We start from the raw sequence: 55919 nt of genomic DNA, 5'->3' as shown, positions 1-55919 counted from the left end.
GCCTGCGCACCGCCAGAGATCGCCGCACATCTGCAAGGCTTGCGCGAGGCCGTCCCGGCCGGTTTCTCCCTCGGCTACAGCGGCGACTGGAACACCGTCGAGGCTCTGCTGGCTGGGGCCGACACCTGGTACAGCGTCATGGGCGGATTGTTTCCGCAGACCGCCATGGCGATCGTGAGGGCCATCCGGACGGGAGACCATACAGCGGCGCGGGATTTGGACGTACGATTGCAGCCGCTCTGGAGCCTGTTCAAGGAGTTCTCGAGCCTGCGCGTGATCTATGCCTATGCCGATGCCCTCGGGGTCTGCCACACCGACCCGCCACGCCCGATCCTACCCCTTCCGGATCGCGTACGGGACCGCGTCGTGCAGACCTTACGTGGTTTGGATCTTCGCTAAGGTCCTCGCCCCAGATCCGATCGCGCCGACAAGCGGATGAGACGCGGGCGCCAGATACCAAGAACCACGTTGGCCGTCGCGACCGCGAGGAGAACCCAGAGGGTGTTCGCCTCGGCGGCGAGGGATTGGCCCAGCATGGCGAGATCGACCTTGCCGATCAGGGCGCCAGCGCTGAGGTCCGCCTCCTGCTGCATCGGTCCCTGAACGTAGACGAGGCCACCTTCGAACATCAGCACGCCGGTGGCGAACTTCACCCAGGCCCAACCCGCATTGTGGAAAGCGCGTTGTGCGAGGGCGAGCAGGCCGGCCAGCAGCGTCAGAGCGAGAGAAGGGAGGAAGATCCAGGACGCCACCGCGCCCATGGCTCCGCGCATCAGCGCATAGCCGGCGAGGGACGAGGACGGGGGCGTGAAGCTCAGCATCACGACGAGGCAGGCCATCGCCCCCATGACGCCGATGGCCCCCATGGTGTGGAGGAATTTGAGCGTGCGTCGCACCGTACCGAGCCCGCCGTACGATTGGGTCCGTGCAAACCTATCGTACGCCGTACACCCCGTCGATCAGGTCACCCGCGTCGCGCCCAGCACGATTCGGGCCGCACGCCGGCTCGGTTCCTCGCCACCGGGCAGCCGCATCAGGCCGTCGATCCGCGACAGGGCCTCGATCTGCGCGTCGCGTGCCGGCCCGCCGGCCAGAAGAGGCGCCAAGGCCTCGACGAGGCGCTGAGCCGTGCAATCGGCCTGGATGAACTCCGGCATGGCGTTCTGCGCCAGAATCAGGTTCGGCAGCACGATGGTGGGCACCTGGATCAGGCGCCGGGCCACGGCCTCCTCGATACGCGAGACCTTGTAGGCGACCACCATCGGCACGCCGGCCAAGGCAAGTTCGAGGGTCACGGTGCCGGAGGCCGCGAGCGCCACGCGGGCACGCCTGAAGGCCTCATGCTTGGCGGCCTCGCCGTGCACGAGGCGCACCGGGGCGTCCCACGCTCGCGCCAGGCGTTCGATGAGGGCGCGGTGGCGGGTCACGGCAGGCAGCACCGCCTCGATCTCACCGAAGCGCTTCCTGAGCTGCCCCAGGGTCGCGCCGAACACAGGCATCAGCCGCTCGATCTCCGAGCGGCGTGACCCCGGCAGGATCACCAGGGTCGGCGGCGTCGCCGCGCGCGCCTGCGCCTCCCGGGCGTCGGGCCGTAGCTCCTCCAGACGCTCGATCAGGGGGTGACCGACATAGGTGCAGGCCGGACCGCCGAGGCGGCGATGGGCTTCCGGCTCGAATGGCAGCAGGGCGAGGACATGATCGATGAACGGCCGCATCTTCGCCGCGCGCCAGGGCCGCCACGCCCATACGCTGGGCGACACGTAATCGACGATGGGCAGGTCCGGCATCCGCTTGCGCACGCGTGACGCGACCGCATGGGTGAAGCCCGGACTGTCGATGATGACGAGGATATCGGGGCGGGCGTCCATTACGTCGCGTACGGTCTGGCGGATGCGGCGCAGCAGGGTTCGCAGCCGTGCGGCCACGGGCAGGTAGCCCATCACCGCCACGTCATCGATGGGAAACAGCGAAGTGAAGCCTTGCTCCGTCATCGCCTCGCCGCCGACGCCGCCGAACCGGATCGGTCGGTCCGACAGGTCGCGCAAGCCGCGCATGAGCTTGGCGCCGAGCTGGTCGCCCGAATCCTCGCCCGCGACGAGCCAAATCTTCCTTGGCGCGGTCTTGTCGCTCATGCGTCGATCCCCAGACCGACGAGGAACAGGCCTGCACGATCGGCGGCTGCGATGGTCGCGGGCCGGTCGATGATGAGGGTGAACCCGGCCTGGATCGCGAGGCCGGCGCAGCCCGCCGCCGCCGCCGCCGCGATGGTACGCGGGCCGATGGCCGGTAGATCGACGCGCAGGTCCTGCCCGACCTTTGCCACCTTGACGAGAACGGTGCCGGGCTGGCTCGCTCCCAGACCGAACGGCTTGCGGCCAAGCGCTCGGGCGCGGGCGAGCATCCGGTCGGTGCCCTCGGGACCCTCGACGGCGACCGCGCGCTGGGCCACCACCACGGCGGCCTGCCCGACGTCGTAGGGCGCCAAGGCGCCCAGGAGGGCGCGCCCCGTGTCGATGGATTCACGGGAGGCGGCATCGGGCACGTGCCGTCCCATGACGCCCTCGGGGCTCAGGAGATCGGGGGCCACCTCATGGACGCCGACGACGCCGTGGCCGTTCTCTTCGAGCAGCGCCAGGGCCCCGCGCAAGAGCCGGTCGTCGCCGCCGCCGGCGATGGCCTTGAGGGCGTCCCGATTGCGCAAGGCCGCGGCGGCGTTGAGGATGGCGGCCGGGTTCGGCCGCGAGACGCCGCCGGCCGGCACCACGCTCACCGGCCCCCAGGCCTTGAGGATGGCCAGCACCCCGGCGATGTCGAGGAGATCGACGGTGGCCTCCGCCCGAGCCCGCATGCCACGCTCTGCGAAGCCCCGGATCGCGAGGATGCGGAACGGACGCCCGGCCCGGTCGAGGGATTCGGCCACGAGCTCGGGCAGACGTCCTGCTCCGGCGACAAGGACGAGGGGAGCCGGCAGGGCTCTCAAGGCGCGCCCGGCGTCTCGCGCGGGGTGCAGATCGAACGCTTGCCGCCGGCTCGGATGAACGCGACGATCTCGGCGACGCCCCGATGGGTATCGAACTCCGCCGCCACGTCCTCCACTCGCTCCATCAGCGTTCCCTCGGGGGCGAACAAGAGGCGATAGGCGCGGCGCAACGCATGGATATCCTCGCGGGCGAAGCCCCGGCGCTGCAGCCCGATGATGTTGAGACCCGACAGATAGGCTCGGTTGCCCAGTGCCATGCCGAAGGGAATGCAGTCGTTCTCGAGGGCCGACATACCGCCGACGAAGGCGTGCGCCCCGACGCGGGCGAACTGGATCACCGCCGCGCCGCCGCCAAGGATGGCGAAATCGCCCACCGTGCAATGGCCGGCGAGCATGACGTTGTTGGAGAACACGACCCCGTTGCCGACCCGGCAATCGTGCCCGACATGGGAGTTGGCCAGGAAGGTACAGGTGTCACCGACCGTGGTTTCCAGGCCGCCGCCGGCGGTGCCGGGGTTCATGGTGACGCCTTCGCGGATAAGGCAATCGGCGCCGATGGTGAGCGTCGACGCCTCCCCGCGGAATTTCAGGTCCTGTGGTGGATGGCCGATGGAGGCGAAGGGATAGAGGCGGGTGCGCGATCCGATGGTGGTGGAGCCGGCCACGACCACGTGGCTGACGAGCTCGCAGCCATCGCCGAGCCTGACCTCCGGGCCGACATGGCAGAACGGTCCGATGCGGACATCGGCCCCGAGGATCGCGCCGTCCTCGATCACGGCACTCGGGTGGATGCCCACCACAGCGGTCATTCCGTCACCAGCATGGCGCCGATCTCGGCCTGCGCCACCAGGGTGTCACCGACACGGGCTTCACCCCGGAACCACCACATGGTGCGGCGCTGATTCAGCTTGGTCATGTGGTAGCGCACGGTGTCTCCGGGCACGACGGGCTTGCGGAACTTGCACTTGTCGATGGTCATGAAGAACACCTGCTTGGCGCGCAGATCGTCGGTCATGATGTGCTGGCAGCAGATGGCGCCGGCGGTCTGAGCCATTCCCTCGATGAGGAGCACGCCGGGGAATACCGGCAGACCGGGGAAGTGCCCGGTGAATTGCGGCTCGTTGATCGTGACGTTCTTGATGCCGACACAGGAGCGGTCACCGTCGATCTCGACGATCCGGTCGATCATGAGGAAGGGATAGCGGTGCGGCAGGAGTTCCAGAACCTTCTGGATATCGGCCGAGCCGAGCTCGCGCGGCATCTCGTTCATCGATCGGATCATCTCCCTGACACGCGGCGGCGCTTCCGGCGCTTCGCCCCGCTCGTTCTCGTATCCGCCATTCGAAAAAAGGCGAAGTCTTTGTGGTTGAGGTGAAGTCTTTCGGCAGAAACTTCGCCGGATGCAACCCCCGGGCGGGGGAAGTCACGCGTCACTGTCGGACAACCGGTCGCGCGTGTTCTGCCGTGAACCCAGCTCACGCACGTTGACCAGCCAAAGCTTCAGTGCGAAATCGTACCATAGGATGGCGGAAGGCATCTCTGGATCGTGCGCCATCAAGATATGGGTCTCATGTCCGTCAACCACCCGTCCGCTGTTCCGGTTCGGCGTTCACGTGATCGCACCGGCCGCCCCGTCGCTTCGCAACAGCCGGAAGCCACCTGGGGTCATCAAACGACCGACGTGAGTTTCGGCTCGGCACTGCAGGCGACCGGCTTCTCGACAGCCCAAACCGGTGAGAACGGCGGATCGCTTCGCGTCGGCACCCGCCAAGGCGTGAACCGTTTCAGGCGCAAACTCGAGAGTCACGTCGCACTCGGGAGCCAGGATGGGGATGCCGTCGAGCGGCTGACCGCTTCGTCGGAAACTTTCTCCGCACGGTCCGACCTGACCGCCCGGCACGAAACGAAGGGCGGACGCCTGATCCTGATGGAAGGGTTCGCCTGCCGCTACAGTCTGCTGACGGGGGGGCGCCGCCAGATCACGGCCTACCTCGTCCCCGGGGACAGCTACGATCTCGATGCGGCAGCGTCGAACCGGATGGACCACGGCGTGACGACGTTGACCTCGGCTCGCATCGTGCGCGCCGAGTCGTCGACGATTGAGGCGGTGGTGCAGGATCACCCAAGCATCGCAGGGGCCTTGCGCGCTGCCGAGAAGGTGGAGGAGGCGACCCTGCGCGAGTGGCTTGTCAACATCGGAGCCCGCCCGGCTCTCGAGCGGATCGCGCACCTGTTCTGCGAACTCGAGCTTCGCCTTCGGGCCGTGGGATTGGTGGAGAACGATCGGTGCGACATGCCGATCACGCAATACGATCTCGCCGATACCGCCGGCCTGTCGAGCGTCCACGTCAACCGGACCCTGCAGGAATTGCGCCGTCAGGGCCTAATCACCCTGACGGGGCGCGCTTTGACGATCCACGACCGGCCTTCGCTCCGAGCGTTGGCGGGCTTTGAGGCCGGCTATCTCCGCCTGCGGGAAATGGCATGAGCGTCAGGCCTTCGGCTCCTTCGGCTCGTCGCCGCCGGAGCGTTCCGCGAGTCGTGCGAGGGTGGTGAGTTCGCGGAACCACGCGCGAACCGGCTTGGCCGGCGTGCCGCCCCAGCGAGAGCCGGGCGGTACGTCGCGGTTGACGTTGGACGACCCGGCGATCTGTGCACCCATGCCGATGCGCAGGTGGCCGACGACGCCGACCTGCCCGCCGAGGACCACGTAATCCTCCAGGGTGGTCGAACCGGAGATGCCGACGCCCGAAACGATGACGCAATGTCGTCCGATTACGACGTTGTGGGCGATCTGGACGAGGTTGTCGATCTTGGTCCCCTCCCCGATCACCGTATCGCGGCTGGCACCCCGGTCGATGGTGGTGTTGGCACCGATCTCGACATCGTCCTGAACGATGACCCGACCGATCTGGGGCACCTTGAGGTGGCCGCCCGGCCCCATGGCGAAGCCGAACCCGTCCTGGCCGATGCGGGCGCCGGGGTGGACGATGACGCGATTGCCGAGCAGGGCATGGGTGAGCGTCGAACCCGCGCCGATGGCGCAATCCCGCCCGACCCGGACGTTCGGGCCGATCACCGCGCACGGACCGATCACCGTTCCTGAGCCGACCTCGGCGCCCGGACCGATCACTGCACCGGGATCGATACGGACACCCGTTTCGAGGCGGGCCTCCGGGTGGACATGGGCACCGGGTGCGACCCCTTTTGAACCGAAGACGGAGGCTGGACGCATCGCCTCCGGGTAGAGCCGGGCCAGGAGGCCCGCATAGGAGCGGTAAGGATCACGGGTGATCAGTGCAATGGTGCCGGTCGGCACACGGGCGGCGAAACGCGGCGAGACGAGGCACACTCCGGCCCGCGTCTGAGCCAGGGCGTCACCGTAGCGGGCATTGTCCATGTAGGCGATATCGCTCGGGCCGGCGCTCTCAAGGGGCGCGGCACCGTTGAAGATTGCCTGCGCGTCCGCCGCGGGGGGGAGCGAAACGCCGGCAGCCTCGGCGATGGCGCCGAGGCTGAGGGCGGTGTCGGGCGTGATGAAGATCGGATCTGCCATGACCGGAAACGCGCCGCCCTTGGAAAAGGGCGACGCCTTTGTCGTTAGAAGCGCGAGCCGCCGGAGAACCGGAACGCCTGAAGCTGATCCTTGCCGATGCGGAAGTTGGTGCCCGGGACCTTCACACCTTCGTCCTTGGTGAGGGCGTAGGCATAATCGAAGCGGATCGGTCCGAGCGGGGAGTTCCACAGGATCGAGGCACCGATGGAAGACCGGATGACCGCCTTGTCGTGAACGTTCACGCACTCCGGTTCGACACCGATGGTGGCCGAGTTGAAGTTACAGACGCCGCCGGGTGCGATGCCGTTGATGAAGGCGTCGCCATTGACGTTGAACTGCGTGCGGCCGTTGTAGCCGAACAGGGTACCGGCATCGGCGAAGACTGCGCCCTTCAGGCCAAGATCCTTGGGAATACCCCAGATCGGGAACTGGACCTCGACGGTGCCGCCCACATAGGTGCTGCCGCCGATGGCGTTGGACCGGCTGTCGGCTATGCCGACGTCGCGCGGACCGATGCCGTTGGGCGCGAAACCACGAACCAGCGACGGGCCGAGGAAGAATTGGTCCGTGATGCGCAGGGGCTCGTCGTTGAGCGCCGAGATGTGACCGCCCTGAAGCCGGACGAAGCCGACCACGTCCTCGTAGAACTCCTTGTAGTACCGGGCGTCGCCGGTCACGCGGAAGAACTTCGAGTCACCACCGAGGCCCGCGAGGTCAGGCTTGAGTTCGGCGTAGAGGCCGTTGCGCGGCAGGCCGATGTTGTCGAGGGTCGAGTAGGCCAGCGTGAGGCCGGCCAGCGACGTGAGAGTGTTGCCCTGCGAGCCCTTGAGGGCGATGGAGGCTTCACCGTCGAAGGCGCAGTTCGGGTAGGCCGCGAGGCCCGACACGTTCTGGCCATTGGCCGTGAACGTGTTGTTCGGATAGACCGCCGTGTAGCCCGGGATCGGGTTCGAGCAGTCGTTGTACGGCCGGCGGATGGTGTTCGGGACGCGCAGCTCGGTGTTGTAGAGCGAGTAACGCAGGGTGATACCGAACTCTTCGGTGATCGGCAGGCCGACGCGGAGCTGGCCACCGTACACGGTGGTCTCGTAGCGCGAGTAGCGGGTCTGGTCGCTGTACTTGTAGAACGCGTCGAAGCCGGCGGCGAGGCGGTAGCCGAGGAAGTACGGCTCGGTGAACGAGAAGTCGACGCCGCGGGCGTACTGGCCGGCGGTGCCGGCGACGCGGACATACTGGCCGCGGCCGAGGAAGTTCGACTCGGAGACCGAGACTTCACCGATGATGCCGTCCTGGGTCGAGTAGCCACCGGCGACCGAGAACGAACCCGTGGGCTGATCCTCGACGTCGATGTTGATGACCACGCGATCGGCGGCGGACCCCGGCTCGTTCGAGAAACGGACCTTCTTGAAGAAGCCGAGACCGTTCAGGCGACGCTCCGCCCGGTCCGTGAGGACGCGGTTGTAGGCATCACCCTCGGTGATATCGAGCTCGCGACGGATGACGTAGTCGCGGGTGCGGGTGTTGCCGCGGATGTTGATGCGCTCGACGTAGACGCGCGGACCGTCCTCGACAACGAAGCCGAGGGCCACGGTACCGGTGGCCGGATCGCGCTGCCCGGTGGGACGCACCTGGGCGAAGGGGAAGCCCTGGCGGGCAACCTGGTTCGTCACGCCACTAAGGGTGCGCTCGACATCCTCGGCGTTGTAGACATCGCCGACCTGGGCGCGAACTTCGCCATCCAGACCCTGCGTGTCGAGGCCGGGAAGGCGCGAATCGATGGCGACGGCACCGACCTTGTACTGCTGGCCTTCCTCGACCACCACGTCGATCACCCAACCGGCATCGGTCTCGGCCTCGACGTAGCGGGCATCGGCCTTGACGACGCGGAAATCGGCGTAGCCGTTCTTGAGGTAGAAGCGCCGCACGAGGTCGAGATCGTTGGTGATCCGGTCGGGATCATAGACATCGGAGGTCTTGATGAACGACAGGAAGTTCATCTCCGAGGAGGACATCAGCTCCTTGATCTTCGACTCGGAGTATTCCTTGTTGCCCGATATGTTGATCGCCTTGATGCCGGTCTTGTCGCCTTCCTCGATGACATAGATCACGTCCAGGCGGCCGTTGGGCAGATCGACGGTGCGGAAGCTGACCTTGGCGCTGCCGCGGCCCGAGCGACGGTAGATCTCGCGGATGCGCTGCATGTCGGCGGTGACGATGCCCTGATTGTAGGGACCACGCGCCTTGGCTTCGATCTCACCCTCGAGGGTGGCCTTCTCGACCTTCTTGTTTCCCTCGAACACCACCCGGTTGATGATGTTGTTCTCGCGCACGCTCACCACGGTGCTGCCGCCGCTGCGCGACACCTTAACGTCGGAGAACATGCCGCTCGCCAGGAGGTTGCGGCGGGCTTCCTCGGGCGAACCGGAGGCGGTGCCGGTCACGTAGGACCGGATCGTGTCGGAATCGACGCGCTTGTTACCCTGGACGACGATCTGCTCGGCCTGCGCCACGCCGCCGAGAACCAGCCCTGCGGCCGTGGTGGCGACTAGGACGATGGTCCGCTCCGCCGACTTACGTCGGCGCTTTCCCGTCATCGACATCATGTAATCGCCCGTCTCTTTTATTATCAGTACGGGTTCGCACCCGCGGACAGGCGCCGGTTTGCCCGGTCGTCCCGTCGTCTGGTCCCAAGCTCAGCTTCTAGCGGGTTTCCCGGTCGAAGCAAACGTTGGGGTCACCCGCTCACAGGGGATTTTGGGGACACGTGGCCTTCCGGTCACTTAACGCCGAAACGCCATCGCCGAACATGGTGAACGAAGCCACAACGCGACTTGGCCGCGCGGCGGATGCGCCAGCGCGGCCAGTGATTTGATCGAGTCTGAGGATTGCCTGGGAACGTCGATCAGGTGCCGCGCGACCCCCAGGAGGCACCGAGATTGAGGACGTCGTTCCAGGCGGCGAACAGCATCAGGAACAGCACCAGGGCCAAACCGATCCGGAAGCCGATTTCCTGCGTACGCTCGCTCAGTGGCCGCCCGCGCACGGCCTCGAAGGCGTAAAACAGAAGGTGTCCGCCATCGAGTAGGGGCACCGGAAACAGGTTGAGAAGGCCGATGGACACCGACAGAAGGGCGATGAGGCCGACGAGTCCGCCCGCACCGCTGACCTTGGCGACCTCGCCCGAGACCCGGGCGATGCCGATGGGCCCGGAGAGCTGATCGGCCGATTCACGCCCGGTCACGAGCTTGCCGATGTAATCGATGGTCCGGTCGACCACGAAGTAGGTCTCGTAGACGCCCTGACCCACGGACTGGAGCGGGCCGTAATGGACGAGCTTGGCCTCGCTGCCCTTCGGACCCTGGATGCCGAGGCGACCGAAACGGTGCCGCCCGAACGGGGTACGTTCCTCGACGCCGTCCGGCACGGCGGTGAGCACCTGCCGCTCGCCGTTGCGCTCGACGGTGATGGCGAGGCTGGAACCGGCGCTGGTGGTGACCGAACGCTGCATGTCGGTAAAGCTATTGACGGTGGTGCCGCCGATGGCCCGGATGATGTCGCCGGGCTGGAAGCCGGCGCGCTCGGCCGCGCTCCCTGCCATCACCGCCTCGACGCGGGCCGGTGTCTCGTAGCGTCCGCCGAAGTAGATCGCTCCGGAGAACAGCACGATGGCGAGGAGGAAGTTGGCGATGGGACCGGCGGCGACGATGGCGGCGCGCTTGGCCAGGGGCTGCGTCGGAAAGCTGGTGGCGCGCTCCTGGGGGCTCATCCGCGCCACCGCATCGGGGTCCGGCACGCTGGCACCGTTCGCGTCGCCGTGGAACTTGACGTAGCCCCCGAGCGGCACGGCCGAAAGCTTCCAGCGTGTGCCGTGACGGTCGTTGAAGCCGAAGAGTTCGGGGCCGAACCCGAGGGAAAAGGCGTGGACGCCGACGCCGCACCAGCGTCCGACGAGGAAGTGCCCCATCTCGTGAACGAACACGACGACGCTGAGCACGATCAGGAACGGGATCACGTTGCCGAAGAATCCGGCGGCTGTCCCGCCCATCGCGTTCAGAAAGTCCATCGTCGATCCTCGAAGCGTCCTGCCGGCAAGCCAATCCGCCTGTAGCAGATCGGGGCCGGGGCCGGCGAACGCAAATGCGCCAGCGTGGTTCTGGCGTCGCACTGGGGCAAAGACCAGCCGGAAAGCCGGTTTTCCTGCGATTTGGGTAAAGAGGGAGGGCTTGACCCGAAGCTCGCCGCGACGCGCTCCGGGCGGGATCAAGCCGCCAGGGCTTCGCTGCTCCAGGCCCGCACCTCGGCGTCGATGGCCAGGGCTTCGTCGACATCCGACGGTGCCTGCCGGTAGAGCCCTGCGAAATGGGTACAAGCGCGCTCGACCAGATCGGCGATCCCGTAGAAACCGATGGCGCCACTGATGAAGGCCGCCACCGCGATCTCATTGGCGGCGTTCATCACCGTCGGGGCCGCACCGCCGTCGCGCAGGGCGGCCCTGGCGATCCGAAGGCACGGGAACCGTGTCTCGTCGGCGGCCTCGAAGGTGAGACTCCCCACCGCCGCGAGGTCGAGGGAACGGCCCCGCGCGATGGTCAGTCGCTCGCCGAGCCCCAGGCAATGGGCGATGGGCACCCGCATGTCGGGCATGGCGAGCCCCGCCGTGACGGCGCCGTCGCGCCAGGTGATGAGGCCATGGACGATGGATTGTGGGTGGACGATCACGTCGAGGCGCGCCGCCTCGATGGCGAAGAGGTGATGCGCCTCGATGAGTTCGAGGCCCTTGTTCATCAGGGACGCCGAATCGATGTTGATCTTCATCCCCATGGACCAGGTCGGATGGGCGGCGGCCTCCGCGGGCGAGGCGGCGGCGATGCGTTCGGCGGTCCAGGTGCGGAACGGCCCGCCGGAGGCCGTGATGGTCATGGTGGCGATATCCGCAACCTTGCCGTCACCGAGCGCCTGGGCGAGGGCGTTGTGCTCGGAATCCACCGGCAGGAGGGTGGCTCCGTAGCGAACAGCGTCCCGCATGAAGGCGTCGCCGGCGCAGACGAGGCTCTCCTTGTTGGCGAGCGCCACCGTGCGACCCAGGCGGAGCGCGGCGTGGGTCGGGCGAAGACCGGCGGCTCCGCTCACGGCGGCCACGACGATGTCGGCATCGCGTGCCACGGCCTCCAGCACCGCGCCTTCGCCGGCGCCGTTGGGGATACCGGTGCCGGAGAGGAGATCGCGCAGGGCCGCCCCCTGTGATTCGTCGGCCAGCGCCACGAAGTCGGCACCGATTTCGCGCGCGAGCTTCGCGATCGCGACGGCGTCACGGCCGCCCACCAGGGCGCCGACGCGGAAGCGCTCGGGATGCTGGCCGAGAAGGTCCGTGGTGGAGCGGCCGATGGAACCGGTGGCACCCAGGATGGAAACGGTGAGACTCAACGGAGACAATCCTTCAGACCGCGCCCATGCGATGCGCGAGGAGATACAATCCGGCCAGCAAGGCCACGGCGGCGAAACCGTCGAGACGGTCCATGACCCCGCCGTGGCCGGGGATGGAGCGGCCGGAATCCTTGACGCCCCAGTGCCGCTTCAGGGCGGATTCGGCCAGATCGCCGGCCTGACTGAAGATCGAGGCGGCGGCGCTGACAGCGCCCACGATGGCAAGTGAGGTCGCCGCGAGCGGGCTCCAGCCGTAGCCCCGCGCCAGGGCGACGAGGCCGATGCCCGCGGCGGTCCCGGCGGCGAGACCACCGAGCGCGCCCGACCACGTCTTCTTCGGGCTGACACTCGGCATCAGCTTCGGGCCGCCGAACGTGCGGCCTGTGATGTAGGCGACGACATCGGTGGACCACACCACCGCGAACATCCAGGCGGGCCCGAGGATGCCGATGCCGGGATCGTCGCGCAGACCCGGCGGAACGAGGGCGACCACGGCGCCGCCGGCAAGGCCCGCCACCGCGCGGCCCCGCGCCGGACCGTCCTGGGCCAGGACGAGCAGACCGAGGGTCCCCGTCGCGGCGACGGCGAGGAATACGAGGGGGGTGGCTCCCTCCCGGAGGCACAGGGAGAGGCCAGCGAGGGTCACGCCGATGATCGTCAGGAGCAGCCGGCGCGGGCCGGTGCGGCTCATGCCGATCCACTCCGCGGCGCCGACGAGGGCGGCGGCCAGCCAGATGAAGGCGAACGGTCCGCCGCCGAGGATCAGGGCCGAGACCACGAGGATCGCCAGCACGACCCCAGACACGAGGCGAAGCTGGAACTCGCGCCCACTCAGGGGATTGCGCCGCACACCCGGGGCCGCCTCGCTCGGGCTTCCCATCAGCCGGTCTTGTCGCTGAGACCGCCGAAGCGCCGGTCGCGGCGATGGTACTCGCCGATGGCCGCCACGAAGGCGTCGTGGTCGAAGTCCGGCCAGAGGGCGGGCGTGGTCACGTACTCGGCGTAGGCCGTCTGCCACGTGAGGAAGTTCGACAGACGCAGTTCGCCCGAGGTGCGGATCACCAGATCGGGATCGGGAATGCCGGTGGTGTCGAGGGCCGCCGTGATGCTGTCGATGTCGATGTCGTCGGGGCTCGTACGGCCCTCGGCGCAGGCCCGGGCGAGGGTGCGCACGGCGCGGACGATCTCCTGGCGACCACCGTAGTTGAACGCGACCACCAGGGTCAGGCCGGGATTGGCCCGGGTCATCGCCTCGGCCTCGTCCAGAAGGGCGACGATATCGGCGCTCAGGCCCTCGCGGTCGCCGATGATCCGCACGCGCACGCCGTTGCGATGAAGCTCGGCCAGATCGCGGCGCACGAACAACTTGAGCAAGCCCATGAGGTCGGCGACCTCCGCCGGCGGACGGCGCCAGTTCTCGGACGAGAACGTGTAGATGGTCAGGTAGCGCACGCCGAGGTCGATGGAGGACCGCACGGCCCGACGCACGGCCTCGACGCCGCGGCGATGGCCCTCGACGCGGGGCAAACCCCGCCGTGCCGCCCAGCGTCCGTTGCCGTCCATGATGATGGCGACGTGCGCGGGCGCTGGCAGCGCGAGGCCGGCGGGCAGCACCGGCGCCGCACCGGACACGGCCGGCGAGCGGACTTCGAACGCCGACGCGCCCTGCCCTCCCACCATCCCGGCTTCGATGTGACGCGCGCCCTCAGTTCGACCCAACGCGCCCCTCCCCCGTGCTTCGTCCCGTTCGGACGGCAATCCGCCGAACGCCGGAACCGTGATCGATCAAATCGAACCGCGGTCCCAGAACCTTCCCTCGTCCTGCGTCCTTACGACGAACTCAACATCAAAGTCGTCGCAGAGCGCAGGGGAGCATCGTCTCGGATACCCGCTCCAAGACGATGCTCCCGATCCTCGGTCACGCATCGGCTGTTGCGAAAGCCGGTGTCCACCTCTCGGGCAGATGCGCTAGACCTGCATGATTTCCTTTTCCTTGGACGCCAGCACGCCGTCGATCTCGGCGATGTGCTGATCGGTGACCTTCTGGACTTCACCGGCCTGACGCTTCTCGTCGTCTTCGCTGATGGCGCCGTCCTTCTCCAGCTTCTTCAGATGGTCGAGCCCGTCGCGACGCACGTGGCGGACGGCGACACGAGCCTCTTCCGTATACTTGTGTGCGACCTTGACCATTTCCTTGCGGCGCTGCTCGTTCATCTCCGGCACGCGCAGGCGGATGGTCTGGCCTTCCGTCTGGGGGTTCATGCCGAGGTCGGATTCGCGGATCGCTTTCTCGACGGCGCTGACCATGCCCCGGTCCCAGACCGAAATGCTCAGCAGGCGGGGCTCCGGCACGCTCACGGTGGCGACCTGCGCCATTGGCATCATCGCCCCGTAGGCATCGACCTGGATCGGATCGAGGATGCTCGGGGTCGCGCGGCCCGTTCGCAGGGAACCAAGGTCGCCCTTGAGGGAGGTGACGGCCCCCTGCATGCGGCGCTTGATGTCGTTCAGATCGAATTCGGGGATAGCAGCCATGCGTTCAGTGTCCCGACGCGAACAGAGAGGGAGGGAAGCCGGGCCGCCGGGGCCCGTTCTGCGGCTTCAATGAACCAAAACCCTGTGGCCCGCAAATGTGTTCGCGGCCCTTCGGCGTTTCGCATCCGAGGATCGCGGGAGCGTGGATCAAGGAACCACGTGGGTGGCCGGTGCCTCCCCCGTGAGGATGGCCCGGATCGAGCTCGGCGCATGGACGGACCCGACCACGATGGAGAGACGGCTCTCGCGGGCGAGGGCGAAAGCGGCGGTGTCCATCACCTTGAGGTCGCGGCCGATGGCCTCGTCGTGGGTGAGGCGATCGTAGCGGGTGGCGGACGGGTCGATCTTCGGATCGGCAGAGTAGACCCCGTCCACCTGCGTCGCCTTGAGCACGGCATCGCAACGCAGCTCGGCCGCGCGCAGAACGGCGGCCGTGTCGGTGGTGAAGAACGGGTTGCCGGTGCCGCCCGCGAGCACGATGACCTGCCCCTTGTCGAGGTGGTGCAGGGCGGGCTGCCGCGCGAAGGTCTCGCAGATCGTCGGCATCGACACGGCCGACATGGTGCGGGCGGGTACGCCGGCGGCGTTCAGGGCGGTCTCGAGGGCCAGCGAGTTCATCACCGTCGCCATCATGCCGAGCGAATCGCCGGTGGCCCGGTCGATCCAGCCCGCGGCCGAGATGCGCGCACCGCGGATCATGTTGCCGCCGCCGACCACCAGGGCGAGTTGGATTCCAGCTTCCCGCGTACGGGCGATGTCGTCGGCGATTCCGGCGAGCGTCGGGGGGTGCAGCCAGTAACCGTCCGGCGCAGCGAGCGCCTCCCCGGACAGCTTCACGAGGACGCGGCGAAACGGTGTGGTCTCCGGCATCGAGCCAGTCCCCTCAAAGCCGTCCCGAAATCGGGGCGGCGAGCCAATCGGAAGCGGAGGGGTGTCTAGCGCAGGCGGGACCGAAACGTCGAGGGGCGGCGGCATCGCTGCCACCGCCCCCCTCACATTTTCGTCAGACCGTCGGTCCGTGATCAGCCGCGAGCGGCGGCCGCGACCTCGGCGGCGAAATCCGGAGCCTCTTCCTTCTCGATGCCCTCACCGAGGGCGTAGCGAACGAAGGCGGTGAGCTTGACCGGTGCGCCGGCCTTGCCCTCGGCTTCCTTGAGGACCTGCGTGATGGTCTTCGAGCCGTCGTGCACGAAGGGCTGCTCGAGGAGGGTGACCTCCTTGTAGTAGCTCTTCAGGCCGCTCTCGACGATCTTGGCGAGCACATTTTCGGGCTTTCCGGCGTTCTTCTCGCGCAGGATGTTGATCTCGCGGTCGAGGGTCGGCTGGTCGACGCCGGCGGCATCGAGGGCCACCGGGTTGGTGGCGGCGACGTGCATGGCGATCTGGCGACCGAGGGTGGAGAGGACCTCGACGTCACCCTCGGACTCGAGGGCGACGAGGACGCCGATCTTGCCGAGGCCGTCGACCACCTGGCCGTGGACGTAGGAGGCGATGACGCCCTTGGTCACGTCGAGCTTGGCGACGCGGCGCAGGGTCATGTTCTCGCCGATGGTGGCGATGAGGTTCGCGAGGCTCTCCTTGACGGTGGTCTCGGCGCCGGGGAACTTGGCGGACTCGAGGCCTTCGAGGGTGCCGTCGGTATCCAGGGCGAGCTTGGCGGCCTCGCGGGCAAAGCCCTGGAAGCTGTCGTTGCGGGCGACGAAGTCCGTCTCGGAGTTCACCTCGACGAGGGCGGCGTGGTGCCCGGCGGACTCGACGGCGACGAGGCCCTCGGCGGCGACGCGGCCGGCCTTCTTGGCGGCCTTGGCGAGGCCCTTCTTGCGCAGCCAGTCGACGGCGGCTTCGATGTCGCCGTCCGTCTCGTTCAGTGCGCCCTTGCAGTCCATCATGCCCGCGCCGGTCTTTTCGCGGAGCTCTTTCACCAGTGCGGCGGTGATGTTGGCCATGGCCTGTCCTTTCCGGGACTCTTGAAGTGGGGGATTCTTGAAGTGAAGGAGCCCGGCGCTCTGGAAAAAGCACCGGGCTTCAGGATGATGGTGTCGATCCGTCGGTGGCGGCCCTGGCTCGAGGCCGCCGTGGCGGTCTCAGGCGGCGGCGGCGGCCTCGGCGAAGCCACGGGCCTGCTCGACCCAGCCGTCACGGCCGATGCGGCCATTGAGCTTGAGATCGGCATCGACCTTGGCGACGTCCGCTTCGCTCATCGCGGCGATCTGCCAATAATGGTAGACGCCGGCTTCGTTGAGCTTCTGAACGATCTGGGGACCGGCACCGTGGAGCTTCGACAGGTCGTCGGGGGCGCCGCGCGGGGCCGAGAGCAGTTCGAAGTGCTCGGTGGACTCCACGAGGGCGGCCACATCGGCCTGGGTGACCGAGCCGGACTCGATGGAAGCCGCGCCCTCGTCGTTGGCGGGCAGCTCCTCGGCGGTCGGCTCCTCGGAGGCACCGAGATCGATGCCGCTCGAGCCCTGACCGCGCGAGATGCCATCGATGGCAGCGCGGGCGATGAGGTCGCAGTACAGAGCGATGGCGCGGCCGGCGTCATCGTTGGCCGGAACCACGTAGGTGATGCCGTCCGGGTTGCAGTTGGTGTCAACGATGGCGGCCACCGGGATCCCGAGGCGCTGGGCCTCCTTGATCGCGAGCTGCTCCTTGTTGGTGTCGATCACGAACAGCAGATCGGGCACGCCGCCCATGTCCTTGATGCCGCCGAGGGCCTTCTCGAGCTTGTCCTTCTCGCGGGCTAGCATGAGACGCTCCTTCTTGGTGAGGCCCTGGGCCCCGCCATCGAGGATCTCGTCGACCTTGCGCAGGCGCGAGATCGAGCCCGAGATGGTCTTCCAGTTGGTCAGCATGCCGCCGAGCCAGCGGGAGTTGACGTAGTACTGGGCCGAACGCTTGGCGGCTTCGGCGATGGTGTCGGCGGCCTGGCGCTTGGTGCCGACGAACAGCACGCGGCCACCCTTGGCGACGGTGTCGCTCACGGCCTGCAGGGCCTGGTGGAGGGCCGGCACGGTCTGGGCCAGGTCGATGATGTGGATGTTGTTGCGCGTCCCGAAGATGTAGGACTGCATCTTCGGGTTCCAGCGGTGGGCCTGGTGCCCGAAGTGGGCGCCGGCCTCGAGAAGCTGACGCATGCTGAAATCAACGGCCATGATCTTTGGTCTCTCCGGTTATGCCGCCGCGGAGGAAGCGACCAGGGTCCCGTAGGGCACCGGTCACCGGAAACGCCTCATTCAGGCATGAGGCCGACTCCGCGTGTGGAATGGGCGGGGCCTTACCAGACGGTTTTTGCGATGGCAAGGTTTTGGGGCGGGCGGAGCCCGTCAGGCCTGTGCGCCCCCGAAAACGGCGGCGATCGCGGCCTCGTCCATCACCCGGTACGCGCCGGCCTGGAGATCGGCCGGCAAGTCGAGCCCGCCGATTCGGTCGCGGTGGAGGCCGACGACGTGATTACCGACGGCGGCGAACATGCGCCGGACCTGATGGTAGCGACCCTCGTGCAGGGTGACGGCGGCGCGGGTCTCGTCGTGAACCTCCGTCTCCACCGGCAGGAGCGGCTTGTCCTCGCCCTCCAGCATCAGGGTGCCGGAGGCGAAAATCGCGGCTTCGTTGCCCTTGAGCGGGCGGTCCAGAGTCACCTGGTATCGCTTGGCGACGTTGGATTTCGGCGCGATGATCCGATGCAGCAGGGCGCCGTCGTCGGTCAGCAGCAGGAGGCCGGACGTCTCCTTGTCGAGGCGGCCGACGGTGGACAGGGCCGGGTCGCGCCGGCGCCAGCGGTCGGGCAGAAGACCGTAGACCAGCGGCCCCGCCTCCTTGTGCGAGCAGGTGACGCCGAGCGGCTTGTGCAGCATCAGGGTCACGCCCGGCGGCGGATCGAGGGGGACACCGTCCACTACCATGCGCTGCGCCAGATCGGGTGTGACCGGGATGCGCTGGTCCGAATCCCGCAAGGGGGCGCCGTCGAGGACGACGAGGCCGGCCCCGGTGAGGAGCCCGATCTCACGGCGCGAGCCGTAGCCCATGTTCGCGAGCAGGCGGTCGAGGCGCAGGGTCGGGGTCTTGCCCGCCTTGCTCATTTCCGGGCCTCGAAGATCTTGTAGCCGCCGGACGATGCTTTCAGCTCGACGGTCTTGAATGCGGCCTTGAGGGGCTTCTCGTAGGGAAGGTGCATGTTGGCGGTGAGCCACAGGGTACCGCCCGGGCGCAGGGCCTCGGCCGCACGGGCGATGAAGCCCTGGCCGAGGGCCTGATCCTCTGAACCGCCGTCGTGGAAGGGCGGGTTCATCACCACGAAGTCGAGGCGGCTAAGGCCGAGATGGCCCGCGCGGATGTCGGCCCAGCGGATCGTGGCGCGCGGATCGCCGACGTTGCGCGTCGCCATTTCCACGGCACGCCGGTCGATGTCGATGAGGGTCAGGGTCGTGACCTTGGGCGAATGCAGGACGGAGCGCGCCAGGACCCCAAGGCCGCAGCCGAAATCGGCACCGCTGCCGGAGAGCGGGGGGAGCAGCGACAGGAGCAGGGCCGAGCCCGGATCGAGGCGGTCGTAGGAGAAGATGCCGGCCTGCGAGCACAGGGCGAGGTTGTCGATATGACGCGGACCACCCTCATCGAGGGCCGCCTTCAGATCGCCGATGGCCTCCGGCCGATCGACCACGCAGATGCGGTGGTGGCGCCGGGCGCTCTCCGTCGCCGGCGCTCCGAAGCCCGCGAGTTCCTTGGCCAAGCGGGAGCCACCCCGGTCCTTCGGGGCGAGGGCCGTGAGGCGGCCTCCGGGACGCAGCGCGCGCAGCGCCTGGGCCAGGACGTAGCGGCGCTCGATGGTGCCGGCCGGCGCCAGCACGTCGATCCGTTCGAGGCTGCCCAGATCGACATCCTCGATCCGTGGCGACCCCGGGATCAGCGGCGAAAGTTGAACGGCGCCGTCGGCGGCCCCCTCCGGCCCATCGATGAGTTCAGCGGGCGGGAGGCCGTAGACGGCGTGCGAGAACGATGTGACGGACATGATGATACGATCCGGCGCGGATGGTGCGCGCCTCGACGGCTGAGAGCGTGACGGGTGACCTGAGCTGGTCGGTGATAGCCGATGCCGAAGCAGGTTCGCGTCGGCAAGCCAACGCTTCACGCTGTTCGGCTTCCTGACAGGTCGCCGATCCTCGACGGGAAACCGGCGACCACATGGGTGAAACCTTGCTAGCCGCGGGGGAATTCCAGGCCCATCTCGCGGTAGCGTGCCGGATCGTCGGCCCAGTTCTCGCGCACCTTCACGTGCAGGAACAGGTGAACCGTCTGCTCGGCCGCCTCGGCGATCTCCCGCCGCGCCGCCTGGCCGATGGCCTTGATGGTCTGGCCGCCCTTGCCGAGCACGATGGAGCGCTGGCTCTCGCGCTCGACGAAGATGGTCTGCTCGATGCGCACCGATCCGTCGGTCCGCACCTGCCACTGATCGGTCTCGACGGTGGAGCGGTAGGGCAGTTCCTCGTGCAGGCGGTCGTAGAGCTTTTCGCGGGTGATCTCGGAGGCCAGCATGCGGATCGGGGCGTCCGAGACCTGATCCTCGGGGTAGAGCCACGGGCTCTTCGGCATCATTGAAGCCAGGGTCGCCTTCAGCACGTCGATGCCGTCGCCGTTCAGCGCCGAGATCATGAAGGTGTGGGTGAAGGCGATGCGCTCGTTGAGCGAGGCGGAGAGCGCCAGCAGGCGGTCGCGCGGGATGAGATCGATTTTGTTGAGGATCAGGACCTTGGGGCGTTTCACGTCGGGGAGCTTGGCCAGGATCGCCTCGACCTCGTCGGAGACGCCCTTGCGGGCATCGATGAGCAGGCACACGGCGTCGGCGTCCGACGCGCCGCTCCAGGCGGAATGCACCATGGCGCGGTCGAGGCGGCGCTTCGGCGCGAAGATGCCGGGGGTGTCGACGAGGATGATCTGCGCCGTGCCCTCCATGACGATGCCGCGCACGAGTGCGCGCGTCGTCTGCACCTTGCGGGAGACGATGGACACCTTGGTGCCGACGAGGCTGTTCAAAAGTGTCGACTTGCCGGCATTCGGGATGCCGATGAGAGCGACGAAGCCGGCGGTGGTGTTCTCCGGCATGGGCGCCGAAGGGATCGGCACCAGGGGCGGCAGATCGTCGTCGTCGTGGTCGGTCTCGAAATCGGGATCAGACATCGGGGGAATTTCCTTCGCGGACGTCCGCCGACGTCTCCATTGTTGGGGTGGGGGTCTGACCGAGCACCTCGCGCTCCAGCACGAGGCGGGCGGCCTCCTGCTCGGCAAGGCGCTTGGACGGGCCGGAACCGATGCCGGGCGCGAAGCCCTCGACCCGGGCGGCTATGCGGAACAGGGGGGCATGATCGGGGCCGGAGCGCTCCACCACCTCGTAGGCGGGGATCGGCAGGCCGCGGCCCATCGCCCATTCCTGGAGCGACGACTTGGCGTCGCGTCCCCGCGGGGCGGCCGTGTCGACGCCCGGGGTGAAGGCGGCCTCCACGATGGCCTTGGCCTTGGCATAGCCGGCGTCGAGGAACACGGCGCCGAGGATCGACTCGCAGGCATCGGCCAGGATGGTCTGGTTGCGGCGCCCGCCGCTCTGGACCTCGCCGGGGCCGAGCAACAGGTGCGGACCGACATCCCAGGCGGTGGCCACGGCGGCGCAGGTCTCGCGCCGGACGAGGCCGGCGAGGCGCCGCGACAGGTCACCCTCGTCGGCTCCCGGAAACGCGGCGTAGAGGAGATCGCCGATGGCGAGACCCAGCACACGATCGCCGAGGAATTCGAGGCGCTGATAGCTGCCGAGACGGCCATTGCCGCCCGCCTTGCTGACGTGGGTCAGCGCCAGGACCAGCAGGTTCGGGTCGGCAAAGGCATGGCCGATCGCGGCTTCGAGCACGGCGAGGCCGGGCTTCGGACGCGGCGCGCGCCGCGCCCGGCTGGAGGGACGCGCCTCTTCGTCCACGGTTCGCAATCGCCCTACTGAATGGTGGTGAACAGGCGGCCCCAGCGGACCTTCGCCGGCCAGTTCCAGATCTGCCACGCCGGCGTGCCCTCGTCGATGGAGAAGAAGATCATCTCCGCCCGGCCGACGAAGTTCTCGAATGGCACGAAGCCCACATTGGCGAGATCGCGCGAATCGGTGGAGTTGTCGCGGTTGTCGCCCATCATGAAGAACCGCCCTTCCGGCACGGTGTAGGGCTCGGTGTTGTCCCAGTAACCGTTGTCGCCGTCGCGCTCGATCACCTTGTGGGTGACGCCGCCCGGCAGGGTCTCGAGGTACTGCTCGGCCTTGGCCTGCTCACCGTAGGGGCCGGTGGTCTCGAACGGCGCGATCTTCTCGCGCTTGACCGGCACGTCGTTGATGTAGAGCAGGCCGGCCTTCATCTGGATCTTGTCGCCGGGCAGGCCGATGACGCGCTTGATGTAGTCCGTGGCATTGTCCTTGGGCAGCTTGAACACCGCGATGTCGCCGCGCTTCGGGGTCGCCGCCCAGACCCGGCCGTCGGCCGTGAACGGCAGGTACTCGCTCAAAGGCAGGGAATATTTCGAATAGCCGTAGGAATATTTCGAGACGAACAGGTAATCGCCGATGAGGAGCGTCGGCACGAGCGACCCCGACGGGATGTTGAACGGCTGGAACAGCAGCGTCCGCACCACGAGGGCGATGAGCAGCGCTTGGCCGCCGACCTTCAGGGTTTCCTTGATGCTGGCCCAGGTTCCAGTCTCGGCCGCCTTCAAGTCATGCTTCGTCTGGTGGTCCACGCGGGCACGTTCCATCTGGCTGGCCTCTCCGATTCGACACGGAAGGCCGACATCCAGGCCCCGTCCGTCATCGACGGTCGAGCGGCGGCATAGACCATGCGCGGAGGAGCCGCAACGCGAGGGGGCCGCCGGCTAGGCCCGGAGGGTGCCGAGCGGCACCGCCTCGATGATCACGAAGGCCTGAGCCATGGGAGGATCGTCCGTAAGGGTGATGTGGACCTTGGGGGCATAACCCGCCGGAATCAGCCCGGCGAGGTGCGTCGCGGCCCCGCCGGTCAGGCGTAGGGTCGGGCGACCGCCGGGCAGGTTCACCACCTCCATGTCCCGCCAGAATACGCCCTGGCTGAGACCGGTGCCGAGCGCCTTGGCGCAGGCCTCCTTGGCGGCGAAGCGCCGGGCGTAGGACGGCGCGCGGGCGGCGCGGGCATCGCATTTCGCCCGCTCTCCGTCGGTGAAGACCCGGTGGGTGAAGCGCTCGCCGTAGCGTTCGAGGGAGCGTGCGATGCGGCGGATGTCGCAGAGATCGGAGCCGATGCCGACGATCATGCGGCGCTCGCTCCCCGGGCGGCGTCCATGGCCGCCCGCATGTCGCGGACGGCTTGATCCAACCCCGTGAAGATCGCCTCGCCGATGAGGGCGTGGCCGATGTTGAGCTCGGCGATCTCGGCCAACGCCGCCACCGGTCCGACGCTGTCCAGGGCCAAGCCGTGACCGGCATGGATCTCCAGGCCGAGGCTGGCGCCATGCGTCGCCGCGCGGGCGATTCGAGCGAGTTCCACCGATACCCGTTCGGTGTTTCCGGCCGCCACCGCCTCGCAATAGGTCCCAGTGTGGAGCTCGACCACAGGGGCGCCGAGGCGGTGTGCGGCGTCCATCACCGCGACATCGGGCTCGACGAACAGGGATACGCGGATGCCGGCCGCGCTCAGGGCAATGATGCGGGGCGCCAGATGTTCGTGGCCGCCGACGATGTCGAGTCCCCCCTCGGTGGTGCGCTCCTCGCGCTTCTCCGGCACGAGGCAGGCGGCATGGGGCTTCAGGCGAATCGCCAGGGCGACCATCTCGTCGGTGGCCGCCATCTCGAAGTTGAGGGGGACGGTCAGGACCCGGGCCAAGGTCTCCATGTCGGCGTCGCGGATGTGGCGCCGGTCCTCGCGCAAGTGCGCCGTGATGCCGTCCGCTCCCGCCTCGACGGCCATGCGCGCCGCCCGGATCGGATCGGGTTGCCCGCCGCCGCGCGCGTTGCGAACGGTGGCGACGTGGTCGATGTTCACGCCGAGACGCAAGGAACGATGAGTCATGTTTCCGGCGGACTCCAAACGCGATCCCCACGAAGATCAACACGGCCCGGTCGTTTCACCAGGCCAGCACCATCATTACATAGGCCTCGCAAGCACGAACGGGGATACGGCATACGATGGGATTTCTCGACGGCCTTCTCGGCCACGGCAGCGACCTCTCGGCGGCGGAGGTCAGCGAGCAGCTCGCCGGCATCCTCACGGAGGGTGAAAGCGTGCAGGTCGCCTTCCGACTCCTGAGGGATCTCATCGTGTTCACCGACCGGCGTTTGATCCTCGTGGACAAGCAGGGGATCACCGGCCGCAAGGTCCAGTACATGACGGTGCCGTACCGGGCGATCACCTGCTTCTCCGTCGAGACGGCCGGGAGTTTCGACCTCGATTCCGAACTCAAGATCTGGGTGTCCGGCAGGGCCGAGCCGATCCAGAAGACCTTGAAGCGGGGCGCGAACATCCTGGGCATCCAGCAGGCGATCGCGGCATCGATTCGGTAGGCCGCGCAGGAACCCACCCCCGGCATTCCCGTTGAACCGTCTGGATTTTTTGCCGGCTCATGGAGTTCTGGATGTCACGCTCGATTCCCCTCGCCCTGGCGCTCGCCCTTGCCGCATCGACGGCAGCACTCGCCGATCAGCCCGGAGCCGATTGGATGCCCGCCGCGCAGGTGAAACAGAAGTTGATGGCGGAGGGCTACACCAGCATCACGGAGTTCGAGGCCGATGATGGCCATTGGGAGGGCGAGGGCGTGAAGAACGGCACGAAGATGCAGTTCCACGCCGATCCGAAGACGGGGGCACTCCTGTCCGAAAAGCCGAACAAATAACCGGACGCCCACGAGCGGACGATGAGCGTCGAATCGTGCTGAGCAACGTCGACATGGTTGGCCGTTTGCTCGTGGCCGCGCTGCTCGGCAGCGTCATCGGCTTCGAACGGGAGCGACTGGTGTGGGCGGCCGGCATGCGGACGCACATGCTGGTCTGCGTCGGTTCGTGCCTGCTGATGATCGTCTCGGCCTTCGGGTTCGCCGACATCCTGGGCCGACCGAACGTGACCCTCGATCCGTCCCGTGTCGCCGCCCAGGTGGTGTCCGGCATCGGCTTCCTCGGTGCCGGCACGATCCTCCTGCGCGGTGAGGTCGTGAAGGGCCTCACAACCGCCGCGAGCCTCTGGGCGGTGGCCGCCATTGGTCTTGCGTCCGGGGGCGGGCTCTACGTACCGGCCATCGCCACAACTGCCATCGTGCTGGGTATCCTGGCGGGCATGAAGCCGCTGGAAGAACGCTACCGCGAGCGGCGCCAGAAATACGATCTGCGCATCGTCGCTCGACACAATGCGCTGACCCTCGCACACCTGCGCGCCCTCGCCGGGCCGTGTGCGCCGAAGCTGCGGCAGATCGTAATTCGCCAGCGCGGAGTCGATGCGAGCGACGAGATCACCCTTTGCCTCGTGCATGTGGACCGTAATACCCTCGACGCGCTGACCGAGCGGCTGCGCCGGCACGAAGCCGTCGCGAGCGTGGAGACGATCCACCGCGAAACCACCACGCGGGCTCCCAGCGTCTGAGATGCCGAGCCGAAGGTCGGCCCTTCTCACCGCTATGGGCCCGAATGGCGGCTGCCTTGCCAAGCCCGAACAACTGGTTTATCCGCCACCCCTCGCGTTCGCTCCGGCTGGGGGCTGAACGGACGATGCCGATTCGTTCGGCATAGGGCGAGGTTCCGCAAGGGCTTTTCCCGTCGTCCCGTGTCTCCGCCTTCGATCAACCGCTCGGGCCTTCAAACGGCTCGAAGGGCTTGGCGCCGGGCGATTTCGCGTACGAACCGGCCCGACGCTTCTTATCCCGCACTCCCATGTGCCGTCGGGTCCCTTTGGATATGAAGGGCCCGTTAATGCCTCTCTACGAACACGTCTTCCTGGCACGCCAGGACGTGACGACCCAGCAGGTCGAGACCATGGTCGAGACCTACAAGGGCGTCATCGAAGCCAATGGCGGCAAGGTCGAGAAGATCGAGATGTGGGGCGTGAAGTCCCTCGCCTACCGCATCAAGAAGAACCGCAAGGCGCATTTCACGCTCCTCAACGTCGACGCCCCCCCGGCCGCCCTGGCCGAGATGGAGCGCCAGATGCAGATCTCCGAGGACGTTCTGCGTTTCATGACCGTCCGCGTCGAAGAGCTCGAGTCCGAGCCGTCGGCGATGATGCAGAAGCGCGACCGCGACGACCGCAAGGATCGTGAGCGCGGCCGTCGTCGTGACGACGAAGGCTTCGGTGGCGGTGGTGGATTCGGCGGCGACCGCGATCGCGGCGACCGTGGTGATCGCGGCGACCGGGGCGACCGCCCCGAGCGCAGCTTCGGCGGGGAGGCTTAAGCTATGGCGTTTGGTGCTGGACCCGGTGCACCCGCCGCTGGCGGTGCTGGTGGTGGTGCGGGCGGCGGACGCCGTCCCTTCTTCCGTCGTCGGAAGACTTGCCCCTTCTCGGGCGCGAACGCGCCCAAGATCGACTACAAGGACGTCAAGCTCCTGTCGCGCTACGTCTCCGAGCGCGGCAAGATCGTCCCGTCGCGCATCACGGCGGTGTCCGCCAAGAAGCAGCGTGAGCTCGCCCAGGCGATCAAGCGCGCCCGCTTCCTCGGCTTCCTGCCCTACGTGATCAAGTAGTCACGACCGCCTCGGCTCCGATGGAGCCGAGGCACATGCCGGTTCACCGGTAGAAGTGTTTCGTACCGGCCTTCGATGGTGAGGGCTGGGAGACGTTGGGGCGATGCGTGCCTCTAACCCTGCCCGGCACCGGGACAGTGGGACAGCGGGATCGATGGGTCAGTTTCTCGGAATCGGTATCGGCGCGGGCCTCGTCTCGGCTCTCCTCTTCGGCGTGCTGCTGAAGGCGACGGCACTCGCCATCATCCTCTATCTGCTCGCCCCGCTCCCGATCCTCATCGTCGGGCTCGGATGGAGCCACAAGGCCGCCCTCGTCGCGGCCGTCACCGGCAGCCTCGCGCTGGCCCTCGTGGTGCAGCCCTTCCTCGGCCTCGGCTTTCTCGCTTATCTGGCCCTGCCCGCCTGGTGGCTCGCCTACCTCGCGCTCCTCGGCCGGCCCGGCGCCGACGGTACCATGGAATGGTATCCGACAGGCCGGCTGCTGGCCTGGACCGCCGGCACGGCCGGCCTTGCCTTCGTCGCCATCGCGGTCATCGCGGCGCCGAACTACGAGACCTTCCACACGCAGCTGCGCGACATGACGCGCACCATCGTGAAGATCCAGACCCAGGGGCGCGCGACCGTCCCGGCCCAGACCGCCCCTGATGCGGCGGACCCGGATGCTCCGAAACCGGACGCGAGCAAGCCCGACGACACCTTGAAGGACGACGTGTCCGACGCCCTGGCACGCATCGCGCCGGGTCTCGCCGCGCAGGGCTTGGCCGTCCTCCTCGTGTTCTACTTATGGGCCGCCGCGAAAATCGTAAAAGTGTCGGGCCGCCTGCCCCGGCCTTGGCCCGACCTGCCCTCCACGCGAATGCCGCGCCGGGTCCTCGGCATCCTGGCCGTCGCCCTCCTGCTGACCTTCACGCCGGGCTATCCCGGTGTGCTCGGCGTGGCCGTGGCCGGCGCCCTCAGCGCGGCCTTCGCCATCCAGGGACTTGCCGCCTTCCACGACCGAAGCCGGGGCCGCCCGGGGCGCCTCGCCCTACTGTTCGGCCTGTACCTCATCCTGTTCGTGACCCAGGGGATCGCCTTCGTGGCCCTGACCCTGTTCGGCATCGCCGACACCGCCCTCGACCGGCGCCGTCCGAAGGACGTGCCCGGGCGACCTTGAGCCTGCCGCCGGCCGAGGCCGGCGGTTTTCCATCCCATCCCCAACCGAAGGACCAGAACCATGGAAGTCATCCTCCTCGAGCGCGTCGCCAAGCTCGGCCAGATGGGCGAGACCGTGAACGTGAAGCCGGGCTACGCCCGCAACTTCCTCCTCGCCCGCGGCAAGGCCCTGCGCGCCACCGCCGGCAACAAGAAGCACTTCGAGACCCAGCGCGCCCAACTCGAGGCCCGCAACCTCGAGAAGAAGTCCGAGGCCCAGACCGTCGCCGAGACCCTCGAGGGCAAGAGCTTCGTGCTCATCCGCCAGTCGGGCGAAACCGGCGTGCTCTACGGCTCGGTCTCGACCCGCGATCTCGCCGAGGTCGTCACCGCCGAGGGCTTCTCGGTCGGTCGCGACCAGTTCGCGCTGAACCAGCCGATCAAGACCCTAGGCCTGCACGTCGTCCCCGTCGTGCTGCACCCCGAGGTCGAGGTCTCCGTGACCGTCAACGTCGCCCGCTCCCCCGAGGAGGCCGAGCGTCAGGCCCGCGGCGAGTCCACCACCGAGCGCGAGGCGTTCAACCTCGACGACCTCGGTCTCGAAGTCGGCGCGGCGCTGGCCGAGGCCGGCGACGACCGCGAGTAAGCCGATTCACGGCCCTTCGGGGCGGTGGAGAACGGGGAGCGATAGCGTTCACGGTTTGACTTGTTCCTCCTTTGTTCCAAAATAGACGCCCGCGCCTCGCCTGAGTCGCGGGCGTTCGTGCGTCCGGCTCTGGCCGGGCTCGCACGCGGATCGGTCGATCGTGATCAGAGGCTCTTAACCACGGTGCGCCATGGTTGGCCTCTGAATGAAGGCGGGTTGGGTGACCACATCCCCGCGCGCTTGGAAAAGTCGGAGCCTCGAGTCAGCCCATGGCCCTGCCCAACGCCCTCGTGGCCAACCTTCAACAGGTGACGCAGGAATTCCGCGTCGCGCCGCACAACATCGATGCGGAGCAGGCCTTGCTCGGCGCGATCCTAGTCAACAACGACGCCTACTATCGCATCTCGGACTTCCTCTTGGCCGAGCACTTTATGGAGGACGTCCACCGCAAGATCTTCGAGGTGGCCTCGCAGCTCATCAAGGGCGGCAAGCTCGCGACCCCGATCACCCTGAAGACGTATCTCGGCGACGCCGATCTCGGTGGCCAGACGGTGATGCAGTACCTCGCCCGCCTCGCGGCCGAGGCGACCACGGTCATCAACGCGGGCGATTACGGCCGCACCATCTACGATCTGGCTATACGGCGCCGGCTCATCACCATCGGCGAGGATCTGGTGAACGGCGCCTACGAGGCCCCGGTGGAATCCTCGCCCCGCGACCAGATCGAGGGCACCGAGCGCAGGCTCTACGAACTCGCCGAATCGGGCAAGTACGACGGCGGCTTCCAGAAATTTTCCGAGGCGCTCACCACCGCCGTCGACATGGCCGCCAAGGCCTACCAGCGCGAGGGCAAGCTTTCGGGCATCGCCACCGGCCTGTCCGACCTCGACGCCAAGATGGGCGGTTTGCAATCGTCGGATCTCATCATCCTCGCGGGCCGCCCGGCCATGGGCAAGACCTCGCTGGTGACCAACATCGCCTTCAACATCGCCAAGGCCTATAAGGGCGAGAAGGGCGCCGATGGCGTCATGAAGACGGTCAACGGCGGCATCGTCGGGTTCTTCTCCCTCGAAATGTCGGCCGAGCAGCTCGCCACCCGCATCATCGCCGAGCAGTCCGGCGTGCCCTCCTACAAGATCCGCCGCGGCGACATCCGCCCGGAGGATTTCTACAAGATCACCGATGCCGCCCGGGACATGCAGACGATCCCGTTCTACATCGACCAGACCGGCGGCATCTCCATCGCCCAGCTCGCGGCGCGTGCCCGGCGCCTCAAGCGCCAGAAGGGTCTCGACCTGCTCATCGTCGACTACCTCCAGCTCCTGTCGGGCTCCGGCAAGCGCTCGGACAACCGCGTGCAGGAGATGACCGAGATCACCACGGGCATGAAGGCGCTGGCCAAGGAACTCGCCGTGCCGATCATCGGCCTGTCGCAGCTCTCGCGTCAGGTCGAGAACCGCGAGGACAAGCGCCCGCAGCTTTCGGACCTGCGCGAATCGGGCTCCATCGAGCAGGACGCTGACGTGGTGATGTTCGTGTTCCGCGAGGAGTACTACGTCAACAACAAGAAACCCCGTGAGGGCACGGAAGAGTTCTTCGCCTGGGAAGCCGAGATGAACCGCGTCCACGGCAAGGCCGAGGTGATCCTGGGCAAGCAGCGCCACGGCCCCACCGGCACGGTTGAGCTCCAGTTCGACGCAAACATCACGCGGTTCTCGAACCTTGCCCAGTCGGACCGGATCCCCGACCAGCATATATGATCGCATGTCAGGCGATTCGGTGCCAATTCCTACGAGCGATCTGGTGGTGGAAGCCTCCGGCCCTTGTTTAGGGTCTGCTTCGGAACGAACCCTGCCGAATCAATGACCGAACAAAGCTGGACAGCGTGATCGAAGCAGGCCACGGCGCCACCCTCACCATCGACCTCGGGGCCATCGCGGCGAACTGGCGCCGCCTCGCGGACGAGGCGCCCGGCCTCGCCTGCGCGGCGGTGGTCAAGGCCGACGCCTATGGCTGCGGCCTCACCCAGGTCGCGCCCGCCCTGTGGGCGGCCGGGTGCCGAACCTACTTTGTCGCCCACCTCGGCGAGGCCGTCGCGGCGCGCGCGCTTCTGCCGCACGCGACCGTCTACGTCCTCAACGGGCTCCTGCCCGGCATCGGCCCCGCGCTCATCGCCCATGCCCTGCGCCCGGTCCTCGGATCGCGCGACGAGATGATCGAGTGGGCGGCGCTTGCCGCCGAGTCCGGCGCTCCGAGGCCCGCCGCGCTCCATATCGACACCGGGATGAACCGCCTCGGCTTCTGCGTGTCCGAGGCGCTGGGACTCGTCGACGATCCCCTCGTGGCCCGGGCGGGCATCGACCTCCTGATGACCCATCTCGTCAGTGCCGAATTGCCGGACGAGGCCATCAATGCGCGGCAGGCTGCGGACTTCGCCCGCCTGCGCGCGGCCTTGCCGGGAATCCCCGCCTCCTTCGCCAATTCATCCGGCGTCTTCCTGGGTACGCGAGCCCACCACGACCTGCTGCGCCCCGGCTATGCGCTCTTCGGTGGCAACCCCAAGCCGGGTACACCCAATCCCATGCGTCCAGTGGTGCGCCTGGAGGCGACCATCGTGCAGGTTCGTACCGTCGTGGCCGGCGAGACCGCCGGCTACAACGCCGCCTGGCGTGCGGATGGCCGACGCCGCCTCGCTACCCTCTCACTCGGTTACGCCGACGGCTATCCGCGTGCGGCGAGCGGACGGGGTATGGCCCTGGTCGACGGCGTACGTTGCCCAATCGTCGGGCTCATCTCCATGGATCTCGTCATTGTCGACGTCACCGGCGCCCCCGGCGCAGCGCGTGGTGGAACCGCGACGCTCATCGGTGACGCCCTCGACATCGACACCGTCGGGCACGCTGCCGGCACCATCGGCTACGAGATCCTGACGGGGCTGGGTTCTCGCTATGTTCGTCATTATGTGACAGGAACCGAGGCCTGAGGGGCCTCTTCCGGACGCGTCATGGCCAAGATCCAACAGACCTTCGTCTGCCAGTCCTGCGGCGCGGTCTACAACCGCTGGCGCGGGCGCTGCGAAGCCTGCAACGGCTGGAACTGCATCGCTGAAGAGACCGGTGCCGCCGGCCCCCAGTCCGGCCCGGTCAAGACGCGGCCGAGCCGCGCCAAGGGCCGGGTGTTCCCGCTGGAGGGGCTCACCGGCGAGGTCAAGCAGGCGCCGCGCATTCCATCGGGTATCAACGAGCTCGATCGGGTGACGGGTGGCGGCTTCGTCCGCGGCTCGGTGATCCTGCTCGGCGGCGATCCCGGCATCGGCAAATCCACACTGCTGATGCAGGCCACCGCCGCTATGGCGCGCACGGGGGAGCGCGTCGTCTACATCTCCGGCGAGGAGGCGGTGGCCCAGGTGCGCCTGCGCGCCGAGCGCCTCGGCCTCGCCGACGTGCCGGTGGAGCTGGCGGCCGAGACCAACGTCGAGGACATCGTCGAGACCCTGTCGCAGGGCACCCCGCCGGCGCTCTGCATCATCGATTCGATTCAGACCATGTGGACCGAGACGGTGGAATCGGCGCCCGGCACCGTCACCCAGGTGCGCGGCTCGGCCCAGACCCTGATTCGCTTCGCCAAGACTACCGGCACGGCGGTGATCCTCGTCGGTCACGTCACCAAGGACGGGCAGATCGCGGGCCCCCGCGTGGTCGAGCACATGGTCGACGCGGTCGCCTCGTTCGAGGGCGACCAGGGCCACCACTTCCGCATCCTGCGCGCGGTGAAGAACCGCTTCGGACCCACCGACGAGATCGGCGTATTCGAGATGACCGATATGGGGCTCGCCGAGGTGCCGAATCCCTCCGCCCTGTTCCTGGCGGGGCGCGACCACGCGGCGCCTGGCACGGCGGTGTTCGCCGGTATGGAGGGGACGCGGCCGCTGCTGGTCGAGATCCAGGCCCTCGTCGCGCCCTCCTCCCTCGGCATGCCGCGCCGGGCCGTCGTCGGCTGGGACCCCAACCGGCTCTCGATGGTACTCGCGGTGCTGGAGGCCCATGGCGGCATCCGGCTCGGCACCCACGACGTCTACCTCAACGTTGCCGGCGGCCTGCGCATCACCGAACCGGCGGCGGATCTGGCTGTCGCCGCCGCCCTGGTCTCGTCCCTGTCGGGCTCGGCACTCCCGTCCGAAACGGTGTATTTCGGGGAGATCGGTTTGTCGGGCGCCATTCGCCCGGTGGCCCAAGCGCCGGCCCGCCTGAAGGAAGCGTTGAAGCTCGGCTTTGCCAAGGCGGTGACGCCCCAGGGGCGCGGCGAGGGCGGCAACGACGGGTTTCCCACCGAAGCCCTGCGCCACATCGCCGACCTCGTCGCCGGTATCGCCAGCAACGGGCCGCGCCGGGTCGGGTCCGGCCGGGGACGCGGTGGGGTGGAGTACGACGAGGATTGAAGCCCGTCCCGGCCGGGATGCCGGTCGGCTTGAGGGTGACGGCCAGGATTCGGCACGATATACAGGGGCGCGGCCGGGGGAAGCCGCAGGATACGCTTTGCCGAAGCAACTCCCTTGAAGTGACAATCGCCCACGATGCCGTTCTCCGTTCTCGATCTCGTCGTGCTCGGCATCGTCGTGGTGTCCGCGTTGCTCGCGGCCGTGCGTGGCGCCACCCGAGAGGTGCTGGCCATCATCGCTTGGGTCGCCGCCGCCGCCGTTGCCTGGAAGCTCTATCCCCTGCTCCTGCCGACGGTGAGCCAGCACGTCACCAACGCCACCGTGGCCTTGGTGGCGTCCATCGCGGCGATTTTCCTCGGCACCCTCATCGTGGTCTCGATCATCACCGTGAAGGTGTCGGACATGATCCTCGATTCGCGCATCGGCGCCATCGATCGGTCTCTCGGTTTCCTGTTCGGCGCTGGGCGCGGCTTCCTGATCTGTGTCATCGGCTGGGTGTTCCTGGCCTGGCTCGTCCAGGGCAAGATGCCCGATTGGGCAGCCCAGGCCCGCAGCCGCCCGATGCTGGAGAAGTCCGGGGAGGCCCTGGTGGCGCAGTTGCCAGAGAACCCCGAAGGCCTGCTGAAGCAGTTCAAGAAGCCGAAGGCGGACAACCCGTCCGACCCCGTCGAGCCGCCGGAGGGCGACGTGCCGGCCCAGCGCCGCAGCGATGCACCGTCCCCAGCCACGCCCGCCTCGCGACGCTGATCTGCGGTGCCGGCGCTTGGTGCCCGGGCGGACGCCGCTTACATGCTGGCTTCGCGCATGACGGCTTCGTGACGAGGCCGGCTGGCCCAGTACCGGGCAATCAGGGATCGACCGCACCATGTTGGCAGTGAAACCGAGTGCCGGTCCGACCGCCGGGACCGTGGACGGCCTCGATCGCGACGGCGATACCCTGCGCGAGGAATGCGGGGTGTTCGGCATCTTCGGCCATCCCGACGCCTCGGCCATCGTGGCGCTCGGCCTCCATGCCCTCCAGCATCGCGGCCAGGAAGCAGCCGGCATCGTCTCCTTCGATGGCGAAGTCTTCCATTCGGAGCGCCGCCCCGGCCTCGTCGGCGATTCCTTCTCGGATGGCGAGACCATCGCCCGCCTGAAGGGCCGGGCCGCCATCGGGCATGTGCGCTACTCGACCACGGGCGGCACCATCCTGCGCAACGTGCAGCCCCTGTTCGCCGAACTGGCCAGCGGCGGCCTCGCGGTCGCGCACAACGGCAACCTCACCAACGCCCTGTCGATCCGCCGCGACCTCGTGCGCGACGGCGCCATCACGCAGTCGACCTCCGACACGGAGGTGATCCTGCACCTCGCCGCGCGCTCCCGCGCACCGCGGATCGTGGAGCGGTTCACCGAAGCCCTGAAGCAGATCGAGGGCGCCTACGCCATCGTCGCGCTCACCAACAAGAAGCTCATCGGCGCTCGAGATCCCATGGGCATCCGGCCCCTGGTGCTGGGCGAACTCGACGGCCGCTACATCCTCGCCTCCGAGACCTGCGCCCTCGATATCATCGGCGCCAAGTTCATCCGCGACGTCGAGAACGGCGAGATCGTGGTGATCTCGGAAGAGGGCATCGAGTCGATTCGCTTCGCGCCGGCCCGGCCCATGCGCCCGTGCATCTTCGAGTACATCTATTTCGCCCGGCCCGATTCCGTGGTGAACGGCAAGAGCGTCTATTCGGTTCGCAAGAACATCGGTCACGAACTCGCCCGCGAATCGGCGGCCGACGCCGACGTGGTGATCCCTGTGCCGGATTCCGGCGTGCCCGCCGCCCTCGGCTTCGCCCAGGAGACCGGCCTGCCCTTCGAAATGGGCATCATCCGCAACCACTATGTCGGGCGCACCTTCATCCAACCGACGCAGTCCGTGCGCGAACTCGGCGTGCGCATGAAGCACTCGGCCAACCGCGCCGTGGTCGAGGGCAAGCGCATCGTACTCGTCGACGACAGCCTCGTACGCGGCACCACCTCCGTGAAGATCGTCCGCATGATGCGCGAAGCCGGCGCCCGCGAGGTGCATTTTCGCATCGCCTCCCCGCCGATCACCTACCCGGACTTCTACGGCATCGACACGCCCGAGCGCGAGAAGCTCCTCGCAGCCACGCACGATCTCGAGGGTATGCGCCGCTACATCGGCGCCGATTCGCTGGCTTTCCTCTCCATCGACGGGCTGTACAAGGCCATGGGCGAGGAACGCCGCGACGAGGCCTGCCCGCAATACACCGACCATTGCTTCACCGGCGACTACCCGACGAGCCTGACCGACATGGCCATCGCCGGTCCGCGCCGGCTGGCGATGCTGGCCGAAGCCGATTGAACGCGGGCCCATGACCGACCCGCAAAAACCCCTGGCCGGACGCGTCGCCGTCGTCACCGGCGCGTCGCGCGGCATCGGCCGGGCCGCCGCCCTCGCCCTGGCGGAGGCAGGCGCCCACATCGTCGCCGTCGCCCGGACCCAGGGTGCGCTGGAAGAACTCGACGATGCCGTTCGCGCGGTGGGCTCGAGCGCCACCCTGGTGCCGCTGGATCTCACCGATTACGACGCCATCGACCGCCTCGGCGCCGGACTTCACGAACGCTGGAAGCGCCTCGACATCGTGGTGGGCAATGCGGGCATTCTCGGCAACCTCACGCCGCTCGGCCACGTCACCCCCAAAACCTGGACCCAGGTGATGGACATCAACGTCACGGCGAACTGGCGCCTGATCCGCTCGTTCGATCCGCTCCTGCGAATGTCCGATGCCGGTCGGGCGATCTTCGTGACCTCAGGTGCCGCCCAGAAGTGCAAGGCCTATTGGGGCCCCTACTCCGTCTCCAAGGCCGCCCTCGATGCCCTGGTCCGGACCTACGCCGCTGAAACCGAGACGACGCCGGTTCGTGCCATGCTGCTCAATCCCGGCCCCCTGCGGACGGACATGCGCCGCGCTGCCATGCCGGGCGAGGATCCCGAGACCTTGAGGACACCGGAGGATCTGGCGCCGCACATCGTCCGGTTGGCGAGCCCCGCTTGGACCGAAACCGGCAAGATTTTCGATTTTCCGAGCGACCGCGTGCTGACGCCCCAGATGGCGCGCTAGAGCTGTGCCCGACCACATTGGGTCGGGACACATCGCGCGGCCTTTGTTTTGCCGCGCTCTCCCCGCCGAACCGGTATCCACTTTGGCGGAGAGCGCGCTAAAAAAGTCCTCCGGGGTATGACCCACGCAACCGACGTACCCTGACTTCTCCCGACAAGTCTTCGGTTCCGATCACCGTCTCATTACTAAGTGCCAGGTCCACCATGATCGACGTTCGCTGCATCTGCGCCATCGGCCAACGGGGCCAGCTCGGGCTCGACGGGCATCTCCCCTGGGAGGGCAACACCGATCCGCTCTTCGTCGAGGATGTCACGCGGTTCTTCGCCATCACCATGGGCCACGTGCTCATCGCCGGACCGAAAACCATCGCGTCGGTGCCCGACTTCGCGTTCAAGGACCGCACCATCGACGTGATCCGCAGCCACGAGGATCCCGAGGCGGTGCTGAAGCGGTATCCCGGCCGGCGCATCTTCGTGGGTGGTGGGATCAGCGTCTGGAACGTGTACGCCAAGTATATCCAGCACTGGGACGTGACCCGCCTGCCCTATGACGGCGAGGCCGACCGCTGGTTCGATCCGGCGTGGCTCGTCGGCGGCCCGCTCCGCACCTGACGGCACAAAGGACTACGCTTGCGGGTTGAGATGAGCCCTCCAGCCCCAAGGTCCCCGATGAGCCCGCATTCGTACCGCTTCGGCATCGAAGAAGAGTACTTTCTGGCCGATTCCGAGACGCGCGGCACGCCGGACCGGCCGCTCGGTGCTTTCCACGACGCGGCCGGGGCTGCCCTGCCGGAGATCGGCCGTGAGCTCCTCGAATCCCAGATCGAGGCCTGCACGCCGCCCTTGGAAAGCTTTAGCGAGGCCCGCGAGACCCTCGCGCATCACCGGGCGATTCTGGCGCGGATCGGACGTGAGCACGGCGTCCTCGTCTTCGCCGCCGGCACCCATCCGGTCGCGGCCTGGGCGAGGCAGGTGGCGACGCAAGGCGAGCGCTACACCGGTATCCTGGAGGATGTGGGTCTGGCGGGTCGGCGCAGCCTGATCTGCGGTATGCACGTCCATGTCGAGGTGCCGGACCCCGACGCGCGGGTGGACCTCATGAACCGGCTGTTGCCATTCCAGCCCATCCTGCTCGCTCTCTCGGCCGCGTCGCCGTTCTGGCAGGGCCAGCCGACGGGACTCGCCGCTTATCGCCTCAGCGCCTTCGGCGAACTTCCGCGGACCGGCCTACCTGAGCTTTTCGCCGATACGAAAGCCTACGAGCGCTACGTTCGGATCATGACCCGAGCCGGTTCGATCCAGGATGCGAGCTTTCTGTGGTGGTCCCTGCGCCCTTCGATCAAATTCCCGACCCTGGAACTGCGCATCGCCGATTCATGCACGCGGGTCGACGACGCCATCGCCATCGCGGCGCTCTACCGCTGCCTCGTTCGCTGTGCCGTGCGCCGCCCGGACTTGAACGCCGGCCTCGACGGCGTCTCGCGGGCGCTGGCGCAGGAGAACCTCTGGCGGGCGCAGCATGGGGGTACGAAGGCGGAGATGATCGACGAGGCGAGCGAGCAGGCCGTGCCATTCGGTGAAGCCCTCGACAGGCTGCTTACGCTGATCGTCGAGGACGCCGAAGCCCTGGGCTGTGTGGCGGAGGTCGAGGCCGCCCGCAGGATTGTCCGTGACGGCACGAGCGCGGAATGCCAGATCGCCGCTTTCGAAACGGTCCGATCCGATGACCGAAGCTCCCTCGGCGCGGTGGTGGATTGGCTAGCGGCCATCACGCGGGGCGACAGTTGAATCTACCGTGCGACGGAGTACCGGCTCAGCCCTTGTTGTCCTTGTCGAACGGGTTCTTCGAGGTCCGCAGGGACAGACGGATCGGCACGCCGGGGAGCTCGAAGGATTCGCGTAGGCCGTTGACGAGGTAACGGGTGTAGGATTTCGGCAGGCCGTCGAGTTGGTTGCCAAACAGGGCGAAGTGCGGCGGGCGGCTCTTCACCTGGGTGGCGTAGCGGATCTTGATGCGGCGGCCCGAAACGGCGGGCGGCGGGTTGCGCTGGGTCGCAGCACTGAGCCAATCGTTGATGCGCGAAGTGGAGACGCGTGTGTTCCACACCACCTCCGCGCCCGTCACTGCCTGCATGAGTTTGTCGATGCCCTCGCCGGCGAGGCCCGAGAGCGGCACCACCGGTACGCCGCGCACCTGCGGCAGCAGGCGGGTGCAATCCTCGCGCAGCTTCTTCAAGAGGCCGTTCTGGTCGGCGACGAGGTCCCACTTGTTGAGGCCGATGACCAGTGCCCGGCCCTCGCTCTCGATGAGATCGACGATGGTGAGGTCCTGCTTCTCGAACGGGATGGTGGCGTCGAGAAGCACCACCACCACCTCGGCGAAGCGCACGGCGCGCAACCCGTCCGACACGGCGAGCTTCTCGAGCTTGTCGTCGATGCGGGCCTTGCGGCGCATGCCGGCGGTGTCGTGGAGCTTGATCCGGCGCCCGCGCCAGACCCAATCGAGGGAGATGGAATCCCGGGTGATGCCGGCTTCCGGGCCGACGAGGAGGCGTTCCTCCCCGAGCATCCGATTGATCAGGGTCGACTTGCCCGCATTGGGGCGGCCGACGATGGCGACCTTGAGGGAGCGGTCGGACGGATCCTCGTCCGCATCCTCCTCGTCCTGCGCCGGCAGGGCTTCGGTCAGGGCGTCGTGGAGTTCGCCGATGCCCTCGCCATGCTCGGCCGAGAACGGGATCGGATCGCCCAGCCCCAAGGAGAACGCCTCGTAGGCGCCGCTCAGGCCCGCGCCGCTCTCCGCCTTGTTGGCGATGAGGATGACGGGGCAGCCGGCCCGGCGCACGAGCTCGGCGAAGGGCTGGTCGGCGGGCAGGATCCCGGCGCGGGCGTCGATGACGAACAGCACCACGTCGGCCTCGAGGATCGCGGCCTCCGTCTGGGCGCGCATGCGGCCCAGCAGCGAATCGGCATCGGCCTGTTCGAGGCCGGCGGTGTCGATGATGCGGAAGACGAGGCCACCGAAGTTGACGTCGCCCTCGCGCCGGTCGCGGGTCACGCCGGGGCGGTCGTCCACGAGGGCGAGCTTTTTGCCCACGAGGCGGTTGAAGAGGGTCGACTTGCCGACATTCGGCCGTCCGACGATCGCGACGGTCGGCATGTCCATGGTGTGCTCGATTCAGTCGTACAGGGTGGGGAAAGGCGTTTGTCAGCGCGTCACGGGCAGTGGCGCGGCAGGCTCCGGCGTCGCAGCCGTCACGGAGACCGGACCGCCGGCCACGAGGGCGGCATAGACCTCGATGCGCTGGCGAAGGTTCTGCGGCGCCTGCGGGTCGGCATTGATCTGGTCGAACCAGCGTCCGGCCGCCTCGTATTCGCCGCGCTTGAGGGCGACGAGACCGAGCATCTCGCGGGCGGTGTGGCGGAAGGCGCCGGTCGGCGCGGCGAGGCCCTGGAGGCTGGCGAGCGCCGCGTCGGGCTGTGGCCCGTCGAGGCGCAGGAGGGCGGCGCGGAGGCGAGCGAGGTCGCGCAGGGCATCGCTCACCCCGGTGTCGGCCGCAAGAGCGTCGTACTCGGTGGCGGCGGCAGCCCCGTCGCGCTTCGACGTCTCGGCGGCCGAGCGGAAGCGGGCGAGGAGGCGATAACCGCCCGGTGCGTCGGCACGGATCGCCGCGAACGCCTTGTCGGCCTCTGCATTCTTGCCGTCGCGGGCGAGGCGGTTGGCAGCGTCGAACTGTTCGGAGGCCGCGTCGGCGCGCACGCGCTGGTCGTGCTGCCAGTAGCGCCAGCCGCCGACGGCGGCCACCACGAGGATCGCCACGGCGATGATGGCGCCGCTGTAGCGACGCCAGATCTCGGCGACCTGATCCCGGCGATAGTCTTCGTTGACCTCGCGGATGAACTCGTTGTTCTCGGCCATGCTGTCTCACGCCGGCCGAGACGCGACCGACCGCTCAAAGGAAGAGGAAGGCCTGCGCCTAGCACAGGCCCGCGCCGTTGGCGACCGGTCTTCGCCGCGGGGCCGTCGTGCTCAGGCCTGACCCGGCCAGGCGGCGACGCCGATGAGGATCGGGTGGAGGACCTTGCCGAATACGAACCACACGGCGAGACCCACAACCACCGCGATGGCATCGTTGCGCCATCCGGCCGGGGCCGCGACGACGCCATGTTGGGCAGCCACGGCCGTGGGGTTCAGGGCCCGACGCTTGGCGCTGATCCGGGCGACCACAGCCCAGGCGAGGAAGCTCCCGAACAGCAGGATCGAGCCGAGATCACCGTTGGCGAGGAGGTGGGCGGTCGCCCAGATCTTCACCGCGAGCAACATCGGATGCTTGGCCTTGGCTCGGATATGGCCCGGCAGGTACGCCGAGGCCAGGACGATGAAGGCCAGCAGGGTCAGGACGAGGGAGAGGTGGCGTGTGAAGACCGGCGGATTCCAGACGGCGATGTAGCCGGCCTGGCGATAGAGGTGAAAACCGTAGGCGATGAGCACGAGGCCGAGCACCGAGACGCCGGTGTAGACGAGCTTGTAGCGGCCCTCGCCGACATCGCCGATGACGCTCGCGCGCTTGGCCCGCGCCATGGAGAAGGCGTGCATGCCGAGGAACAGCACGAGGCCGAGGATCAGGATCAGCATGGTGGGCTTTCGTGCATTGGGATGTGGACGGCCGCCGAAAACGCGGCGTCGCGGCAATCAGTCTGTAACGGTTCAAAACCCAAACTCGACGGGATGTCCAGGCATACGCGATGACGCGCCTCATTCTTCGCACCCTCCTCGCGCTGGCGAGCCTCACGGACGCGGCCGGCGCGGCCTCGGAACCGCCGTTCTCGGCGCTGACACTCGTCGGACCCCCGACCGTGGTCTTCAAGGCGGGCCGCGATGCTTGCGATGGAGCGGACGTGCCGGATGCCTCCGCGCGGGCGTTCCGAGACGCTTCCAGCGCCGTCGCGCTCTATGGGATGCATTACCGGAACCGCGCCCTGCGGGGTCCGTCCCTCGACGCGCTCAAGCTCGACTGCGCCATCGTCCTCGATTCCGGTGAGAAGCCCGACCCGGCTCTGTACGACGACCGTTCGTGGGTCGCCGCCACCTGGACCGACGATGGCAAAGCCGTCGCCGCTCTCCTCCACCATGAATACCAAGCCAACGAGCATCCGGGCCGATGCCGCTCCAAGGTCTACCTGGAGTGCTGGTACAACACGGTGGTGGCCGCCGCCTCGACGGATGGCGGACAGCGGTTCTCGCGGGCAACGCCGCCCGTGGTTGTGGCCGGTGCTCCGTTCCGCCAGGAAGTCGAACAGGGCCGTCATCGCGGCTTCTTCAACCCGTCGAACATTTTTGGCGATGGGCGCTGGCGCTACATGTTCGCCTCGACCACCGGTTGGGATCTCAAGGGCAGCGACCAGGCGGCGGGGGTTTGCCTGTTCCGCACGGACGATCCCGCCGACCCGTCGCGCTGGCGCGCCTGGACCGGCACCGGCTTCACTGCAGCTTTCCCAGACCCCTACACCAAACCGGCGATGCATCTGGCGACGTGCAAGCCCGTGGCGCCCTTCCCCACCCCCGTGGGTGCGGTGGTGCGCCATCGCGGCAGTGGCGCCTGGATCGCAGTGTTCATGGCGCGAAAGGCGGCGGACTTCCCCGAATCCGGATTCTACTGGACGAGTTCACGCGATCTCGTGACTTGGGACCGTCCGCGCCTGCTTTTGGCGGGTGCGACCCTCTACGACGATCCCTGCGGCGCGTCGGCTGGCTTGATCGCGTATCCGTCGCTGCTCGACCCCGCCGCCATGGGCCGTAACTTCGACGACACCGGCGACACCGCGCTCCTCACCTATGTGACCCTGCGCACGGAGGGCTGCGCCATCACGTCGGATCGCGACCTCGTGCGCCGGCCCCTCGCCATCAAGGTCTGGCCGTGAGACCCGTGATCAGAGCTTGCAGGCCCCGGCGAGCGCCGTGTTCTCGGCGTCCGTGAACAGCCGCGAGCGGATGAGGAAGCGCCTGTCGCGGCCATTTTCGAGGGAGAACATCCCGCCGCGGCCCGGCACCACGTCGAGGATGAGGTGGGTGTGCTTCCAGACCTCGAACTGCGGCCGGCTGATCCAGAAATCGGCACCCGCCACGGTCCCGAGATGCACGTCGCTGTCGCCCGTGAGGAACTCGCCCTGCGGGTAGCACATGGGCGAGGACCCGTCGCAGCAGCCGCCGGACTGGTGGAACATCACCGGGCCGTGCTCGGCGCGCAACTCCTCGATGAGGGCGAGGGCCGCCGGTGTCGCGGTGACGCGAAGCGGCGTGCCGTCGTTGCCCGCCTGATCGGCGGTGGTCTGTTCGGGGGTGGCAACGTCGCTCATCGGTCTGTCCTCGCTCGGGCGATCTGCCGAAGATATGGGGCGAATAACGAAAAAGCCCCGGCCTTTCGGCCGGGGCAAGGTGGTCTCGGGGTCGACGGTTAGAAGAAGCCGAGCTTCTTTGCCGAGTAGCTCACCAGCATGTTCTTGGTCTGCTGATAGTGGTCGAGCATCATCTTGTGGTTCTCACGTCCGATGCCGGACTGCTTGTAGCCGCCGAAGGCCGCGTGGGCCGGATAGGCGTGGTAGCAGTTGGTCCAGACGCGCCCGGCCTGGATGGCACGGCCGAAGCGGTAGGCGCGGGTGCCGTCGCGGGTCCAGATTCCGGCGCCGAGGCCGTAAAGGGTGTCGTTGGCAATCGCGAGGGCGTCGGCATCGTCCTTGAAGGTCGTGACCGAGAGGACGGGCCCAAAAATTTCCTCCTGGAAGATTCGCATCTTGTTGTGGCCCTTGAACACCGTCGGCTTCATGTAGAAGCCGTCCGCGAACTCGCCGTCCTTGACGTTGCGTTCGCCGCCGGTGAGGCACTCGGCGCCCTCCTGCCGGCCGATATCGACGTAGCTCAGGATCTTCTCGAGCTGTTCGGAGGAGGCCTGGGCGCCGATCATGGTGGCGGGGTCGAGGGGAGAGCCCTGCGTGATCGCCTCGACGCGCTTGATCGCGCGTTCCATGAAGCGGTCGTAGATCGATTCGTGCACCAGCGCCCGGCTCGGGCAGGTGCAGACCTCGCCCTGGTTGAGGGCGAACATCGTGAAGCCTTCGAGCGCCTTGTCGAAGAAGTCGTCGTCCTCGTTGACGACGTCCGCGAAGAAGATGTTCGGCGACTTGCCGCCGAGCTCCAGGGTCACCGGAATCAGGTTCTGCGAGGCGTACTGCATGATCAGCCGGCCCGTCGTCGTTTCGCCCGTGAAGGCGATCTTGGCGATGCGGGGCGAGGAGGCCAGCGGCTTGCCGCATTCCAGCCCGAAGCCGTTGACGATGTTGAGCACGCCCGGCGGCAGCAGGTCGGCGATGAGTTCGGCCACCACGAGGATCGACGCGGGGGTCTGCTCGGCGGGCTTCAGCACCACGCAGTTGCCGGCGGCGAGCGCGGGCGCCAGCTTCCACACTGCCATCAGGATGGGGAAGTTCCACGGGATGATCTGGCCGACGACGCCCAGCGGCTCGTGGAAGTGATAGGCTACGGTGTCGTGGTCGATCTCGGAGATCGAGCCTTCCTGGGCGCGCAGGCAGCCGGCGAAGTAGCGCCAATGGTCGATGGCGAGCGGAATGTCGGCGTGTGTGGTCTCACGGATCGGCTTGCCGTTGTCCCAGGTCTCGGCGAGCGCGATGAGATCGAGGTTGTCCTCCATCCGGTCTGCAATTTTGTTCAGAATGCGCGCGCGCTCGTTCGGTGCGGTGCGGCCCCAGGCCTCCTTTGCGGCGTGCGCGGCGTCGAGCGCCTTGTCGACGTCGGCAGCGTCCGAGCGGGCGACCTCACAGATCACCCGGCCGGTGATCGGCGAGGTGTTCTCGAAATAGCGGCCAGCAATGGGTGCGACCCACTGACCGCCGATGAAGTTCTCGTAGCGGGCGGAGAACGGGGACTTGGCGCCCTGGTTCAGGAATTCCGGCTTGTTCATGGTGCTTCCTCCGAATCTTGTTTTTATGCGTGCGGCAGACAAGGCCACACGACTGGCCGACGCAAGGTGGACCTTTGGCCAACCCGGATCGGCGTCCGCGCACCGGATGGCGTCCGGGCAGGGGGTGCAATGGTAGACCCGATCGCGGATCGTTGCGACCCGGGTTGGCGCGGCATCCGTCACCCCGTCATGCCTTCGACCCATGCCACTGCACGACCGACGGCCGGCCGATTGGGATCAAGCTCGCATGCAGGCCGTTAGGCCAGGGCTGTCCTTTCGTGCGGGTACGGTCACGCATTCCGATCCGTTCCGCTCCCAACTTCCGCTCCCGCGTCGAGGATCGCCTTGTCGTTGACACCCCCACCCGCCCCCGTAGCACCGATGCCTTCGGTCTGGAGCGGCCCGCGCTTCGGTGAGTTCGTCGGGATCGTCGCTCTGATGATGGCGGTGACCGCCATTTCCATTGACAATCTCCTGCCGGCGTTCCCCGAGATCCAGGCCGAGTTCGCGGTTGCGGATCCCAACCGGCTGCAATGGCTGATCTACGTCTACATGATCGGCTTCGGGGCGGCGCAGATCGTCTACGGTCCCGTCTCGGACACCTACGGGCGCCGGTCGGTGCTGCTCGTAAGCCTCTCGATCTACGTCGCCGGCACCGTGCTCGCCATGATCGCCCCGTCCTTCGCCTGGCTGCTCGCAGCGCGCGTCATCCAGGGCATCGGCGCGGCCGGCGGCCGGGTGCTGTCCACTGCCATCGTGCGCGACCGGTTCGCCGGGCGCGAGATGGCGAGCGTGATGTCGCTCGTGATGATGGTATTCCTCATCGTGCCTATGATCGCGCCGGCCATCGGCGGGGCGATGCTTCTCCTCGGCTCGTGGCACTACGTCTTCGTGTCGATGCTGGTGCTCGCCGGCCTCCTCGTCGTGTGGTTCTCCGCCCGGATGCCCGAGACCCTGCACCCGCAATACCGACGCCCGTTTTCCCTGCGCGTCGTCGGCCAGGCTGTGGCAGTCACGTTCCGCAACCGGGTGGCGGTGGGCTACGCCACGGCGCTCGGCCTGCTGACGGGCTGCATCATGGGCTATGTCGGCTCGGCCCAGCAGGTGTTCGACACCGGCCTCTATCATCTGGGTGCCCTGTTTCCCCTCGCCTTCGGACTCGTGGCCGGGGCCATGGGTGCGGCAACCCTGGTCAACGCCCGCCTCGTCCGCCGCCTCGGCATGCGACCCCTCTCCCATGCCGGGCTCACCGCCTTCGTCGCCGTCGCGGTGGTCCAGGTGATGGCGGCCCTTGCCTATGGCGGGCGCCCACCCCTCGGCCTGTTCCTCGGACTTCTCGCCGCCAATCAGTTCCTGATCAGCTTCGCCATGCCGAACTTCAACGCCCTGGCCCTGCAACCTCTGGGGGAGATCGCCGGGACGGCCTCGTCCTTCCTCGGCTTCTACACTACGATTCTCGGTGCCCTGTGCGGCTTCCTCATCGGCCAGGCCTTCGACGGCACCGTGCTGCCCATCGGTCTCGGCTATGCCGCCCTCGGTGCCCTCGCCCTCCTGGTCGTCGCCTGGACGGAGCGCGGACGCCTGTATCGCGGGGGCGTTTCGGGATGAGCTTCCCGTTTCACCAGCGGCTTTCCGCGCCTTAACCCCGTCTTCAGCCCCCCAGGACATGGTTTGTTCTCAAACCAATCCAGACGGAGCCCGCGACGTGCCCGGCCGTACTCATGACGGACTGCTTCTCCTCGCCCGGCTGCTGCTCGCCGCCGCCCTCCTTCCGACGGGCATCGCTCGGGCGCTGAACGTCTCGGGCTTCGCCCTGACGCTCGCCGGAACAGGCCTGCCCTCGCCGAACCTCGTGGCGACGGCAGCCGTCGTCGTTCAGGTGTTCGGTCCCCTGGCGCTCCTCGTCGGCGTCCTGCCGGGCCTCACCGGTCTTAGTCTCGGAGGCTTCGCGGTCGCCATGGCGGTCCTGCTGCACCCGTTCTGGCAGTTCTCCGGGCCCGCCGCGGTGGCCGAGCGCACCCTGATGCTCGCGGATCTGGGGCTCGCCGGCGGGTTCCTCCTGTACGCTGCGACAGGTCCCGGCGCATGGAGCTGGCAGGGCTGGCGCCAGGGCGCGCGGCCTCAACCGAGACCCACCGCGGCGAGGGCCGCGGCACCGAAGGCGGCCTCGCGCGGCAAACGTCCCGCCGGACGCAGTCCGACCCGCGCGGCGGCGTAGATCACGGCGCCGGCGCGACCCGGCGATGCCCCGATACCTCCGCGCCCGCATCGGGCGCGAGACGACGGAAGGCGAAGACCGACAGGGCCGAGATCGCCGCGACGGCGAGGAAGGCCGGTCCGAAATCCTCCGCGTGGAGATCCGTTCGTCCGTGCCAGGCGGCATTGCCTTCCAGGGCGAGCGCTCCGAGCGAGACGCCGAGACTGAGCGACAGTTGCTGGGCGACGCTGGCGAGACTCGTTCCGGCGCTCATGTCCCGCGGTTCGAGATCCGCATACGCGATGGCGTTGACGCAGGTGAATTGAAGCGAGCGCACGCAGCCGCCGAGTAGCAGGGTGCAGACGATGATCGCGTGCGGCGTCTGCGCCGTGAACAGGCCGTTCGCGGCGAGGAAGCCCGTGGCGACGGCGGCGTTGATCAGCATCACCCGGCGAAAGCCGTAGGCCCGCAGGATGCGCGGACCGATGAGCTTGATCAGGAGCGCGCCGGCGGCGGCGGCGAAGGTGAGAAGGCCCGATTGCAGGGGATCGAGGCCGAACCCGATCTGCAGCATCAGGGGGAGCAGGAACGGAATCGCCCCGGTGCCGATGCGGAACAAGCTGCCCCCGGTCACGGCCGCGCGAAACGTCGGATAGCGCAGGAGATCGAGGCGGATGACCGGATGCGCCACCCTGCGGGAATGGCGGAGATAGAGCGATAGCAGGACGATGCCGGCGGCGAGGCACCCCCAAGAGACACCCTCGGGCAGGAGGTGGCGCCCCGTCGAGGCAAGCCCGAGCATCAGGGTCGCAAGCCCGAGACCCGAAAGCGCGAACCCGACGAGGTCGAGGGGCGGCCGCGCGGTCTCGCGTACGTTCTCGAAATACACGCTTGCCAGCACGATCCCGGCGAACCCGATGGGGATGTTGATGAGGAAGATCCAGCGCCAGTCGAGGTAGGTTGTGATCAGGCCGCCGAGGGGCGGCCCCATGATCGGACCGATGAGGGCCGGGATGGTGAGGTAGGCGAGCGCACTGACGAGCTCGCTCTTCGGCACGCTGCGGAGGATGACGAGGCGGCCGACCGGTACCATCATGGCGCCGCCGAGGCCCTGGAAGAACCGGGCGGCGACGAAGCCGACGAGGGAATCGGATGCCGCGCAGGCCAGCGACCCGGCCATGAACACCCCGAGCGCCACCCGGAACACCGTACGGGCGCCGTAGCGGTCGGCCATCCAGCCGCTGATGGGAATAAAGATCGCGAGGCTCACGAGGTAGGCGGTGAGCGCGAGCTTCAGGGCGATAGGGTCTTCGCCGAGGCTCCGGGCGATGGTGGGCAGCGCCGTGGCGATCACCGTCGCGTCGGTGTTCTCCATGAACAGGGCTGTGGCGACGACGAGGGGGACGATCTGAGACGGGCGCATCGGACGGCAACAAGTCCCGGATGGGCCATCGGGTTGCACCTGCGGCGAGAGAAACTTATCGGCTACGTCCCGATTCCTGAGAGCGGTGTGCCGTTCTGTTGGCGTATGGTGGATGAAAATCGCAGCCGGAACCGTGCCGGAACTGCGTGGCGCTTCCGCCACACGCAGCCGCAACAGCGGGCGGCGGGGCGTCGAGCGCCTTTCCACGTGGTCGTCCCCGCAGCTAAGCTGTCGCCCAACACGGACCGTCTGGTGCCGTTCGAGGGCATGTCTGCCCCGGATGCGCCGAGCCGCCGTTCCCGTTCTTCCGTCAAGGTTCCTGGATGCCCTCGCGCTTCGAACGTCGTCTCAGGGTACCCGGCATGACCGCCGGTTTCGCCCTGATGCTCGCCATGGCCGGCTGCGGCACGGTCCTCCTGAACGATTCCGGCTCACTCACCCGCTACGACCGTCTCGTCGGCAGCGAAGAGGTCGCCACACGGGCGAAGCTCTACATCGACCGTGCCGCCACCGCCGCCGCACGGACGATCCGGATCATTCCGACAACGTTTTCCGAGGCCGTCTCAGGTCCCGGCCTGACGTCCGTGGAGCGTCGCCTCGTCGCCAACGCCGCGGACCGGGCGCTCTGCTACGAACTGTCCTTGCGTTACGACGTGGTCTCGGGCCGCAAGGCGGACCTGACCGTGCGCGCCGCCGTCACCCGCATCGAACTCACCGGATTGCCGGCTGCGGGGGCCACCATCGCCACCTCGGCCGGCGTCAGCATCGCATCGCAGGTCGGTGTCGGCTTCGCCACGTCGGTGGGCCGCGTCCCGATCCCGCGGATTCCCATCGGCCTCGGCAGCATCACCATCGAGGCGGAGGCCCTCGACGGCCGCCACGAACAGCGGGCCGCCATGGTGTGGGGCGGGGCCGCCAATTCGTTCACGAGCCAGCCGCGCTTCTCGCCCATCAGCGACGCCTACGACCTCGCTGGCGAATTCGGACAGGATTGGGGCGGCTACCTCGCCACCGGCGTCGATCCATTCAAGGCACCGCTGGCCATCCCGAGCTACGACCGCATCCGCATCACGACCCTCGGCGAGGCGCCCCTCGACCCCGATTGCGAGGCCTTCGGCCGTGCGCCGGGCGTCGACGGCATCGCGGCGGATTACATCGGCCTGCCGCCGGAATACACCGACAAGGGCCCCCTCGCGCCCGTCCGGTGACCGAACGGCTCGGACCGCGCGGCCGGTGAGCCATGCGGACGGGGGATATCCTCGTGCCGCCCGCGGATTCCGCCTTTGCGCGGGTCGGGCCCGCATGATACTGGCCCTTGCCAACTCGATGACGCCGAAGAGGTCCACGGACCCGGCGTCTCACCCCTTCTGGGAGTTGGTTCATGGCCCGCATCACCGCAGATTCCATCATCGAAGGCCTGACCTTCGACGACGTCCTCCTGCGCCCCGCCGCCTCCTCGGTGATGCCCACCGAGGTGAGCGTCGCGAGCCGGCTCACCCGCACCATCCACCTCAATCTGCCGATCCTGGCCTCCGCCATGGACACCGTGACGGAAGCACCCATGGCCATCGCCATGGCGCAGAACGGTGGCATGGGCGTCATCCACCGCAACCTCGAGCCGGACGAGCAGGCCGAGCAGGTCCGCCTCGTCAAGAAGTACGAGTCGGGAATGGTGCTCAACCCCATCACCATCCACCCCGACGAGACCCTGGCCGACGCCTTCGCGCTGATGAAGCAGAACCGCATCTCCGGTATTCCGGTGGTGGAGCGCGGCCCCAACGGCTCGCGCGGCAAGCTCGTCGGCATCCTCACCAACCGCGACGTGCGCTTCGCGACGAATTCCTCCGAAACCGTCGCCGAACTGATGACCCGCGACCGGCTCATCACCGTGCGCGAAGGCGTGAACCAGGACGAGGCCAAGCGCCTCCTGCACCAGTTCCGCATCGAGAAGCTCCTGGTGGTCGACGACCACTACCGCTGCATCGGCCTCATCACCGTCAAGGACATCGAGAAGCAGGTCGCGTATCCGGGCGCCGTGAAGGACGAGCAGGGCCGCCTGCGCGTGGCGGCGGCCACCACCACGGGCGACAGCGGATTCGAGCGGGCCGAGCGTCTCATCGATGCCGGTTGCGACGTGGTCGTGGTCGACACCGCCCACGGGCACTCGATCAAGGTGCTCGACGCCGTGCGCCGGGTGAAGCAACTCTCCAACACCGTGCAGATCGTCGCCGGCAACGTCGCCACTCGCGACGGCGCCCAGGCCCTCATCGACGCGGGCGCCGACGCCATCAAGGTCGGCATCGGCCCGGGCTCCATCTGCACCACCCGCATCGTCGCCGGTGTCGGCGTGCCCCAGCTCACCGCCCTGATGGAGGCCGTCGAGGCGGCCGACCGCGCCAACGTGCCGGTGATCGCCGATGGCGGCATCAAGTACTCGGGTGACCTCGCCAAGGCCATCGCGGCCGGCGCGTCCGTGGCGATGCTGGGCTCCCTCCTGGCCGGTACCGACGAGGCGCCCGGCGAGGTTTTCCTGCACCAGGGCCGCTCATACAAGAGCTACCGCGGCATGGGCTCGGTCGGCGCCATGGCCCGTGGCTCGGCCGATCGCTACTTCCAGGCGGAGGTCAACGACACGCACAAGCTCGTCCCCGAGGGCATCGAGGGGCAGGTGCCCTACAAGGGACCGGTGGCCGCGGTGCTGCACCAGCTTGCCGGGGGCCTTCGCGCCGCCATGGGCTATGTCGGCGCCCCCACGATCCCGGAGTTCCAGGACAAGGCGCAGTTCGTCCGCATCACCAATGCGGGCCTGCGCGAGAGCCATGTCCACGACGTGACCATCACCCGCGAGAGCCCGAACTACCCCGGACGCGGTTGAACCCCACCCGGCGAACAATCTCGCCCCGTCCAGTCTCCCGCGTGCCCCGGGCGCGGGAGTTTCATCACGCGCGGATGACTCGACCATGACGGTTCCGGCCATCCTCGCACCGGCCTTCGCGCAGGTGTTCCTCACCTTCGCGCTGCTGTTCTGGATGGGGCATGTCCGCTTCGCCGCGTTGAGGGCCGGCACCGTTCGGGTCGGCGACATCGCCGTCGGCCAGAGGGCTTGGCCAGATCGCGCCCAACGGGCGGCCAACGCCTACGCGAACCAGTTCGAACTGCCGGTTCTGTTCTACGCCCTGGTGCCGCTGGCACTGTACACCCGGAAAGCCGACCTGCTGTTCGTGGTGCTGGCCTGGGTCTTCGTCGCGACGCGGGCGGTCCACGCGGTTCTCTACGTCACGACCAATCCGCTCTCGTATCGCTTCCAAGCCTTCGCCGCCGGCGTGGTGGTCCTCCTGGTGATGTGGAGTGTGTTCGCCATACGAATTCTGGCGAGCTGATACGCCCGGAGCGTGTAGAAACTTTCCAGAGAGAACGTCCTCGAATCGAAAGGGATCGTCCCATGCGCGTACTCGTCGTTGGTGCCGGAGCCACCGGAGGATATTTCGGCGCCCGGCTGGCCGCGATCGGCCGGGACGTGACGTTCCTCGTTCGCCCGGCGCGCGCGGAGAAGCTCGCTGCGCGTGGCTTGAGCCTGAAGAGTCCACACGGCGACCTGACGCTTTCGTCGCCGAAGACCGTGACGGCGGCGCAGCTGGCCTCGGCCGGCGCCTTCGACCTCGTGTTCCTCAGCTGCAAGGCCTACGACCTCGACGCAGCTCTCGTGGACGTCGCCCCCGGCATCGGCCCGGAGACGGCGATCCTGCCCGTGCTCAACGGCATGCGCCACCTCGACGCCCTCGAAGCCCGGTTCGGGTCGGAGCGCGTTCTCGGAGGAACCTGCGCCATTGCGGCGACGCTCGGAGCGGACGGCACCGTCCACCAGATGAACGAACTGCACACCCTGACCTACGGCGAGCGCGACGGCAGCCTGTCGCCGCGCATCGAAGCCATCGACGCCCTGATGCAAGGCGCGACCTTCGACCCTCGCCTGAGCCAGACCATGATGCTGGAAATGTGGGAGAAGTGGACTTTCCTGGCGACGTTGGCCGGATCGACCTGCCTCATGCGATCGACCATTGGAGACATCGTCTCGGCCCCCGGCGGGCGGGACTTCATCGAGGCCCTGCTTGAGGAGTGCCGTAGCATCGCGGCGAGCGCTGGCCATGCCCCCCGCGAGAAGTTCGTGGCGCGAACCCGCGCCACCCTGACGGCGGACGGGTCGGGGTTCACCGCCTCGATGCTTCGCGACATCGAGAACGGGGCCCGGATCGAAGTCGACCAGATCATCGGCGACCTCATCGCACGGGCGCCCGACACGGCCGGGCATCCCTTGCTCGACCGTGTCCACACGCATCTGAAAGCCTACGAGGCCCGGCGCACCCGCGAAGCCACGACGGTTCAGTAGCGCGGTCCGGGCGGCGGTGGATTGCCGTATTCCAGCTGCGTCTTCGCGTCGAGCCGGCGCGGCGGCGGGGTCGGATCGATGGCGGCCGGGGCCGTCGCGCAAGCGGCGACGAAGAGCAACAGGAGTCCGGCAAGGCCAAGATGGATGACGGGGGGCATGGGGTTCTCTAAAGCTCCGGGCACCAACCGATGTGGTCCCGCTGCCTTCGTGCCCCGGAATAGTGCCAGAAGCTCGACACCCCTGTGACCCCGCCGCGCTTTAAGCGTGGCCGTATCACGGCATTCGCCCAACCCTCGTGATCCCGCCCGGAGGACCTTCGCCCTGACGCCCCCCGCCCGCCTCTCCGCCGCCATCGAAGTCCTTGCCGACATCGCCGGACGCCGTCGCCCCGCCGCCGATGCCCTCAAGGATTGGGGCCTCGCCCACCGCTTCGCCGGCTCGGGCGACCGGGCTGCCATCGCCAGCCTCGTCTACGATGCCCTGCGCCGGCGGGCGTCCGCCGCCTGGATCATGGACGACGAGAGTCCGCGCGCCCTCGTCATCGGCATGCTGCGCCTCCAGCATGGGCTCGCGGCCCCCACCATCGCAGCCCAGTTCTCGGGCGATCGCTTCGCCCCCGCGCCGTTGTCCGATCACGAACGGACCCGCCTCACCGATGCGAGCTTGGCGCAGGCGCCCGACCACGTCGCCGGCGACGTGCCGGAATGGGTGCTGCCCGCCCTCGCAACGACATTCGGCGACGCGCTGCTCGACGAGTTGCGGGCCCTGGCGCGCCGCGCGCCCCTCGATATCCGGATCAACACCCTCAGGCAGAGCCGTGAATCGGCCATGGCGGGCCTGACCCATCTCGCCCCGGCGACGACGCCCCACGCGCCCAACGGCCTGCGTATCCCCATCGGCGAGGATGGGCGCGGCCCCGCTCTGCATGTCGAGCCTGAATTCCTCGACGGGTGGTACGAGATCCAGGACGAGGGTTCGCAGCTCGCGAGTCTGCTGTCCGGCGCGAAGCCCGGCGAGACCGTGATCGATCTCTGCGCTGGGGGCGGCGGCAAGACCCTGAGCCTGGCGGCGATGATGGGCAATGACGGACGACTGGTCGCCAGCGACGACGATCCACGTCGCCTTGCACCCATTCACGAGCGTCTGCGCCGGGCTGGAGCCCGCGCCGAGATCCGGACCCCGCGCGGCGGCCGGGCTCGGACCGATGTTCTGGCGGACCTCGACGGTACCGCGGATCGCGTTCTCGTGGACGCGCCCTGCACGGGCTCCGGCACCTGGCGCCGCAATCCCGATGCGAAGTGGCGGATGCGGCCGGGAGCGCTTACCGCCCGCGTCAACGAGCAGGCCACGGTGCTCGACCGCGCTGCTGCCCTGGTGCGTCCGGGCGGACGCATCACCTACGTCACCTGCTCCCTGCTGCCGGACGAGAACGATGCGGCGGTCGCTGGCTTTCTCGCGCGCGCTGGCGACGCCTTCGCGGTGGTGCCGGCAACGGCCGTGGTGGCTGGGGAGAAGCCCGATCTCGGCCCGTTCCTGCGGTTCACCGAGCACGGTTTGCAGATGAGCCCGGCTCTCACGGGCACGGACGGATTCTACGTTGCGACTCTGGAACGCAAGGCGGGCAGCTGACACCCGAACCGCAGAATCCCCAGACGGTTGCGGTTCCTGCACGGCGCACATCGCTCCATCCGTTGCACCGTGCGTGAGCCTCGTCTAACTCCGGTTCCATGATCACCGACCACGACAAGATCCTCATCGTCGATTTCGGCTCCCAGGTGACGCAACTCATCGCGCGACGTGTGCGCGAGGAGGGCGTCTACTGCGAGATCGTCCCCTTCACCAAAGCCGCCGAGGCATTTGCCGAGTCGAAGCCGAAGGGCGTGATCCTTTCGGGCGGGCCAGAATCGGTGACCACGGACGCTTCGCCGCGAACGCCGCAGATCGTCTTCGATTCGGGCGTCCCGGTCTTCGGCATTTGCTACGGTCAGCAGACCATGGCGGCCCAACTCGGCGGCGAGGTCGAGGCCGGACACCATGCCGAGTTCGGCCGTGCCGAGATCGAGATTCTGTCGGATTGCCCCCTGTTCAAGGGCGTCTGGCATGTGGGTGAGCACTACCCCGTCTGGATGAGCCACGGCGACCGGGTTACGAAGCTGCCGGACGGCTTTACCACCGTCGCCATGTCGAAGAATGCCCCCTTCGCGGCGGTCGCCGACGAATCGCGCAATTACTACGCGGTCCAGTTCCACCCCGAGGTGGCCCACACCCCGCACGGGGCGCTGCTCATCCGCAACTTCGTCCGCGACATCGCCGGATGCTCCGGCGATTGGACCATGGGCGCCTATCGCGAAGAGGCCATCGCGAAGATCCGCGAACAGGTCGGCTCGGAGAAGGTGATCTGCGGCCTGTCCGGCGGCGTCGATTCCTCCGTGGCGGCGGTGCTGATCCATGAGGCCATCGGCGAGCAGCTCACCTGCGTCTTCGTCGATCACGGGCTTCTGCGCATGGGCGAGGCCGACGAGGTCGTGCGTCTGTTTCGCGACCACTACAACATCCCGCTGGTCCACGTGGAGGCGCAAGGTCTGTTCCTCGGCGAGCTCGAGGGGGTCAGTGATCCGGAGATCAAGCGCAAGACCATCGGCCGCCTGTTCATCGACGTGTTCGATGCCGAGGCGAAGAAGATCGGCGGCGCCAAGTTCCTGGCCCAAGGCACCCTCTACCCGGACGTGATCGAGAGCGTGTCGTTCACTGGCGGTCCCTCGGTGACCATCAAGAGCCACCACAATGTCGGTGGCCTGCCCGAGCGCATGAACATGCAGCTCGTCGAACCCCTGCGCGAATTGTTCAAGGACGAGGTCCGGGTGCTTGGCAAGGAACTCGGATTGCCGGACGCCTTCGTCGGCCGCCATCCCTTCCCGGGACCGGGCCTCGCCATCCGCTGCCCCGGTACCATCACAGGGGAGAAGCTGGAGGCTCTGCGCAAGGCCGATGCGATCTACCTCGACGAGATCCGCAAGGCCGGCCTCTACGACACCATCTGGCAGGCCTTCGCCGTGATCCTGCCGGTGAAGACCGTGGGCGTGATGGGTGACGGGCGCACCTACGACCATGTCTGTGCGCTGCGCGCTGTCACCTCCGTCGACGGCATGACCGCGGACTTCTACCCATTCGATATGGCCTTCCTCGGTCGTGTTGCGACCCGCATCATCAACGAGGTCAAGGGCATCAACCGAGTGACCTACGACATCACCTCGAAGCCCCCCGGCACCATCGAGTGGGAATGAGGCGGACCGAACGCCGGACCCGATCCACCTCTGTCGGAACGTATGTGCAGCATTACCGAATAGGAAGCACCCGCGCTTTGTGACGACTACGGTGCGGAGGAACGACAGCGTTCCTCACGCCCCCCGATCCAGAGATCCCAGTCGGGTGCCCGGGGTCGTCGAGGGGCCCCTACCCTCTCAGGCCTTCTCGTTATTGGTTCGCTTGACCAGGCGGGCCCTACCCGCGGCTGATCAGCTTGGCACAGCGAAAAGCCCCCGACCGTGAGGTTGGGGGCTTTTGGTTTGTTGTTGTGATGTTGGTTGCGGGGACAGGATTTGAACCTGTGACCTTCAGGTTATGAGCCTGACGAGCTACCGGGCTGCTCCACCCCGCGCNTTTGGTTTGTTGTTGTGATGTTGGTTGCGGGGACAGGATTTGAACCTGTGACCTTCAGGTTATGAGCCTGACGAGCTACCGGGCTGCTCCACCCCGCGCCAGGGTGTTTTGCCTTTTGGGCAAGTTCGGATCGTCTGGAGGGGTTGTGATGTGCTGTGCAGGTCTGGCGGCGACCGACTCTCCCGTGTCTTGAGACACAGTACCATGGGCGCTGGTGCGTTTAACGGTTGTGATGTGCTGTGCAGGTCTGGCGGCGACCGACTCTCCCGTGTCTTGAGACACAGTACCATGGGCGCTGGTGCGTTTAACGGCCGAGTTCGAGATGGGATCGGGTTCTGGGCACACCGCTCAAACCACCAGACCGGCRCAGCACATCGTTGTTCGGCAAGCTGAGCGACAGCCGTAGCTGACGCGGGTCGACAGCCGTAAGGCGTCGACCGTTTTGGTCTTTGGTTTCGTTCGTCTGACCGTCCGCGGATCGGAGCCGCTTTGCANTTGTTCGGCAAGCTGAGCGACAGCCGTAGCTGACGCGGGTCGACAGCCGTAAGGCGTCGACCGTTTTGGTCTTTGGTTTCGTTCGTCTGACCGTCCGCGGATCGGAGCCGCTTTGCAGCGGCTGCCGATCATTTACGGACATGGATCATGAGAGCGATCAAGTTCAATCGAGCGATTAGTACTGGTAAGCTCAACGCGTCACCGCGCTTGCACACCCAGCCTATCAACGTGGTG

Annotated in this window: 55 protein-coding genes, 2 tRNA genes and 1 rRNA gene (1 of these 58 running past the window's edge); 26 read left to right on the top strand and 32 right to left on the bottom strand. The window is 67.7% G+C overall.

Annotated features, from left to right (window positions below):
• Positions 1-399: the 3' portion of a dihydrodipicolinate synthase family protein gene (locus ASF27_RS07915; protein WP_056359115.1), read on the top strand. It extends 495 nt beyond the left edge of the window; 399 of the gene's 894 nt are visible here — the last part of the coding sequence; its start codon lies off the left edge, out of view; the stop codon is at positions 397-399.
• Here ASF27_RS07915 and ASF27_RS07910 read toward each other — a convergent pair.
• The 5 genes from ASF27_RS07910 to fabZ form a co-directional block, all read right to left on the bottom strand.
• On the bottom strand, positions 396-896 hold the full coding sequence (locus tag ASF27_RS07910) for a hypothetical protein (protein WP_056359112.1): 501 nt from the start codon (positions 894-896) through the stop codon (positions 396-398). The genes ASF27_RS07915 and ASF27_RS07910 overlap by 4 nt on opposite strands.
• Before the next feature lie 63 nt (positions 897-959).
• Positions 960-2132, bottom strand: coding sequence for a lipid-A-disaccharide synthase (gene lpxB / locus ASF27_RS07905; RefSeq protein WP_056359108.1), 1173 nt, complete (start codon positions 2130-2132; stop codon positions 960-962).
• On the bottom strand, positions 2129-2980 hold the full coding sequence (gene lpxI / locus ASF27_RS07900; protein ID WP_056359105.1) for a UDP-2,3-diacylglucosamine diphosphatase LpxI: 852 nt from the start codon (positions 2978-2980) through the stop codon (positions 2129-2131). Before lpxI ends, lpxB begins: the two co-directional genes overlap by 4 nt.
• The gene (gene lpxA, locus ASF27_RS07895) at positions 2977-3789 is read right to left on the bottom strand and encodes an acyl-ACP--UDP-N-acetylglucosamine O-acyltransferase (RefSeq protein ID WP_056173150.1); all 813 of its coding nucleotides are present in this window, start codon (positions 3787-3789) and stop codon (positions 2977-2979) included. The genes lpxI and lpxA overlap by 4 nt, the downstream gene beginning before the upstream one ends.
• A complete protein-coding gene (fabZ, locus tag ASF27_RS07890; protein WP_056174090.1) occupies positions 3786-4250 on the bottom strand; it encodes a 3-hydroxyacyl-ACP dehydratase FabZ in 465 nt (154 codons plus the stop codon). Before fabZ ends, lpxA begins: the two co-directional genes overlap by 4 nt.
• A 300-nt stretch (positions 4251-4550) precedes the next feature.
• On the opposite strand from fabZ, the gene ASF27_RS07885 reads away from it, so the two are divergent.
• The gene (locus ASF27_RS07885; RefSeq protein ID WP_082478880.1) at positions 4551-5468 is read left to right on the top strand and encodes a Crp/Fnr family transcriptional regulator; all 918 of its coding nucleotides are present in this window, start codon (positions 4551-4553) and stop codon (positions 5466-5468) included.
• A 3-nt stretch (positions 5469-5471) separates the two neighbouring features.
• On the opposite strand, the gene lpxD is transcribed toward ASF27_RS07885, so the two are convergent.
• From lpxD to ASF27_RS07800, 17 genes are all read right to left on the bottom strand, one after another.
• Positions 5472-6536 (bottom strand): UDP-3-O-(3-hydroxymyristoyl)glucosamine N-acyltransferase, encoded by a 1065-nt coding sequence (lpxD, locus tag ASF27_RS07880; protein WP_056359102.1) that lies wholly within the window; start codon positions 6534-6536, stop codon positions 5472-5474.
• A gap of 44 nt (positions 6537-6580) precedes the next feature.
• Positions 6581-9139 (bottom strand): outer membrane protein assembly factor BamA, encoded by a 2559-nt coding sequence (gene bamA / locus ASF27_RS07875; protein ID WP_056173144.1) that lies wholly within the window; start codon positions 9137-9139, stop codon positions 6581-6583.
• A gap of 299 nt (positions 9140-9438) precedes the next feature.
• Positions 9439-10599, bottom strand: coding sequence for an RIP metalloprotease RseP (gene rseP / locus ASF27_RS07870; protein WP_056359100.1), 1161 nt, complete (start codon positions 10597-10599; stop codon positions 9439-9441).
• A 197-nt stretch (positions 10600-10796) separates the two neighbouring features.
• On the bottom strand, positions 10797-11960 hold the full coding sequence (gene dxr, locus ASF27_RS07865) for a 1-deoxy-D-xylulose-5-phosphate reductoisomerase (protein WP_056173137.1): 1164 nt from the start codon (positions 11958-11960) through the stop codon (positions 10797-10799).
• A 13-nt stretch (positions 11961-11973) separates the two neighbouring features.
• Positions 11974-12840, bottom strand: coding sequence for a phosphatidate cytidylyltransferase (locus ASF27_RS07860; RefSeq protein WP_056173134.1), 867 nt, complete (start codon positions 12838-12840; stop codon positions 11974-11976).
• Entirely contained in the window at positions 12840-13679 is an 840-nt protein-coding gene (locus ASF27_RS07855; protein WP_244480949.1) for an isoprenyl transferase, read from the bottom strand. The genes ASF27_RS07860 and ASF27_RS07855 overlap by 1 nt, the downstream gene beginning before the upstream one ends.
• A gap of 249 nt (positions 13680-13928) precedes the next feature.
• A complete protein-coding gene (frr, locus tag ASF27_RS07850) occupies positions 13929-14495 on the bottom strand; it encodes a ribosome recycling factor (RefSeq protein WP_056173131.1) in 567 nt (188 codons plus the stop codon).
• A gap of 147 nt (positions 14496-14642) precedes the next feature.
• Entirely contained in the window at positions 14643-15365 is a 723-nt protein-coding gene (gene pyrH, locus ASF27_RS07845) for a UMP kinase (RefSeq protein ID WP_056173129.1), read from the bottom strand.
• Positions 15366-15517: 152 nt separating this feature from the next.
• Entirely contained in the window at positions 15518-16441 is a 924-nt protein-coding gene (gene tsf / locus ASF27_RS07840) for a translation elongation factor Ts (RefSeq protein WP_056173126.1), read from the bottom strand.
• 138 nt (positions 16442-16579) lie between these two features.
• Positions 16580-17647: a 30S ribosomal protein S2 gene (locus ASF27_RS07835; protein WP_056173123.1), complete on the bottom strand. Its 1068-nt coding sequence runs from the start codon at positions 17645-17647 to the stop codon at positions 16580-16582.
• Between the two features lie 171 nt (positions 17648-17818).
• Positions 17819-18574 carry a pseudouridine synthase gene (locus ASF27_RS07830; RefSeq protein ID WP_056359097.1) on the bottom strand — a complete coding sequence of 252 codons (756 nt, stop codon included), beginning with the start codon at positions 18572-18574 and terminating at the stop codon, positions 17819-17821.
• Positions 18571-19503, bottom strand: a complete 933-nt coding sequence (locus ASF27_RS07825) for a methyltransferase (protein WP_056173116.1) — start codon at positions 19501-19503, stop codon at positions 18571-18573. Before ASF27_RS07825 ends, ASF27_RS07830 begins: the two co-directional genes overlap by 4 nt.
• A gap of 188 nt (positions 19504-19691) precedes the next feature.
• Complete coding sequence (era, locus tag ASF27_RS07820; protein ID WP_056173114.1) at positions 19692-20669, bottom strand: GTPase Era; 978 nt, start codon at positions 20667-20669, stop codon at positions 19692-19694.
• Entirely contained in the window at positions 20662-21456 is a 795-nt protein-coding gene (rnc, locus tag ASF27_RS07815) for a ribonuclease III (protein ID WP_056262778.1), read from the bottom strand. Before rnc ends, era begins: the two co-directional genes overlap by 8 nt.
• Positions 21457-21470: 14 nt before the next feature.
• Complete coding sequence (lepB, locus tag ASF27_RS07810; RefSeq protein WP_056173108.1) at positions 21471-22271, bottom strand: signal peptidase I; 801 nt, start codon at positions 22269-22271, stop codon at positions 21471-21473.
• A gap of 117 nt (positions 22272-22388) precedes the next feature.
• A complete protein-coding gene (gene acpS, locus ASF27_RS07805; RefSeq protein WP_056173106.1) occupies positions 22389-22802 on the bottom strand; it encodes a holo-ACP synthase in 414 nt (137 codons plus the stop codon).
• Positions 22799-23557, bottom strand: coding sequence for a pyridoxine 5'-phosphate synthase (locus ASF27_RS07800; RefSeq protein ID WP_056359095.1), 759 nt, complete (start codon positions 23555-23557; stop codon positions 22799-22801). Before ASF27_RS07800 ends, acpS begins: the two co-directional genes overlap by 4 nt.
• A 116-nt stretch (positions 23558-23673) precedes the next feature.
• Here ASF27_RS07800 and ASF27_RS07795 point away from each other — a divergent pair, with 116 nt between their 5' ends.
• From ASF27_RS07795 to ASF27_RS07725, 15 genes are all read left to right on the top strand, one after another.
• A complete protein-coding gene (locus tag ASF27_RS07795; RefSeq protein WP_056173100.1) occupies positions 23674-24048 on the top strand; it encodes a PH domain-containing protein in 375 nt (124 codons plus the stop codon).
• A gap of 71 nt (positions 24049-24119) precedes the next feature.
• A complete protein-coding gene (locus tag ASF27_RS07790) occupies positions 24120-24377 on the top strand; it encodes a PepSY domain-containing protein (protein WP_056174085.1) in 258 nt (85 codons plus the stop codon).
• A gap of 35 nt (positions 24378-24412) precedes the next feature.
• Positions 24413-25117 (top strand): MgtC/SapB family protein, encoded by a 705-nt coding sequence (locus ASF27_RS07785; protein ID WP_056359092.1) that lies wholly within the window; start codon positions 24413-24415, stop codon positions 25115-25117.
• Between the two features lie 326 nt (positions 25118-25443).
• Positions 25444-25923 carry a 30S ribosomal protein S6 gene (rpsF, locus tag ASF27_RS07780; protein ID WP_056173095.1) on the top strand — a complete coding sequence of 160 codons (480 nt, stop codon included), beginning with the start codon at positions 25444-25446 and terminating at the stop codon, positions 25921-25923.
• 3 nt (positions 25924-25926) lie between these two features.
• Positions 25927-26214 (top strand): 30S ribosomal protein S18, encoded by a 288-nt coding sequence (rpsR, locus tag ASF27_RS07775; RefSeq protein ID WP_056173092.1) that lies wholly within the window; start codon positions 25927-25929, stop codon positions 26212-26214.
• A 154-nt stretch (positions 26215-26368) separates the two neighbouring features.
• Positions 26369-27370 carry a DUF2232 domain-containing protein gene (locus tag ASF27_RS07770; RefSeq protein ID WP_056262770.1) on the top strand — a complete coding sequence of 334 codons (1002 nt, stop codon included), beginning with the start codon at positions 26369-26371 and terminating at the stop codon, positions 27368-27370.
• Positions 27371-27430: 60 nt separating this feature from the next.
• On the top strand, positions 27431-27994 hold the full coding sequence (gene rplI, locus ASF27_RS07765; protein ID WP_056086662.1) for a 50S ribosomal protein L9: 564 nt from the start codon (positions 27431-27433) through the stop codon (positions 27992-27994).
• Positions 27995-28263: 269 nt separating this feature from the next.
• Complete coding sequence (locus tag ASF27_RS07760) at positions 28264-29754, top strand: replicative DNA helicase (RefSeq protein WP_056359089.1); 1491 nt, start codon at positions 28264-28266, stop codon at positions 29752-29754.
• A 125-nt stretch (positions 29755-29879) separates the two neighbouring features.
• Positions 29880-30977 carry an alanine racemase gene (gene alr / locus ASF27_RS07755; protein ID WP_082478876.1) on the top strand — a complete coding sequence of 366 codons (1098 nt, stop codon included), beginning with the start codon at positions 29880-29882 and terminating at the stop codon, positions 30975-30977.
• A 21-nt stretch (positions 30978-30998) separates the two neighbouring features.
• Positions 30999-32432: a DNA repair protein RadA gene (radA, locus tag ASF27_RS07750; RefSeq protein WP_056173085.1), complete on the top strand. Its 1434-nt coding sequence runs from the start codon at positions 30999-31001 to the stop codon at positions 32430-32432.
• A 135-nt stretch (positions 32433-32567) separates the two neighbouring features.
• Complete coding sequence (locus tag ASF27_RS07745; protein WP_056173082.1) at positions 32568-33179, top strand: CvpA family protein; 612 nt, start codon at positions 32568-32570, stop codon at positions 33177-33179.
• A gap of 118 nt (positions 33180-33297) precedes the next feature.
• A complete protein-coding gene (gene purF / locus ASF27_RS07740) occupies positions 33298-34788 on the top strand; it encodes an amidophosphoribosyltransferase (RefSeq protein ID WP_056359085.1) in 1491 nt (496 codons plus the stop codon).
• A gap of 10 nt (positions 34789-34798) precedes the next feature.
• Positions 34799-35548, top strand: a complete 750-nt coding sequence (locus ASF27_RS07735) for an SDR family NAD(P)-dependent oxidoreductase (RefSeq protein WP_056359083.1) — start codon at positions 34799-34801, stop codon at positions 35546-35548.
• 203 nt (positions 35549-35751) lie between these two features.
• Positions 35752-36159: a dihydrofolate reductase gene (locus tag ASF27_RS07730; protein ID WP_056359080.1), complete on the top strand. Its 408-nt coding sequence runs from the start codon at positions 35752-35754 to the stop codon at positions 36157-36159.
• 57 nt (positions 36160-36216) lie between these two features.
• Positions 36217-37335: a carboxylate-amine ligase gene (locus ASF27_RS07725; protein ID WP_056359077.1), complete on the top strand. Its 1119-nt coding sequence runs from the start codon at positions 36217-36219 to the stop codon at positions 37333-37335.
• A 25-nt stretch (positions 37336-37360) separates the two neighbouring features.
• Here ASF27_RS07725 and der read toward each other — a convergent pair whose 3' ends face one another.
• The 3 genes from der to ASF27_RS07710 form a co-directional block, all read right to left on the bottom strand.
• Complete coding sequence (gene der / locus ASF27_RS07720) at positions 37361-38713, bottom strand: ribosome biogenesis GTPase Der (protein WP_056173063.1); 1353 nt, start codon at positions 38711-38713, stop codon at positions 37361-37363.
• 42 nt (positions 38714-38755) lie between these two features.
• Positions 38756-39466 (bottom strand): tetratricopeptide repeat protein, encoded by a 711-nt coding sequence (locus tag ASF27_RS07715; protein ID WP_056359074.1) that lies wholly within the window; start codon positions 39464-39466, stop codon positions 38756-38758.
• Positions 39467-39577: 111 nt separating this feature from the next.
• Complete coding sequence (locus ASF27_RS07710) at positions 39578-40183, bottom strand: NnrU family protein (protein ID WP_056173059.1); 606 nt, start codon at positions 40181-40183, stop codon at positions 39578-39580.
• Positions 40184-40293: 110 nt separating this feature from the next.
• Here ASF27_RS07710 and ASF27_RS07705 point away from each other — a divergent pair, with 110 nt between their 5' ends.
• Positions 40294-41469 carry a hypothetical protein gene (locus tag ASF27_RS07705; protein WP_056173057.1) on the top strand — a complete coding sequence of 392 codons (1176 nt, stop codon included), beginning with the start codon at positions 40294-40296 and terminating at the stop codon, positions 41467-41469.
• A 9-nt stretch (positions 41470-41478) separates the two neighbouring features.
• Here the strand turns inward: ASF27_RS07705 and ASF27_RS07700 are convergent, their stop codons facing one another.
• Positions 41479-41904: a DUF779 domain-containing protein gene (locus ASF27_RS07700; RefSeq protein WP_056262751.1), complete on the bottom strand. Its 426-nt coding sequence runs from the start codon at positions 41902-41904 to the stop codon at positions 41479-41481.
• A gap of 98 nt (positions 41905-42002) precedes the next feature.
• A complete protein-coding gene (gene adh, locus ASF27_RS07695) occupies positions 42003-43523 on the bottom strand; it encodes an aldehyde dehydrogenase (protein ID WP_056262749.1) in 1521 nt (506 codons plus the stop codon).
• A 381-nt stretch (positions 43524-43904) separates the two neighbouring features.
• Here adh and ASF27_RS07690 point away from each other — a divergent pair, with 381 nt between their 5' ends.
• Together ASF27_RS07690 and ASF27_RS07685 are read left to right on the top strand one after the other, a co-directional pair.
• A complete protein-coding gene (locus tag ASF27_RS07690) occupies positions 43905-45131 on the top strand; it encodes a multidrug effflux MFS transporter (protein WP_056359072.1) in 1227 nt (408 codons plus the stop codon).
• Between the two features lie 97 nt (positions 45132-45228).
• Positions 45229-45741, top strand: a complete 513-nt coding sequence (locus ASF27_RS07685) for a DoxX family protein (protein ID WP_244480948.1) — start codon at positions 45229-45231, stop codon at positions 45739-45741.
• 1 nt (position 45742) lies between these two features.
• Here the strand turns inward: ASF27_RS07685 and ASF27_RS07680 are convergent, their stop codons facing one another.
• Positions 45743-47143: an MFS transporter gene (locus tag ASF27_RS07680; protein WP_056359065.1), complete on the bottom strand. Its 1401-nt coding sequence runs from the start codon at positions 47141-47143 to the stop codon at positions 45743-45745.
• 323 nt (positions 47144-47466) lie between these two features.
• Between ASF27_RS07680 and ASF27_RS07675 the strand changes: the two genes are divergently transcribed.
• From ASF27_RS07675 to panE, 4 genes are all read left to right on the top strand, one after another.
• A complete protein-coding gene (locus tag ASF27_RS07675; protein WP_056359062.1) occupies positions 47467-48351 on the top strand; it encodes a DUF3313 domain-containing protein in 885 nt (294 codons plus the stop codon).
• Between the two features lie 173 nt (positions 48352-48524).
• The gene (gene guaB, locus ASF27_RS07670) at positions 48525-50018 is read left to right on the top strand and encodes an IMP dehydrogenase (RefSeq protein ID WP_056306108.1); all 1494 of its coding nucleotides are present in this window, start codon (positions 48525-48527) and stop codon (positions 50016-50018) included.
• Between the two features lie 85 nt (positions 50019-50103).
• Positions 50104-50523 (top strand): MAPEG family protein, encoded by a 420-nt coding sequence (locus tag ASF27_RS07665; protein WP_056306110.1) that lies wholly within the window; start codon positions 50104-50106, stop codon positions 50521-50523.
• Positions 50524-50585: 62 nt separating this feature from the next.
• Positions 50586-51530 carry a 2-dehydropantoate 2-reductase gene (gene panE / locus ASF27_RS07660; RefSeq protein ID WP_056306112.1) on the top strand — a complete coding sequence of 315 codons (945 nt, stop codon included), beginning with the start codon at positions 50586-50588 and terminating at the stop codon, positions 51528-51530.
• Here the strand turns inward: panE and ASF27_RS22675 are convergent.
• Entirely contained in the window at positions 51524-51688 is a 165-nt protein-coding gene (locus ASF27_RS22675; protein ID WP_200918712.1) for a hypothetical protein, read from the bottom strand. The genes panE and ASF27_RS22675 overlap by 7 nt on opposite strands.
• A 163-nt stretch (positions 51689-51851) precedes the next feature.
• Between ASF27_RS22675 and ASF27_RS07655 the strand changes: the two genes are divergently transcribed.
• Positions 51852-53159: an RsmB/NOP family class I SAM-dependent RNA methyltransferase gene (locus ASF27_RS07655; protein ID WP_056359124.1), complete on the top strand. Its 1308-nt coding sequence runs from the start codon at positions 51852-51854 to the stop codon at positions 53157-53159.
• Between the two features lie 98 nt (positions 53160-53257).
• The gene (gene guaA / locus ASF27_RS07650; RefSeq protein WP_056173028.1) at positions 53258-54814 is read left to right on the top strand and encodes a glutamine-hydrolyzing GMP synthase; all 1557 of its coding nucleotides are present in this window, start codon (positions 53258-53260) and stop codon (positions 54812-54814) included.
• 297 nt (positions 54815-55111) lie between these two features.
• Here the strand turns inward: guaA and ASF27_RS07645 are convergent.
• The 3 genes from ASF27_RS07645 to rrf form a co-directional block, all read right to left on the bottom strand.
• Positions 55112-55188, bottom strand: a tRNA-Met gene (locus ASF27_RS07645).
• 23 nt (positions 55189-55211) lie between these two features.
• Positions 55212-55288, bottom strand: a tRNA-Met gene (locus ASF27_RS07640).
• A 147-nt stretch (positions 55289-55435) separates the two neighbouring features.
• Positions 55436-55551 (bottom strand): 5S ribosomal RNA (gene rrf / locus ASF27_RS07635).
• Positions 55552-55919 lie beyond the last annotated feature (368 nt).

This window comes from Methylobacterium sp. Leaf102 (assembly GCF_001422425.1).
In the GTDB taxonomy this organism is placed as follows: domain Bacteria; phylum Pseudomonadota; class Alphaproteobacteria; order Rhizobiales; family Beijerinckiaceae; genus Methylobacterium.
The sequence above is the reverse complement of the archived record's forward strand: the minus strand, read 5'-3'. Positions and strand labels throughout refer to the sequence as shown.

Bases quoted from the DNA above. Each gene is read 5' to 3' on its own strand.
- lpxB (WP_056359108.1), bottom strand. From the start codon at position 2,132: ATGAGCGACAAGACCGCGCCAAGGAAGATTTGGCTCGTCGCGGGCGAG.
- lpxA (WP_056173150.1), bottom strand. From the start codon at position 3,789: ATGACCGCTGTGGTGGGCATCCACCCGAGTGCCGTGATCGAGGACGGC.
- fabZ (WP_056174090.1), bottom strand. From the start codon at position 4,250: ATGAACGAGATGCCGCGCGAGCTCGGCTCGGCCGATATCCAGAAGGTT.
- ASF27_RS07885 (WP_082478880.1), top strand. From the start codon at position 4,551: ATGTCCGTCAACCACCCGTCCGCTGTTCCGGTTCGGCGTTCACGTGAT.
- lpxD (WP_056359102.1), bottom strand. From the start codon at position 6,536: ATGGCAGATCCGATCTTCATCACGCCCGACACCGCCCTCAGCCTCGGC.
- bamA (WP_056173144.1), bottom strand. From the start codon at position 9,139: ATGATGTCGATGACGGGAAAGCGCCGACGTAAGTCGGCGGAGCGGACC.
- rseP (WP_056359100.1), bottom strand. From the start codon at position 10,599: ATGGACTTTCTGAACGCGATGGGCGGGACAGCCGCCGGATTCTTCGGC.
- ASF27_RS07860 (WP_056173134.1), bottom strand. From the start codon at position 12,840: ATGGGAAGCCCGAGCGAGGCGGCCCCGGGTGTGCGGCGCAATCCCCTG.
- frr (WP_056173131.1), bottom strand. From the start codon at position 14,495: ATGGCTGCTATCCCCGAATTCGATCTGAACGACATCAAGCGCCGCATG.
- pyrH (WP_056173129.1), bottom strand. From the start codon at position 15,365: ATGCCGGAGACCACACCGTTTCGCCGCGTCCTCGTGAAGCTGTCCGGG.
- tsf (WP_056173126.1), bottom strand. From the start codon at position 16,441: ATGGCCAACATCACCGCCGCACTGGTGAAAGAGCTCCGCGAAAAGACC.
- ASF27_RS07835 (WP_056173123.1), bottom strand. From the start codon at position 17,647: ATGGCCGTTGATTTCAGCATGCGTCAGCTTCTCGAGGCCGGCGCCCAC.
- ASF27_RS07830 (WP_056359097.1), bottom strand. From the start codon at position 18,574: ATGAGCAAGGCGGGCAAGACCCCGACCCTGCGCCTCGACCGCCTGCTC.
- ASF27_RS07825 (WP_056173116.1), bottom strand. From the start codon at position 19,503: ATGTCCGTCACATCGTTCTCGCACGCCGTCTACGGCCTCCCGCCCGCT.
- era (WP_056173114.1), bottom strand. From the start codon at position 20,669: ATGTCTGATCCCGATTTCGAGACCGACCACGACGACGACGATCTGCCG.
- lepB (WP_056173108.1), bottom strand. From the start codon at position 22,271: ATGGAACGTGCCCGCGTGGACCACCAGACGAAGCATGACTTGAAGGCG.
- acpS (WP_056173106.1), bottom strand. From the start codon at position 22,802: ATGATCGTCGGCATCGGCTCCGATCTCTGCGACATCCGCCGCATCGCA.
- ASF27_RS07800 (WP_056359095.1), bottom strand. From the start codon at position 23,557: ATGACTCATCGTTCCTTGCGTCTCGGCGTGAACATCGACCACGTCGCC.
- ASF27_RS07795 (WP_056173100.1), top strand. From the start codon at position 23,674: ATGGGATTTCTCGACGGCCTTCTCGGCCACGGCAGCGACCTCTCGGCG.
- ASF27_RS07790 (WP_056174085.1), top strand. From the start codon at position 24,120: ATGTCACGCTCGATTCCCCTCGCCCTGGCGCTCGCCCTTGCCGCATCG.
- rpsF (WP_056173095.1), top strand. From the start codon at position 25,444: ATGCCTCTCTACGAACACGTCTTCCTGGCACGCCAGGACGTGACGACC.
- rpsR (WP_056173092.1), top strand. From the start codon at position 25,927: ATGGCGTTTGGTGCTGGACCCGGTGCACCCGCCGCTGGCGGTGCTGGT.
- ASF27_RS07770 (WP_056262770.1), top strand. From the start codon at position 26,369: ATGGGTCAGTTTCTCGGAATCGGTATCGGCGCGGGCCTCGTCTCGGCT.
- rplI (WP_056086662.1), top strand. From the start codon at position 27,431: ATGGAAGTCATCCTCCTCGAGCGCGTCGCCAAGCTCGGCCAGATGGGC.
- ASF27_RS07760 (WP_056359089.1), top strand. From the start codon at position 28,264: ATGGCCCTGCCCAACGCCCTCGTGGCCAACCTTCAACAGGTGACGCAG.
- radA (WP_056173085.1), top strand. From the start codon at position 30,999: ATGGCCAAGATCCAACAGACCTTCGTCTGCCAGTCCTGCGGCGCGGTC.
- ASF27_RS07745 (WP_056173082.1), top strand. From the start codon at position 32,568: ATGCCGTTCTCCGTTCTCGATCTCGTCGTGCTCGGCATCGTCGTGGTG.
- purF (WP_056359085.1), top strand. From the start codon at position 33,298: ATGTTGGCAGTGAAACCGAGTGCCGGTCCGACCGCCGGGACCGTGGAC.
- ASF27_RS07735 (WP_056359083.1), top strand. From the start codon at position 34,799: ATGACCGACCCGCAAAAACCCCTGGCCGGACGCGTCGCCGTCGTCACC.
- ASF27_RS07730 (WP_056359080.1), top strand. From the start codon at position 35,752: ATGATCGACGTTCGCTGCATCTGCGCCATCGGCCAACGGGGCCAGCTC.
- ASF27_RS07725 (WP_056359077.1), top strand. From the start codon at position 36,217: ATGAGCCCGCATTCGTACCGCTTCGGCATCGAAGAAGAGTACTTTCTG.
- der (WP_056173063.1), bottom strand. From the start codon at position 38,713: ATGGACATGCCGACCGTCGCGATCGTCGGACGGCCGAATGTCGGCAAG.
- ASF27_RS07715 (WP_056359074.1), bottom strand. From the start codon at position 39,466: ATGGCCGAGAACAACGAGTTCATCCGCGAGGTCAACGAAGACTATCGC.
- ASF27_RS07710 (WP_056173059.1), bottom strand. From the start codon at position 40,183: ATGCTGATCCTGATCCTCGGCCTCGTGCTGTTCCTCGGCATGCACGCC.
- ASF27_RS07705 (WP_056173057.1), top strand. From the start codon at position 40,294: ATGACGCGCCTCATTCTTCGCACCCTCCTCGCGCTGGCGAGCCTCACG.
- ASF27_RS07700 (WP_056262751.1), bottom strand. From the start codon at position 41,904: ATGAGCGACGTTGCCACCCCCGAACAGACCACCGCCGATCAGGCGGGC.
- adh (WP_056262749.1), bottom strand. From the start codon at position 43,523: ATGAACAAGCCGGAATTCCTGAACCAGGGCGCCAAGTCCCCGTTCTCC.
- ASF27_RS07690 (WP_056359072.1), top strand. From the start codon at position 43,905: ATGCCTTCGGTCTGGAGCGGCCCGCGCTTCGGTGAGTTCGTCGGGATC.
- ASF27_RS07680 (WP_056359065.1), bottom strand. From the start codon at position 47,143: ATGCGCCCGTCTCAGATCGTCCCCCTCGTCGTCGCCACAGCCCTGTTC.
- ASF27_RS07675 (WP_056359062.1), top strand. From the start codon at position 47,467: ATGCCCTCGCGCTTCGAACGTCGTCTCAGGGTACCCGGCATGACCGCC.
- guaB (WP_056306108.1), top strand. From the start codon at position 48,525: ATGGCCCGCATCACCGCAGATTCCATCATCGAAGGCCTGACCTTCGAC.
- ASF27_RS07665 (WP_056306110.1), top strand. From the start codon at position 50,104: ATGACGGTTCCGGCCATCCTCGCACCGGCCTTCGCGCAGGTGTTCCTC.
- panE (WP_056306112.1), top strand. From the start codon at position 50,586: ATGCGCGTACTCGTCGTTGGTGCCGGAGCCACCGGAGGATATTTCGGC.
- ASF27_RS22675 (WP_200918712.1), bottom strand. From the start codon at position 51,688: ATGCCCCCCGTCATCCATCTTGGCCTTGCCGGACTCCTGTTGCTCTTC.
- guaA (WP_056173028.1), top strand. From the start codon at position 53,258: ATGATCACCGACCACGACAAGATCCTCATCGTCGATTTCGGCTCCCAG.